This window comes from Pseudomonas sp. NPDC078416 (genome assembly GCF_050268485.1).
Lineage (GTDB): Bacteria > Pseudomonadota > Gammaproteobacteria > Pseudomonadales > Pseudomonadaceae > Aquipseudomonas.
The window spans coordinates 55,217-112,253 of the sequence record NZ_JBNNGV010000017.1 but is presented as its reverse complement, the minus strand read 5'-3'; the positions used below and the strand labels follow the sequence as shown (position 1 = coordinate 112,253).

Below are 57,037 nucleotides of genomic sequence, written 5' to 3'. Positions count from 1 at the left end.
GGCGTTTTCATTGCCGGGACGGGTGAAGGAAAAGCGGTGGATATCAACCCGCAACTGCCAGCCCTGGTTCGCCCAATAGGTCGCCGCGCCCGGGTTGGTCTTGAGCACGTCGATGTGGCATTTGTGAATGCCTTCCGCCTCAAGTCTGACCAGACAGCGCTCGACCAGTGCCTGCCCGATCCCCTGCCGCCGATACTCAGGCAGCACCAGCAAATGCTGCAAATACCCGCGACGGCCGTCATGGCCCGACATCACACAGCCGCAGACGAGAGAACCGTCCTCCGCCACAAAGCTCAGTCCGGGGTTGCGCAGCAGATACCGCTCAGTGGACTCCCGCGAGTCCGCGTCGCGCAAGGAAATGCCCGGCGTGTCGCGCATGAGTTGGGTGATGGCGTCGTAATCGTCCAGGGTCATGGGGCGGATGGTGGGCATGGGGGCACCTTCTTTAGATCAAGAGCGTCTGCCTAGGGGCAGACTGTTTCGCCTTCGGCGAGTTACTTGGAAAAGCACCCCAAGTAACCAAGGGTGCCTGCTCCTGGTTGGGCCCGACTTCGTCGGGTTCCTTCACTCCGGTCTCGCTCCGTGGGCCCGCGCCGAACGGACATCCATGTCCTGACGGCGCTCTCGCCGCATCCCTGCGGCTCGGCCCACTGCGCGAGACCTGCGTTCAGCCTGCACCCAAGTCGCGTTTTGCGGTGTTTGGGCTTTTTGCGTATGAAGATCAACGGCAACGGCAACGGCAACGGCAACGGCTTCCCGGCTAAAGCCGGTCCCACTGAGGACGCGCTGTTTCAACGATCTTTGATCGGTCATCGTCGTACCTGACAGAACGCATTTTTTTGTAGGAGCCGGCTTGCTGGCGAAAGCGGTGGGTCAGGTATGAATATATCTACTGACAGAATGCATTCGCCAGCAAGCCGGCTCCTACGGTGTGGGCTGGGTACAGTCAGTATGACCAGCTTTAGCCGGGAAGCTTTTGATCTGCTTTAAACGCGCTTTTGATCTTCTTGCGCAGATAGTTCAGACACCGCCAAACGCGACTTGGGTGCAGGCCGAACGCAGACGACGCGGAGTGGGCCGAGCCGCATGGATGCCGCGAGAGCGCCGCCAGGACATGGATGTCCGTTCGGCGCGGGCCCACGGAGCGTCGTCGGAGTGAGGGAACCCTGACGAAGGAAGGGCCCAACCGAGAGCAAGCACCCTTGGTTACTTGGGGTGCTTTTCCAAGTAACTCGCCGAAGGCGAAACGTCTGCCGTTAGGCAGATGCTCTTGACCTAAACAACTGCCGCGACTCATCTGATCCGTATTTATAAGCCTTACCTGACTCTGTACTGAAACAGCGGCAACCCCCAAAATCACTTCACTCCCGGCAGACCGATCAAGCCGACCGGTCGCCATCATCCGGCTCGAATCCCAGTACTTCATACCTGCGTAGGAGAAACCCATGGCCAAGCTCGCAATCTTCCTGTTCGGCTTTCTCGCCCTGACACTCATGATCGGCGCGCTCGCCACCATCTCCCCGACCTGATCACCCCCGCGCTCCCTGCACCCTGACGGCAGACACAACTCTGCCGTTTCCGCGTTCCCCTGAAAAACGTGAGCCCAAAGCTCCTAACCGCCATTCATCCGCCAACCCCCATTCCCACCCTTGACGCCCATTTGTAACGGGACAATACTCAACGCAGATTCATATAGATGACTACATAACTACAACAGCGAAGCGCCTCCATGAACCAACTCTCCAGCGATGTCCGCTTGCCGCTTTACCAACGCCTGCGCGACCAGCTCGCCGAACAGATCGCCAACAACCGCTGGCGGCCGGGCGAAGCCATTCCCACTGAAGCCGCGCTGTCCAGCGAGTATTGCCTGTCCACCGGCACCGTGCGCAAAGCCATCGACATGCTGGTCAACGAAAACATCCTCGAGCGCCAACAGGGCCGCGGCACCTTTATTCGCCGGCCACAGTTCCAGTCTTCGCTGTTTCGCTTCTTCCGCTTTCAAAGCGTCTCCGGCGAACGCCAGGTGCCCGAAAGCCGCATCCTCTCCATCGAAGCCGTCACCGCACCCTCGGCCGTTTCCCACGCCCTCGGTCTGCCCCTGGACGCGCCGGTGATTCGCCTGATCCGCCTACGTCTGCTCGACGCTCAGCCCGTCCTCGCCGAGGAAATCTGGCTGCCCCAGGTGCAGTTTCAGACCCTGCTGGAAATTGACCTCAGCCGCCAGGGCCCGCTGCTCTATCCCATTTACGAAGAGCAGTGCGGTCAGGTCGTGGCCTATGCCGAAGAGACCCTGACCGCCGAAGCCATCAACGACACCCACGCCCGCTTGCTGCAAGTGCCGGTCAACAGCCCCGTGGTGGTGATCGAACGTCTGGCGCGCAACTACGCCGGCGAGCCGCTGGAATGGCGCCGTTCGCGTGGCCATGCCAGCCACTTCCGCTACAGCGTCGACATCCGCTAACCCGCGCCGTCGACCGCCGAATCTGCACCCAAGCCCGCCACTCAGAGCGGGCTCTACAGCACCTGCTGCTTCACACTATAAGGACAAAAACCATGTTCAACTGGTATCGCCAAGTCACTCCTCGGGAGCGCAAAACGTTCTGGGCCTGCTTCGGCGGATGGTCGCTGGACGCCCTGGAAGTTCAGATGTTTGGTCTGGCGATCCCGGCGCTGATCGCCGCGTTTGCCTTGAGCAAGGGCGACGCCGGGCTGATCAGTGGCGTGACGCTGATCACCTCGGCCCTGGGTGGCTGGGTCGGCGGCACGCTCTCGGACCGCTACGGCCGGGTGCGCACGCTGCAGTGGATGATCCTCTGGTTCTCGTTCTTCACTTTCCTGTCGGCGTTCGTCACCGGTTTCAGCTCGCTGCTGATCGTCAAGGCGCTGCAGGGTTTCGGCATTGGCGGCGAGTGGGCCGCAGGCGCGGTGTTGATGGCCGAAACCATCAACCCGAAATACCGCGGCAAGGTCATGGGTACCGTGCAGAGCGCTTGGGCAGTGGGCTGGGGCCTGGCCGTCGGCGTGTTTACCCTGATCTATTCGTTCGTGCCCCAGGACATGGCCTGGCGGGTGATGTTCCTGGTCGGCCTGCTGCCGTCGCTGCTGATCATCTGGGTGCGCCGCAACGTCGAGGAGCCGGACAGCTTCCAGCGCCTGCAAAAAGACAACGTCATTCCGCAGAGTTTCTTCAAGTCACTGGCCGGCATTTTCCGGCCCGAACTGATCCGCGTGACGCTGCTCGGCGGCTTGCTCGGCCTCGGCGCCCACGGCGGTTACCACGCGGTGATGACCTGGCTGCCGACCTTCCTGAAAACCGAGCGTAATCTTTCTGTGCTCAACTCCGGCGGCTACCTGGCGGTGATCATCGTGGCGTTCTGGTGTGGCTGTATCGCCAGCGGCTTTCTGATCGACCGCATTGGCCGGCGCCTGAACATCGTGCTGTTCGCCCTGTGCTGCGTGGTCACCGTGCAGTGCTACGTGTTCCTGCCGCTGACCAACACGCAAATGCTGTTCCTCGGTTTCCCGCTGGGCTTATTCGCCGCCGGCATCCCGGCCAGCCTTGGCGCGCTGTTCAACGAGCTTTACCCGGCTGACGTCCGCGGGGCAGGGGTGGGCTTCTGCTACAACTTCGGCCGCGTGCTGTCCTCGGTCTTCCCGTTTCTGGTGGGCCACATGAGTGAATCGATGTCGCTGGGTTCGGCCATCGGCATCGACGCCGGGATCGCCTATGGCGTTGCGGTGATTGCCGCCTTGTGCCTGCCGGAAACCCGCGGTCGCAGCCTGGAACCCGGCCCCACGGCCAGCGCCGTCGCGGACACACGCAGCGACACCGCCCGCGCCTGACTTTCCTTCCGCGCGACGCTCTTTGCGTCGCGCATCTTTTGACAGATGAGATCCATGTCCGACCTCTTTTCCGCCTCCCCCGCGTCGATCCTTGGTATCGACGGCCACGCACACGTCTTCAGCAGGGAGCTGGACCTGACATCGGCACGACGCTATTCACCGGACTACGACGCCACGCTGGCGATGTACCGACATCAACTTCATCAGCATGGCCTGAGCCACGGCGTGCTGGTGCAACCGAGCTTTCTCGGGACCGATAACCGCTACTTGCTCGACGCTCTTCAGCAGGCGCCGGAACAGCTGCGCGGCGTGGTGGTGGTCGAGCGCGACATCAGCCGTGCCGCATTGGAAGAAATGGATCAGCTGGGCGTCGTTGGCGTGCGTTTGAACCTGATGGGCGAGGCGCTGCCGGACTTTTCCGAACCGCCGTGGCAGGCGTTTTTCAGGCACATTGCCGCGCTGGACTGGCACGTAGAAGTGCACCGCCAGGTCGCCGATATGCCGATGCTGCTGGCCGGGCTCATGCCGTTCGGGACGAAGATCGTGATCGACCACTTCGGCCGACCTGACGCTCGCCTGGGCCTCGATCAGCCGGGCTTTCGCCAGATGCTGGAACTGGGCCGCAGCGGGCAGCTGTGGATGAAGGTCTCGGGCATTTACCGTCTGGAAGGCAGCGTGCAAGAGAACCTCGATTTCGCCCGTGCCGCGCTGCCGTTGCTGGTCGATACGTTCGGCCAGCAGCGGCTGGTCTGGGGCAGTGACTGGCCCCACACCCAGCATGAAAATGCGGTGAGCTACGGCTCGGTGGTCGAGCAGTTGCAGGCGCTGGGCTGCACCGCGCCATTGATGCGCTCCCTGCTTATCGAGGCGCCCCAGGTGCTGTTTGATTTCGCGCTGCCTGCAATCTGATCGAGGCCTGATCCGGCCAGGGCGCGAGTTTCATCTTGATCACGGCCGGCTGATGTGTGGCCGGTCGGGATCGTCCCCGGGGCTGTGAATGCTGATCCGTCTCGCCTTGGCCCCTTGGGGTTCAACCCGCAACAGGAAGACGATCAGCAAACCGTTCTTGAACGTCGCGCCCTGCACCTCGATGTGGTCGGCCAGATGAAAGACCAGGCGGAACGGGCCGTGGGCGATGCCCTGATGCAGGTACGTCACGCCGCCATCGGTGTGCGCCTCACCCCCGCAAACGGTCAGTACGTTTTTTTCCAGGGTCAGGTCAAGGTCGGCGGCGGCAAGCCCGGCCGTGGCAATCACGATCCGGTAATGATCGGTGCCGTATCGTTCGACGTTGTGAGGGGGGCCGCTGGCGTTGATCTCGCTGTGAAGGGCAGATTCAAAAAAATCGTTGAAGCGATCAAAGCCCACTGATTGCCGGAACAGCGGGGCCAGTGAAGCGGTGGTGGCCATGCCTGAATCTCCTGGAGATTGCCACGGTGATCAAGACGCCGGTCGACGCCGGCTCTGCACTTGATTCTGTCGTTAGAGTTGAGCTCAAGCGCCAGAAAATACAAGCACCTCCGTTAAATACTCCGCTAACAGAATCAATCTATCGTCGCCCAAACATTTGCCTATTAGACGACTGGCCTGAGTCGGCTAGTCTTGTGCGAGTGCTAGCCTGGGCTGTCTGTCTCGTTGATGGCCGAAAGTAAAAAGCAAACAAGAAGGTGAGTAGACCATGTCGACCGAATCGAAATGCCCGATCAACCACGCAGCCGGGGGCGGAACCACAAACCGTGACTGGTGGCCGAACCAGCTGAACCTCAAGATCCTGCACCAGCACTCGCCATTGACTGATCCGATGGGCGAGGGCTTCGACTACGCCAAAGAATTCAAAAGCCTCGACTTTGCCGCCGTCAAACGCGACCTGCTGGAAGTGATGACCCAGTCCCAGGACTGGTGGCCGGCCGACTTCGGTCACTACGGTCCGCTGTTCATTCGCATGGCCTGGCACAGCGCCGGGACCTACCGTACCGCTGATGGCCGTGGCGGCGCCGGGGCCGGGCAGCAGCGTTTCGCGCCGCTCAACAGCTGGCCGGACAACGTCAACCTCGACAAGGCACGCCGGCTGATCTGGCCGGTGAAGCAAAAGTACGGCAGCAAGATTTCCTGGGCCGACCTGATCGTGCTCACCGGCAACGTCGCGCTGGAATCCATGGGCTTCAAAACCTTTGGCTTCTCGGGTGGACGCGCCGATGTCTGGGAACCGGACGAGGCCGTGTACTGGGGCGCCGAAACCACGTGGCTGGGCGGTGAAGACCGCTACGGCGCGCACAAGGACATGCAACAGCCGGGCGAGGGCACACTGGTTGCCGAACCCGAGCACCACAGCGAAGAACAGACCCGCACCGCCAACGGCGAGCGCAATCTCGAAAACCCGTTGGCCGCCGTGCAGATGGGCTTGATCTATGTAAACCCGGAAGGTCCGGAAGGTGTGCCAGACCCGGCGGCCTCGGCGCGGGACATCCGCGAGACGTTCGGTCGCATGGCCATGAACGATGAGGAAACCGTCGCCCTGATCGCTGGCGGCCACGCTTTCGGCAAGACCCACGGTGCCGGTCCCGCTGACAACGTCGGCCCAGAGCCGGAAGCCGCAGGCCTTGAAGCACAAGGGCTGGGCTGGCGCAGCACCTATGGCTCCGGCAAGGCCGGCGATGCCATCACCAGTGGTCTTGAAGTGACCTGGACGTCGACCCCGACCCAGTGGAGCAACGAGTATCTGGAAAACCTGTTTGGCTTCGAATGGGAGCTGACCAAGAGCCCGGCCGGCGCCCATCAATGGAGACCGAAAGATGGCGCTGGCGCGGGCAAGATCCCCCATGCCTTCGACCCGGCCAAGCGCCAGGAACCGCGCATGCTGACGTCCGATCTGGCGCTGCGCGTAGACCCGGCTTACGAGCAGGTCTCCCGACGCTTCCTCGAAAACCCCGACCAGCTGGCCGATGCCTTTGCCCGCGCCTGGTTCAAGTTGACCCACCGGGACATGGGGCCGCTGGCTCGTTACCTCGGCCCGGAAATGCCAAGGGAAGAACTGCTCTGGCAGGACCCGATTCCCGAGGTCAACCACCCGCTGGTGGACGCCAACGACGTGACTTCGCTCAAGGAAAAAATCCTCGCGTCAGGGCTGTCGGTTTCGCAACTGGTCGGCACTGCCTGGGCGGCGGCGTCCACCTTCCGGGGCTCCGACAAGCGCGGCGGTGCCAATGGCGGCCGTCTGCGTCTGGCCCCGCAGAAAGACTGGGCCGTCAACCAGCCGGCCAATCTGGCCGGCGTGCTGCAAACACTGGAGCGTGTTCGCGGTGAATTCAACGGCGCCCAGTCCGGCGGCAAGCAGATTTCGCTGGCTGATTTGATCGTTCTCGGCGGCAGCGCGGGTATCGAACTGGCGGCGAAAAATGCCGGCCGCCACATCACCGTGCCTTTCACCCCTGGGCGCGCGGATGCTTCCCAAGAGCAGACCGACGTCGAGTCCTTTGGTTTTCTGGAGCCCATCGCCGATGGTTTCCGCAATTACCTCAAAGGCCATTACCGCGTTTCGGCAGAGAAACTGCTGGTCGACAAGGCGCAGTTGCTGAACCTGACGGCGCCGCAGATGACTGTCTTGATCGGCGGCTTGCGCGTGTTGGACATCAACGCCGGGCACAGCCAGCACGGTGTCCTGACCGAAAAGCCGGGCACGCTGAGCAACGACTTCTTCAAAAACCTGTTGGACATGGGCGTCGAGTGGAAAGGTGTGTCGGGCGGCGATCAGCTGTTCGAAGCCCGCGACCGCAACACCGGCACGGTCAAATGGACCGGCACCCGGGTCGACCTGGTGTTCAGTTCACACGCCCAGTTGCGGGCTGTGGCCGAGGTGTACGCCAGTGCGGACGGGCAAGAGAGGTTCGTCGAGGACTTCGTCGCCGCCTGGACCAAAGTGATGGAGCTGGACCGCTTTGATCTTGCCTGAGGTCAGGCGTCTTTAGCCTTCAGCGCGTCCTAACCAACGCCTCCCTTGTGGAGGCGTTGTTTTTCTCCACGGATATTGGGCGCTGCCGAGATCCACTGTAGGAGCGCGCTTGCCCGCGAAGACGTCGGCCGACTCAACATCGTACCCGCCTGACACACCGCAATTCGCGGGCAAGCGCGCTCCTACACCCCTGCGGTTCGACACTGTTTTTGGGCTCTGCCGAAATCCACTGTAGGAGCCGGCTCGCTGGCAAACACGGCGTGTCAGTCACGTCGATGGTGGCGGGTAACCCGGGTTCGCCAGCAAGCCGGCTCCTACGGATGTGCGAGGTAACCGGTAACCGTTGTTCGGCAAGGCATCGCATCCGCTGATGCGGAGGTGTGAATGCTCACCAGCGCATCCTGTTTCGTTTTGTGACGTCGGATAGGCGTAGTCCAAACCCTCGCGAATACTGCGCGGCGCTGGATTGTCGTGACTTCATAAAAAAGGATGGGTGACTGTGGATGCAGATGATCGACGAATTTCAGAAGAGGCTGTGGCCTTTGCCAAGGCGAACAGGAAGGAGATAGCAAAGAGGCTGACGGATCCTTTGGTTTACGCGCCCGATGACTGTCCCGTCTCAATCTTCATGGCGGGATCCCCGGGCGCAGGAAAGACCGAGACATCAATCGAATTCCTAAACCGATTCGAGTCATCTAGCGTACGGATTGATCCTGATCTTCTGAGAGCAGAGATTCCGTCCTATACCGGCGGAAATGCCTACCTTTTCCAACATGCCGTTTCAGCTTTGGTTGAAAAACTTCACGACCAGGCACTGAAGCAAAAGCAGTCATTCTTGCTGGATGGGACGTCAGCAAATTTCGATATTGTTTCGCGAAACATCCGCAGGTCCCTTCGGCGCGGAAGATTTGTGCTCATCATCTACGTGTATCAGAACCCGGCTTTGGCCTGGAAATTCGTCACCGCCAGAGAACAGGTCGAGGGCCGCAATATCCCGCTAAGCGAATTCGTCAGGCAGTACTTCAGCGCTAGGGATGCAGTGAACCGGCTGAAAAGTGAGTTCGGCCATGCAGTCACCGTTGATGTGCTTCTCAAAAACGACAGCGGTGGTACTCGCCTTTATGAGGAAAATGTTCAGTGTGTTGACGATCATATCCGCGAAAACTACGATCCCGTGTCACTGCTAGGGATACTCAAATCACACGAGGGATTGAAATGAAATCGTCTGACACGCCTTTACCAAAGCTGAAAAGGACACTTTCCGACTTCGTCCGCAACGCCACCTTCGAGGAGAAGGAGCGGGTTTACCTGGAGGTCATGGAGAAAGCCTGGGCGCGGCAGGAAAAGATCATCGAGCAAGCCCGGAAAATGTAACGCCCCTCTATAGATTAAGCCGCCCTTGAGGCGGCTTTGTCGTCTTCGCTTGCAGCTTGCAGCTTGCAGCTCAACGCTTCACCCCAACGCCAGCACCCGCCGGCATTCCAGCACCAGACTTGCGCCGCCGGACGGGCTGCTGCCGATGCGCAGTTTGAAGCCGTGCAGGTTGACGATCGCGGCGACGATGGACAATCCCAGGCCGAAACCGCTTTGCTGATTGCCGTTTTCGCTGCGATAGAAGCGCTTGAACACCGCCTCGCGTTCGGCGTCGGGGATGCCGGGGCCGGTGTCCTGGACTTCGATGAAGGTGGTGTCACCTTCGGCACGGGCGATGAGCAGCACTTGCCCGCCCGGCGGGGTGAACTTGATCGAGTTGCTCAGCAGGTTCGACAGCGCCTCGAACAGCAGCGCGCGGTCACCCACCAGCGGCGGCAAGTGCTCGGCGACTTTAAGCTGCAACGAGACGCGGCCTTCTTCGGCCAGCGGCAGGTAGAAGTCGTGCAGCTCCTGCAGCAGCGGTTGCGCATCGAGCTGACCGAAGGCCGAACGCCGCTGGTGGTCTTCCAGTTCGGAAATCCGCAGCAGTCCGCGGAAGCGCGCCATCAGCGTGTCGGCATCGGCGATCACCTGGGCCATCTGTTCGCCCAGTGCCGAATCTTCCGGCGACTGCTGCTGAATTCGATAAAGCTGCGCGCGCAGCCGGGTCAGCGGAGTGCGCAGGTCGTGAGCGATGTTGTCGCAGACGCCCTTGACCTCATTCATCAGCCGCTCGATGCGGTCGAGCATGGCGTTGACGATGTCGGCGAGCATGTCCAGTTCGTCGCGGCGGTCCGACACCGGCAGGCGACGGGCCAGGTCTCCGGTGACGATCGCTTCGGCGCTGGCCTGGATCGCGCGGATGCGTCGCAGCGGGCGGCGTCCCAGCAAGTGCCAGCCGGCGATACCCGGAATGATCGTCAGCGAAATCCCCCACAGCAGCGCGCGCAGGATCAGCGTGGTCACGGCGAACAACGAACCGTTATCGCGCACCAGAATCAGCCAGCGGTCATCCAGCGTATGGATCGCCACGGCGTCGCAGCCCGAGCTGGGCAGATCCGGGTCGTCGGAATCGATGCAGGTGTCCAGTTCCTGGATTTCCCCGGTCAGCTTGAGGCCGTCGGGAATGCTCTGGATCGGGCCGCTGATGGGCTTCATGTCCTTGTCGAAGAGCCCGTATGCGTCGACCGAGCGTATGTCGAATTTGTCGCTGCTGCGCAACGCATCGTCCAGCTGCGCGCCTTCAAAGCGCGAGAACAACTGCTGGCGCTGCATCAACGAGTGACGGGCGAGGGTGTTGAGGTAGCTGGTGACTTCCCAGTACAGCACCCCCATGAGGATGCTGCTCCAGGCCACGAACAAAAAACTGTACAGCGCCAGCAGCCGGCTGCTGGAGGAGCGCCAGCCCTTAGACGGGTTCGGCAATGACATAACCTGAGCCTCGAACGGTACGTATCAGCGGCGTCAGGGTAGGGGGATCGATTTTCTTGCGCAAGCGACCGATGTGCACGTCAATCAGGTTGGTGCCGGGGTCGAAGTGGTAACCCCAGACTTCTTCGAAAATCATCATGCGGGTGATGATCTGCCCGCTGTTGCGCATCAGGAATTCCAGCAGCTTGTATTCGGTGGGCAGCAGGTTCAGCGGCTGCCCGGCGCGGCTGGCTTCACGGGTGATCAGATTGAGTTCGAGGTCAGCGACCTTGAGCATGGTCTCGGCCTGGGTCCCTGGATTGCTGCGACGCAGCAAGACTTCCACCCGCGCGGCCATTTCGTCGGAGGCGAAGGGTTTGGACAGGTAATCATCCCCACCGGCACGCAACCCGCGCACGCGTTCATCGACGTCCGACAGCGCGCTGATCATCAGGATCGGCGTGGCAATGCCCAGGGCGCGCATGGTGGTGACAATCGCCAGGCCGTCGACTTCCGGCAGCATGCGATCAAGGGTGATCAGGTCGTAATCGCCGCTGACCGCGCGGACGAGGCCCTCGCGACCGTTGTCGACCCAGTCCACCTGCAGGCCGTGGCTGCTCAGTTCGGCAACGATTTCCTTCGCGGTGACGGCATCGTCTTCGATTGTCAGAATTCGCGTCATGTGAGGTCAGGGCCACGTGAAAGGACAGAAGGCTGCATTTTGCCTTTAAACGTAGTCGGGATTTCTTAAAAATAATTTAAGAAGGGCATGAGGGGCTGTTTGGTGCTAGCGAGCGTGCCGAGGGGCGCGCTGGAGAAATCTGATCGTGCTGTCGATTAGTGGGAGTGAGCTTGCTCGCGAATGCATTCTGTCAGGCGACCATGGTTTGTCTGGTCGGACGCTTCGCGAGCAAGGTGGAGCGCCACCCCGGTCACTCCTACAGTTGCCTTACACGCCTTTGCGATCGGACTCGGCTTTGGGCTCACGCAGCTCTTGCTTCAGCTTTTCGTCCAGCGCTTTCTTCTTGCCTTTCTTTTCCGGCGTTTCGCCTTCGCTTCTGATCTGCGCGTGGCTGATCAACGCGAAAATGAAGCTGCCGCCGATGATGTTGCCGGCCAGTGTGGGGCCGGCGAAGATCATCCAGAAATCCTTCCACGGCAGCTCACCCGCGAACACCAGATACGAGACCTCAGCGGAGCCGACCACGATGTGGGTGAAATCCCCCAGCGCCATCAGGTAGGTGATCATCACGATGATGGCGACCTTGGCGGATTCCATGGACGGGATCATCCACACCATGGTGGCGATCATCCAGCCGGAAATGATGCCTTTGGAGAACATTTGCCAGGTGTCGTTCTCCATCACCTTGCGGCCGATTTCGAGGAAGGCCTGATCGGTCTTGGTGTCGAAGATCGGCAGGTGCAGCATGACGTAGGCCACCAGCAACGTGCCGCACAGGTTGCCTACCAGTACCACGGTCCACAGCCGCAACAGACGCACGACATTGTTCAGCGTCGGTTTGCTCATCACCGGCAACACGGCAGTCAGGGTGTTTTCCGTGAACAGTTGCTGACGGGCAAGAATCACCGCCAGAAAGCCTGCGCAGTAGCCGAGGCTGGCAATGACCTTGAAGCCTTCGGCATCGGGCAGGCGCGAGTTCAGCAAACCCATCGCCATCAATGACAGGCCCATGGTCAGCCCGGCCGCAAGGGCCGACCAGAACAGGGCGGCGACGTTGCGCTCCAGCTCCTGATCGCCCTGCATGCGGATGGTTTCGTGGAGGACGGCGGCGCGGGGCGGCTGGTTTTCGTCGATGTCGCGTTCTTCTTCCGGCGTCAGGCCGGGGGTCTTGCCGTCTGGTTCGTGTTCCATGGCGATCCTTTGGATAGGTCAATGCACGTCTAAGCGTGTTCTTTGTGAGAGTGCTCGGTAGACGAGCGCTCGGGAGGCGGCGGTTCGCTTGTACATGCTTGCTGCGCGGCGCTGATGCTTCAGACACAATCCGTTATCCGTCGTTCGCCAACGGCGGCAGCCTTTTCACTGACTTGGGAGAACCTCTTTTGACCCTTCACATCCGCGACGCCACCCGTGCCGACGCCGCTGTCATTCTGGGCTTCATCACCGAGCTTGCGATCTACGAGAAAGCCGAGCACGAGGTCAAGGCCAGCGTCGCCGACATCGAGCGCAGCCTGTTCGACGAAGCCTCGCCGGCCAAGGCGCTGATCTGCCTGCTGGACGGCCAGCCCATCGGTTTCGCCGTGTACTTCCTGAGCTACTCCACCTGGCTGGGCCGCAAGGGCCTGTACCTCGAGGATTTGTACGTGTCCGCCGCGCAACGGGGCGTCGGCGCCGGCAAAAAGCTGTTGCGCCACCTGGCCCGGATCGCCCACGACAGCGGCTGCGGACGGCTGGAATGGAGCGTGCTTGACTGGAACCGGCCGGCGATCGATTTCTACAAATCGATCGGCGCCGAGCCGCAAGACGAGTGGGTGCGCTACCGGATGGAGGGGGAAGGGCTGAAGCGCTTTGCGTTGGGGGAGGGTTGAGGCGTTTTACGGGTGGAGCGGCGTCGAACGTCGAGGGGCAATATCGGAGCGCGCCACTGTAGGAGCCGGCTGCTGGCGAATGCGTCAGTACAGACACCAAGAGGGCGGCTGGCACACCGCAATTCGCCAGCAAGCCGGCTCCTACAGAGACAGAGGTGAGTCATTCACTTGGGCGGTGACGGGTCTGACGCTTTCGCGGGACAAGCCACGCTCCTACAGGGGATGTTGCGTTCAGTCAGTGAGGTCTACGCTGTCGATCCGGTTAACCCCCGCCAGGGCCATGTCTTTCCAGGCCTGGTCCAGCGAGCCGTTCAGGTCGATGGCCTTGCACGCATCGGCGATCACCCAGGTATTGAATCCCGCCGCCCGAGCGTCCAGCGCGGTCCAGGCCACGCAGAAATCCAGGGCCAGACCGACCACGAACACGCTGTCGATGCCTCGCTCGCTCAGATAGCCGGCCAGCCCGGTGCGCGTCGTGCGGTCGGCTTCGACGAACGCCGAATAGCTGTCAATGTCGGCGTTGCAGCCCTTGCGCAGGATCAGTTGCGCATGGGTGATGTCCAGATCGGCATGCAGCTCGGCACCGTGGCTGCCTTGCACGCAGTGATCGGGCCACAGCGTCTGCGCGCCGTAGGGCAGGGTGATGCTGTCGAACGGCGCGCGGCCTGCGTGGCTTGAGGCAAACGACACATGCCCGCGCGGGTGCCAGTCCTGGGCCATGACCACGTTGCGAAACTGCGCGCCGAGGCGGTTGATCAGCGGCACCAGTGCATCGCCTTCGGCCACGGCCAGCGCGCCGCCGGGCATGAAGTCGTATTGCATGTCGATCACCAGCAATGCGGCACGGGGGGCGGAGGGCAATCGGGAAAGCGGCGTGTTCATCATCTGAGTCCTTCATACAAGGGTGGGGCTTGTTAATGATCCCTGTAGGGGCGACCGGGATGGCGCGCCACCTTGCCCGCGAATTTCCTGTCAGGCGTCACAACATGGCCCCCTGATCAAAGGCCGGCCATTCCTGGAATTCATCAGGCTATTGGGCAAACACCCGAATCGGCGCGCCGGCGTGCCAGGCCTGAATGTCCTCGATCATCTGGCTGAAGAACATCCGGTAGTTGTTTTCGGTCACGTAGCCCACGTGGGGTGTGGCCAGGACGTTTGGCAGCGTGCGGAAAGGATGATCGGCGGGCAACGGCTCGACGCTGTAGACGTCCAGCGCGGCACCGGCGATTTTCTTCTGCCTGAGTACCTCGATCAGCGCGTCTTCGTCGACGATCGGCCCGCGCGCAGTGTTCACCAGATACGCCGTTGGCTTCATCCGGTTCAGCGACTCGGCATCGACCAGCCCGCGGCTGCGCTCGCTGAGCACCAGGTTCACCGAGACCACGTCCGCTTGCTCGAACAGTGCCTGTTTGCTGACGTAGGTCACGCCATGCTCAGCCGCGCGTTCAGCAGTGAGGTTCTCGCTCCAGGCAATCACCTTCATGTCGAAGGCCTTGCCGTATCGGGCGATCTTCTGGCCAATGCTGCCCAGGCCGACGATGCCCAGGGTCTTGCCGTACAAGTCGCTGCCGATGCCGATCTGCCAATCGCCCGCGCGCAGGGAGTTGGCCTCATCGACCAGGTTGCGGGTCACGCCCATGATCAGCGCCCAGGTCAGCTCCGGCGCGGCGTACTTGTAGCTGTCGGTGCCGACCACGGTGATGCCCAGGCGCGCGGCGGCCTTGAGGTCCAGCGCCGCGTTGCGCATGCCGCCCGTGACCAGCAGCTTCAGGTTCGGCAACTGACTGAGGAGGGTGTCATCGAAAACCGTGCGTTCTCGCATCACGCAGAGGATCTGGAAGTCTTTGAGGCGGGCGACCATGGCGTCGGTGTCCGCCGGATAGTCATGCAGAAAACTGACCTCGCCGATCGGCTTCAACACGGTCCAGTCCACAACGTTTTCAGCGACCGATTGCCAGTCATCGAGTACGGCAATCTTCAGCACGGAATCCTGAGTCATTGAGCGAGGCCTCGTTCAGCAGCGATGTTGGATTTTGTGGCGCTCACAGTACGCTTGAGCGGCTTAATCTGGAACCCCGCACCCACTCTGCATACCCGCCTTACCAGCGTTGACTGATTCAACTCGATCTGCAGGAGCCGGCTTGCTGGCGAACCGGTTTCGTCAGTCGACACTTCCGGCTCTGAACCACCGCGTTCGCCAGCAAGCCGGCTCCTACGGTTCTGCGCCTGACCACGAATTATCACGCACCGCAAACCGGTGCAGGAGCGCGCTTGCCCGCGAATGCTTTGCGCAATTGACCGGTTCAACTCGATCCGTAGGAGCCGGCGTGCTGGCGAACCGGTTTCGTCAGTCGACACTTTCGGCTCAGAACCACCGCGTTCGCCAGCAAGCCGGCTCCTACGGATTTGCGTCTGACCACGATGCATCACCTACCGCAAACCGGTGCAGGAGCGCGCTTGCCCGCGATGCTTTGCGCAATTGACCGGTTCAACTCGATCCGTAGGAGCCGGCTTGCTGGCGAACGCGTAGGGTCAGCGGCGAAAATGTTGGCTGTCACAATGGGTTCGCCAGCCATCCGGCCCTGCAAGAACGTCAGTTAAACAGCCCTGCCGCGATGTTGATCGAGAACCCCAGAATCGAGGTATTGAACACAAACCCGATCAGCGACTGCGCCAGCACCACTTTGCGCAGGCCGCGGGTGGCGACGCCGACGTCGGAAGTCTGCACGGCGACGCTCAGGGTGAAGGAGAAATACAGGAAGTCCCAGTAGTCCGGGTTTTCTTCGCCGTCGGCAAAGCGCAGCGCCGGCTTTTCGCCGCTCCAGGTGTAGAACACCCGCGCGTAATGCAGGCTGAAGACCACACCGATCAGCAGCCAGGAGCCGAGGATGGTGAAACCGGTGAAGGCGTAATGCAGCGCTTTGTCGGCGTTCTTCATGTCCTGGATACCGGCGAGTTCCAGGATGATCGCCGCCAGGCTGGCAATGGCCGCCACACACACGACGAACAGCACCACGCCAGCGTTCTCGTCCTCGATTTCGGCCACCCGGCGCACGTCTTCCGCGGTGGATTTGAACGTGCGGCGCATGATCATCGCCATGTACAGCCAGCCGGCGACGTTCCAGCCGATCAGACATTTACTGATCACGGAAATGTCGGGAGCAACGAACGCGGAGGCGATACCGGCGGCGACGCCGACCAGGGTGGCGATGGTCAGGCGGGGGTGGGTCTTGGCAAGGCGGGACATGGAGGACTTCACGGCAGTGAGATGCGCGAACATTAGCACGCGGCCGCTACAGCAGAAGATGAAGAAAAACGGCGCGCAAGGGGTTACGCGCCGGTCGCCATTTGGCAGTTTAGGTGAATCTGTTCAGCCGGCCGTGCAGCCGTGTTTTCAACGACGGCCCGACCGGTTGAAATCAGTGGATCAGCGCACCAGACAAGGCTGCTTGTTGTTGAATGTCCAGTTTGGCACCAGGAACTGCATCGCCACGCTGTCATCCCGTGCGCCAAGGCCCATGCCTTTGTACAGCTCGTGGGCCTTGGCGACCTGGTCCATGTCGATCTCGACACCCAGCCCGGGCTTCTTCGGCACCTGCACATTGCCGCCGATGATCTGCAGCGGCGCCTTGGTCAGGCGCTGGCCGTCCTGCCAGATCCAGTGGGTGTCGATGGCGGTGATGTTGCCCGGCGCAGCGGCGGCCGCGTGGGTGAACATTGCCAGGGAAATATCGAAGTGGTTATTGGAATGGGAGCCCCAGGTCAGGCCCCATTCGTGGCACATCTGGGCGACCCGCACCGAACCCTGCATGGTCCAGAAATGCGGATCGGCCAAGGGGATGTCCACCGATTGAAGCTGGATGGCATGACCCATTTCGCGCCAGTCGGTGGCGATCATGTTGGTGGCGGTGCGCAGGCCGGTGGCGCGGCGGAATTCAGCCATCACCTCACGACCCGAATAACCGTTCTCGGCGCCACAGGGGTCTTCGGCATAGGCCAGCACTTTGTGCTGATCGCGGCACAGACGCACCGCTTCTTTCAGCGACCAGGCGCCATTGGGATCGAGGGTAATGCGCGCTTTCGGGAAGCGTTCGGCCAGCGCCGTGACGGCTTCGATTTCCGCATCGCCGCTGAGCACGCCGCCCTTGAGCTTGAAGTCCTCGAAACCGTATTGCGCGTACGCCGCTTCGGCCAGGCGCACAACGGCTTCCGGGGTCAGCGCTTCTTCGTGACGAACGCGAAACCACTCGTTGTCCGCGTCGGCCTCGGTGCGATAGGGCAGGTTGGTTTTCGTCTGGTCACCGACGTAGAACAGGTAGCCCAGCATCTTCACTTCATCACGCTGCTGGCCTTCGCCGAGCAGCGCCGCGACCGGCACTTCCAGGTGCTGACCGAGCAGATCCAGCACCGCCGCTTCAATGCCGGTGACCGCGTGGATGGTGATGCGCAGGTCGAAGGTCTGCAGGCCGCGCCCGCCGGCGTCACGCTCGGCGAAGGTGCGGCGCACGTCGTTGAGGATCTTCTGGTAATTGCCGATGCTGCTGCCGACCACCAGGGAACGGGCGTCTTCGAGGGTCTGGCGGATTTTTTCGCCGCCGGGGATTTCACCCACGCCGGTGTGGCCGGCGTTGTCCTTGAGGATGACGATGTTGCGGGTGAAATACGGACCATGGGCGCCGCTGAGGTTGAGCAGCATGTCGTCGTGGCCAGCCACCGGAATGACCTGCATTGCGGTGATGACGGGGGTGCTGCCGGAAGTCTGTGTGTTCATGGCTAAATCCTTGGTAATACCGGGCGCGGCGGGGCGCTGTCTTTAAAGGGTTCAGAACTTCGAGTTCAGCGCTTGGAGCGCCTGGCTCAGGTGTGGCTGGGCGTGACGTCGACCTTGGCCACCGGCACCGCGCCGGGCTTGGGCGTCGTGCGCACGGTGAACACCAGAATCGCGGCGATGATCGAGGTGACGGTCAGGCCATACAGGCCGCCCTGGATCGAGCCGGTCTGCTGTTCGAGGATGCCGAAGGTGGTCGGCGCGACGAAGCCGCCGAGGTTGCCCACCGAGTTGATCAACGCAATGACGCCGGCGGCGATCCGAGCATCCAGATAGCCCTGGGGGATCGGCCAGAACAGCGACGACGCCGACTTGAAGCCCATCGCCGCGAAGCAGATGGCAACGAAGGCAAACACCGGACCGCCCGTGGTGGACATGAACATCCCTGCTGCCGCGATCAACAACGCGACGGCGACCCACGCCTGTTGGTGCTTCCACTTCGCCGACAGCGAGGCGAAGCCGTACATGCAGACGATGGCGATGAACCACGGGATCGAGTTGAACAGGCCGACCTGGAAATCGGTGAGGTCGCCCATCTTCTTGATGATGCTCGGCAGCCAGAACGTCGCCGCGTAAATCGTCAGCTGGATGAAGAAGTACATCAGGCAGAACAGGATGATCTGCGGGTCTTTGAGCAGCTCGCCGATGGACAGCTTGACCGGATTCGCTGCTTCGCGAGCTTTCTGCTCGGCGTCGATGGTGTTGACCAGCGCGTCCTTCTCGGCCTCGGTCAGCCATTTGGCGTCGTGGGGTTTGGAGTCGAGCCAGAACCAGACGAAGAAGCACAGGCCGACGGAGAACATGCCTTCGATGAAGTACATCCACTGCCAGCCGTGGTAGCCCAGCGCGTCGATCTGCAGCAACAGGCCGGAGAGCGGGCCGGAGATCACCGACGCGAAGGCCGAGCCGCTGAGGAAGATGGCGATGGCCTTGCCACGCTCCACGCCGGGCAACCAGCGGGTGAAGTAGTAGATCACGCCCGGGAAGAACCCGGCTTCGGCCACGCCCAGCAGGAAGCGCAGGATGTAGAAGTGGGTCTCGGTCTGAATGAACGCCATGCAGGCGGCGACGATGCCCCAGGTCAGCATGATGCGGGTCAGCCAGATGCGCGCGCCGACTTTCTGCAAGAGGATGTTGGAGGGGACTTCGAACATCGCATACGCGATGAAGAACAGGCCGGCACCGAAGCCGTAGGCGGCCGCGCCGATACCCAAGTCATGTTCCATGTGACTACGCACGAAGCCGATGTTGACCCGGTCGATGTAGTTGACGATGAACATGATGACGAACAGCGGCAGGATGTGTCGTTTGACTTTCGAGACCGCCGACTGCAGGACGGAATCGGTGGCGTCATCCGCCCGTGATGAGGATGTGTTCACTCTGGTAACTCCCACTGATTATTTTTATGCGGGTAATTAAGCACGCTGTGTGTGACAAGGTGTGTAGCCCTGTTGCCAGTCATCATACAAGTAATGATCTTCTTGGCAACCGTATTTGCGGGGGTTGCGGGATGTATTTCATCGGGCTAGGCTCACCTGTCTGACAAGTTGGATGAGTGGGGGTGCGCTGCTGCGTGGCTCTGTTTTCGGGGCTCTGGCCGGTTCCTGTTGTGCATCAAGCGGGTGAGTTGGGTCGTACTTCGAGACTTCGCCGCCAGGAAAATACAAGTGGACGGCAGGCCTCGGCGGCCGCTGTTCTTTTCTGTACTTATAGGACGACTTTTTTTTGAACAGCACCGGACCCTTGCCACCCAAGCGACGCCAGCACAGCCTGGCGACGGACCTGGTCACCGACCTGAGTCAGCGGATTCTGATGGGCACCATTGCGCCGGGTGCGAAGTTGCCCTCGGAGAGCGAGATCGTCCGCGAGCATGGCGTGAGCCGCACCGTCGTGCGCGAGGCGATTTCCAAATTGCAGGCGTCCGGGCTGGTCGAGACCCATCAGGGCAAAGGCACGTATGTGCTGGCGCGTTCGGAGCAGAGCGGGCTGCACCTGAAGGTGGAAACGGCGTTCAGCGTGCGGCATATCATCGAGCTGCGCATGGGCCTGGAAACCCAGGCCGTCGCCCTGGCCGCGCAACGCCGCAGTCAGGCACAGCTGACGGCGATGCGCGCCGCGCTGGATGATTATCAGGACCTGCTGGCCAAAGAGGACAGCTGCGTCGAAGCGGACCGGCGCTTTCATCTGCTGATCGCCGAGGCCACCGGCAATCCTTATTTCGTGGAGATCCTGCAGAACCTCGGCATCGCCGTCATCCCTCGCAGCCGCATTGCCACCAGCGAACGGGCCGGGGCGAGCCTCACCCACAGTGCGTATCTGGCCAACCTTGAACACGAAGCCATCCTCGCCGCCATCCGCCGCCAGGACCCCGACGCCGCCCGCGCCGCGATGTGGACTCACCTGAGCAACAGCCGGGAGCGGCTGGCGCCGGTTGAGTGACCGACAGCTGATGCGCTCCTTCACTGGGACTGGCTTGAGCCCATAGTGGGACCGGCTTTAGCCGGGAAAGCGTCGGGCGTCACACCGCATAATTCGTGGCGCTCACACCGGCCTCTTCCCGGCTGAAGCCGGTCCTACTGCGTGCGCGGTCCCACTATGGGTACGCCAGTACTTCCATCATCACCCCCGACTGCCACTCGAAATAGGGATTGAACGTCAGCCGTGCGAACACCTTGCCCGGTTCACGATGGCCCCAATCGGAATACCACACCGGCTCGCCATTCAGGCATTTCTGCATGGCAGCAGATTCCTGCCCGTTCCAGCAAATCCGCTGGCTGCCGTTCACCCCATACAACGGGTTTGCAGGTGAGAACATCAGCCCCATGTGTGAGAACTGGGCGATGCGGTATTCCGGCAGGAAATCGTTGCGCACCCGCACCCTCGGATTTTTCTGCGCCGCAGCCGGCTCGTTGCCATACCAGATCAGTCGGCTGAGCGGGTGGGTGAAGCGCGCGTTGAAGGTGTCCAGCACGTAACCGGTATTCAGCACCGAATCGTGCTCGGTGATGGCGACGAACACCGGTTTGTCGTAGGCCCTTTTGTCGAGGTGCTTCTGGGCCAACAAAGCGCTGCGGTAGAACTGGGCGAATCCATTGGTGGGCACGTTCAGGTAGCGGACCGGCGTCTGCATCGGGCGCACGCCATCATCCGGTTTCGCCAGCCAGGGGCGAAACCAGCCGATGTATTGGGTAACCCAGGCGTAGGTGTTTTCGGGTTTGAAGGCCGGAGAGAACAACACCAGACCGGCGATATTCGGGTGCTCGTACGCGTAATCCAGCACCAGGTTCGCACCGGTCGAAAACCCGCCCAGATACACCGTCGGCACCTCCCGCTCAAGAATCTGCGTCTGCTCGCGCACCACCTGCTGCCACTGTTTGAGCGTCACATCCAGCATGTCCGCCGGCTTGCTGCCATGCCCCGGCAGCAACACCGTGCGCACCAGAAACCCTTGCGCAGCGAGGGACTCGCCGACGTCATTGAACGACCAAGGGGAGTCCCCGAGGCCATGGACCAATAAAATCCCCCGTGTGGCTGGCACTCTGGGTCGCCATTCCCGAGGTGCATTCCACTCGATCTCGGCCGGGTGATCAGGCGTCTGAAAAGTCCGGTTCTGCTCCATCCAGGCGATGGTCTGCTGGCGATACTGGGCAAAACTCGCCTGCCCCAAAGGCATCTCGGTGGAGGCGCAGGCCTGAAGGGTCAGGGCGGAGAGGAGGAGGGTGAGACGGTGCAGCTTTTTGATGGCAGTTCTCAACATAAATAGTCATTACTCGATAGGGCCATAAAGGTATGGTCGCACTCTGCCACGGCCTCTCGCTGTTGGATATCGATGCACTCAGGACTGGCGCGAGAAGTCTTGGAAAAATTCAGGCAGACTCCCTCCACCCACAAAAACAAGACCTGATGTGTATGAACCCTCAATCCCTTCGCTGTGCAGACACCCCCCATGTTCGCCCTTGACCACGCGCTGGCCCAGGACATCGTCGACCGGGCGATGGCGATTTTGCCGTGCAACGTCAACGTCATGGATTACCTGGGCATCATCATTGGCAGCGGCGAGGCGGAGCGGTTGTACACCCGGCATGAAGGGGCGCAGCTGGTGCTTGCCAACAGCCGCGTGGTGGAGATCGATTCGCACACCGCCCGGCAGCTCGACGGCGTACGGCCGGGGGTGAATCTGCCGTTGATGCTGGATGAGAAGCTCATCGGCGTGCTCGGCATCACCGGCGAGCCCGATGACGTGCGGGTCTACGCAGAGCTGGTGAAGATGACCGCCGAGATGCTGATGGAGCATCGACGCCAGCAGGCCGATCAGCAGTGGCGGCATCAACGCAGTGAAGACTTGCTGTCACGGTTGTTGCTCGGCGAGGGCGCCCTCCACCTGGTCGCCGAAGCAGAACAACTGGGATTGCAGCCGCAGCTGCCGCGCCAGGCCGTCTTGCTCGAACTGCCTGAAGCCGCGACCTATGCCGCTGCCATGGGTGCGTGGCTGATGGGGCGTTACGCCAACAGCTGGTGCCTGCCGTGCGAGCCGGGTCTTGTTTACTGGTGCCGCGCGGTGGGCAAGGACCGCGACGACGCCTTGCTGCTGGCGCTTTTCGACGAACAGGGCTGGCCCGTTCAGCGAATGGCGACCGTCGAACCTTCGGCGGATCTGGCCTCCCTGCGCGCCGCGTGCACCGCCGCCCGCGATCTGCTCGATTACGCACGTCACCTGCGACCAGCCGTCAAACTGCTGCGTCTGGCCAGCCATCGCGTCGCGCTGCTGTTCTGGCGCAACCGCCACGACTGGTTGGCTGAAGGCATCGCCGAACCCGTCAAGCGTTTGCACGACAACCCGCAGTTGCTCGACACCCTGCGCGCCTGGTGCGATTACAGCGGCGAAAGCCAGGCGTGCGCCGATGCGCTGGGCATCCATCGCAACAGCCTGCGTTACCGGCTCGAGAAAATCACCGAACTGACCGGTTGCGACCCCTACCGGACCGAAGACCTCCTGCGCCTGTACCTTGGCGCGCAGATGGTCCCGAGGTAGCGCGGGGTCTCGCGTTTGTTCGTATGAACAACGGATGGCGTCACGCGTTGTGCAAGCGTGAGGCGGCAATGCGGCACAGCAGTGCGAAGATCGGCCATCAGACAAGGAGAACACTATGAAAATCGTCATCGCCCCGGACTCGTTCAAAGACAGCCTCAGCGCCCAAAGTGTCGCCCATGCCATCGCTGCCGGGCTCGGTGACGTCTGGCCGGACGCGCAATTGATTGAGTGCCCGATGGCCGATGGCGGCGAGGGCACCATTGAAGCGGTATTGGCCGCCTGCGACGGTGAGTGGATGAGCAATCAGGTCCGCGGACCGCTTACTCAGCCCTTGCAGGCGCAGTGGGGCTGGCTGGCGGAAACGCGCACGGCGATCATCGAAATGGCCATGGCCAGCGGCTTGCAACTGCTCAGCCTGGAACAGCGCGACGCGACGGTCACCAGCACGTTCGGCACCGGCGAGCTGATCAAGGCCGCCCTGGACGCTGGCGCCGAGCGCGTGATTCTGGCCATCGGCGGCAGCGCGACCAATGATGCCGGCACCGGCATGCTGTCGGCGCTGGGCGCGCGCTTCCTTGATCACGACGACCAGCCCCTCGCTCCCGGTGGCCTGGCCCTGGCACAACTGGCGCGCATCGACCTGACAGGGCTCGACCCGCGCCTGAACAGCGTCCAGTTCGAGGTCGCCGCCGACGTCAACAATCCCCTCTGCGGCGTGCAAGGCGCGTCGCACATCTTCGGCCCGCAGAAGGGCGCCTCCCCTGAACAGGTGCTGGCGCTGGACGAAGCCCTTGGGCATTTCGCCGAGCACTCGGCTCAGGCACTGGGTCGGGACGAGAGCGAATATCCGGGAAGCGGCGCAGCAGGCGGGATGGGCTTCGCCGCCAAGGCCTATTTGAACGCATCGTTCCGCCCCGGTGTGGAGGTGGTGGCCGACCTGACCGGGCTGGCCGACGCACTGGAGGGCGCAGACCTGGTCATCACCGGCGAAGGCCGTTTCGACGCCCAGACCCTGCGCGGCAAAACCCCCTTCGGCGTCGCCCGGATGGCTCAGCGCAACAACGTGCCGGTCATCGTGCTGGCCGGGACACTGGGCGAGGGCTACGCCGACCTGTATGCCCACGGCATCAGCGCCGCCTTCGCCGTGACCAGCGGGCCGATGACGCTGGAATTCGCCTGCGCCAACGCCGCGACCTTGCTCCATGACCGCGCGCGGGATCTGGCCCGGGTGTGGGCCCTCGCTGCTCGCCAACGCTCCGCGTGAGCGATCCCCGGGATCAGGCGGTTTTCAGATGCATCAGTGGAATCGGCTTGCGCATTAACGTGCCCACCAGCACCGCCGCGAACAGGGCGATCAGGCCCGCCACCCACAGCACCGAGCCGAAGCCCGAGACAAAGGCCTCCCGGGCCAGCGGCTGGATCATTCCCCGCGCGCTGGCATCGACGGTTTGCAGCGCAGCGTTCATGTCGCCGGCCACCACCCGTGAGGCGATGTGCTCGGCCTGATCGAGAAGGTGGGGTGCGACGTTCGCCAGTGTGCTCTTCAGCGAGCCGAGCGTATGGCTGGCGAGCAGCGCGCCGTAGACACCGATCGCCAGCATGATCGCGCTGAAACGCATGGTCGTGCTCATCCCTGACGCCATGCCGGTGCGTTCGCGGGGCACGCAGGCCATGATGTTTTTCTGCGTGTCACCATTGAGCAAACCTGCGCCAGCACCGGTCACCGCCATCGCCGCCGCGAACGCCGGGTAGCCGCCAATCCCCGCAGCCCACGCGCACAGCAGGTTGCCGATGCCCACAAGGGTCAGGCCCAGCGCCATCATGGCAGCCGGCGACAAGTGCCGTGACAGCGTCGGCCCGAAGCGCGGCAACAGCAGCATGGTGATCGCGAACGGCAGCATCCCCAGCCCCGAATCGATGGCGCTGAAGCCCAGGCCGTTCTGCAGGTAAAACGGCAGCAGCGTCATCATCACCTGGGCGCAACCGGCGTAGGCGAACATGCCGAGCAGCGCGCCGATGAAGCGCGGGTAGTTGAACAGCTGCAAGTCGACCATCGGCCGCCGTTGCAGGCGCTCGGCGATGATGAACAGCACGAGGAGCACCGCCCCCGCAGCCAGGCGTATAGACGTGAGCGGGTGGTCCCAGCCGATTCGGTTGGCTTCGATCAGGCCCCAGATCAGGCTCAGCAGACTGGCGCTGAAAAACAGACTGCCCCAGGGGTCCAGACGCGCCGACTGCTCGTTGCGCGACTCCTCGATGTTACGCAACACCATCAGCAGCAAGCCCAAGCCCACCGGCAGGTTGAGGTAGAAAATCCAGCGCCAGCCGACCAGATCGGCGATCAGCCCGCCCACTGTAGGCGCCGCGGTCATCGCCACGCCCATGCAGGCTCCCCAAAACGCCCAGGCTTTGGCGCGCTCGGCTTCATCGTGAAAAACGTGGCCGATGGTCGCCAACGCCGAGGTCAACAGCAGCGCCGCGCCGACGCCCTTGATCGCCCGGGCGATGTCGAGGAACAGAATGTCCGGCGCCGCACCGCAGCCCAGCGATGCCAGAATGAACAGCACCAGTCCGGTGATCAGCATGCGCTTGCGCCCAAAGCGATCGGCCAGGCTGCCCGCCGGCAGCAACAGCGCGGCGAAGGCCAGCATGTAGGCGCTGACCACCCACTCGATGTCGGCGAACCCGGCGCCCAGATCCCGCGCGATGCTCGGCAGGGTGACGGCGACGATATTGGTGTCGAGCACGATCAAGGCGCACACGCCGGAGGCCGTGAGCAGGGTCATTCGGGGGCTGGGTCGAGACATGGGTCGGGGCTCCGGTAGGTTGTTAGGTGCTGGCTAACGAAGACGGGTGAGGTGCGAGCGAGGTTGGCCGGTGTGGGAACAGGTTAAGCGGATATGCGCTATGGTTTGTTACCCGCCACTCGCGTTTTCATTACCTGTCAGGTAACGCTCCATGGAAATCCGCCACTTTCGCTACTTTCTGGCCGTTGCCCGTCATCGGCATTTCACACGCGCCGCCGAGCAACTGGGCATCGCGCCGCCGACGCTGACGCGGCAGATTCAGGACCTGGAGAACGCACTGGGCACCCGACTGTTTCTGCGGGAACAGCGGGAGGTGAGGCTGACGGAAGCGGGGCGGGCGTTGCAGATCGAGGCCGAACTGGCGGTGCGGCAGTTTGAGACCGCGCAATACAACGTCCAGCGCGCCGGCCGTGGCGAGGCCGGCAGGATCGAGTTGGGCTACGTCGCTTCAGCGGTGTTTTCCGGGGTATTGCAGCGCCACGTCAGCCAGTTTCGTGAGCGCTATGGGGAGGTTGAGTTCAGCATCAACGAGCACTTGATGCCGACGCTGCCGCGGCTGATCGAAGAGGGTCGGCTGGATGTGGGATTCATCCGCTCTCCCATGCAGCTGCCGGACTCTTTGAGCGCCGTGCAGCTGCTGACCGAGGGCTTTGCCCTGGCGCTGCCGGACAGTTCATGGCTGGGCAAACTGAAGGTTATCCATGGGGTGAACCTGCAGAACGAGACGTTCATCCTGCCTGAGCAGATTTCCGGCACCCTGGAGGTGGCGGCCCACGGCGGTTTTGCGCCGACGCTGGGTCCGCAGCCGGGAGGGCTGGTGTCGGTGATTGCGCTGGTGAGTCTTGGCCAGGGGGTGGCGGTGGTGCCGGAGTCGGTGGTTGATCACATTCGTTTGCCGAATGTGGTGTATCGGCGGATCGAGGATTGCCAGCCGACGTCGTCGTTGTCGCTGATCCACCGACGCCACGAAAAGGCCCCGGCGGTGATGAGGTTTATTGAGTACGTCAAAGGCGCGCGGGGGCTGTGAGAAAGATCAAGGGCGTCTGCCTGGAGGCAGACTGTTTCGCCTTCGGCGAGTTACTTGATAAAGCCCCAAGTAACCAAGGGCTTGTGCTCCTGGTTGGGCCCCTCCTGCGTCGGGGTTCCTTCAATCCGGTCTCGCTCCGTGGGCCCGCGCCGAACGGGCATCCATGCCCTGACGGCGCTCTCGCCGCATCCCTGCGGCTCGGCCCACTGCGCGAGACCTGCGTTCAGCCTGCACCCAAGTCGCGATTTACGTCGTCTGGACTTTTTGCGGAATAAGATCAAAAGCACGTTTAAAGCAGATCAAAAGCTTCCCGCCTAAAGCCGGTCCTACGATAACCCGCCGTTGATCGTTCCCACGCTCCGCGTGGGAATGCATCCCTTGACGCTCCGCGTCCCTTCCCCAGGCCCGAATGCGCGTCGTCTGAGGGACGCGGAGCGTCCGGGGCGGCGTTACCACGCGGAGCGTGGGAACGATCAGAGATAGTAGCGGCGACCTCGACTGTAGGACCGGCTTCAGCCGGGAAGCCTTTGATCTTGATCTTCATACACAAGAGGCTCAGTCACCGCCAATCGCGACTTGGGTGCAGGCCGAACGCAGACGACGCGCAGTGGGCCGAGCGGCATGGATGCCGCGAGAGCGCCGTCAGGACATGGATGTCCGTTCGGCGCGGGCCCACGGAGCGTCGTCGAAGTGAGGGTACTCCGACGAAGGAGGAGCCCAACCAGGAGCAAGCACCCTTGGTTACTTGGGGTGCTTTTCCAAGTAACTCGGCGAAGCCGAAACAGTCTGCCGCCAGGCAGACGCCGTTGATCTTGATCTAAGCAAACAACGGCTAAGCTTTCGCAGCCTCAGGCACCCGCCCATACACATCAGTAAACCGCACGATGTCGTCTTCCCCCAGATACTCCCCGCTTTGCACCTCGATCATCACCAGATCAATGACCCCCGGATTGACCAGCCGATGGGTGTGGCCGGGTTGAATGAACGTCGACTCGTTCGTGTCGAGCATGAACTCCTTCTCGCCATTGGTAACGCGAGCCATACCGCTGACCACAATCCAGTGCTCGCTGCGGTGGTGATGCATCTGCAGCGACAAAGCCGCCTGCGGTTTCACCACGATGCGCTTGATCTTGAAGCGCTTGCCTTCCTCCAGCACCGTGTAAGTGCCCCACGGCCGGGTGACAGTATTGTGCAACAAGTACGCCGGATGGCCCTGACGCTTGAGCGCCTGGGCGATGACCTTGACCTCCTGACTGCGATCGGCGTCGGCGATCAACAAAGCGTCCGGCGTGTCGATGATGATCAGGTTGTCCAGACCCACTCCGCCGACCAGGCGCTTTTTCGAGTCGATGTAGCAGTTGGTCACGTCATGCAACACGACCTCGCCGTTGCATCGGTTGCCGTTTTCATCGGCCGGACTCAGCTCGCGAATGGCCTGCCACGAACCGATATCGCTCCAACCCATCTCGCACGGCACCACCGCGACCTTCCGGGAACGCTCCATCAACGCGTAATCGATGGAAATGTTCGGCGCCAGGGCGAAGGTCGTGCTGTCCAGTTCGATCTGCAACTCGTTACGGCCTTCCTTGCTGTTGCACTGCGCCAGACAATGGCGCACGGCGACCAGGACCTCCGGCGCGTGAGTTTCCAGCTCAGCGAGCAGGACATCGACGCGCATGCAGAACATCCCGGCATTCCACAAATGCAGACCGCCCGCGAGATAGTCCTGGGCGGTGACGGCATCGGGCTTCTCGACGAAGCGCGCGACCTGATAGGCCTCGCTGCTGAGTGCCTGACCTTTCTCGATGTAGCCAAAACCGGTTTCGGCGCGGGAGGGGATCAGACCGAACGTCACCAGCCAGCCCTCGTCCGCCAGTTTGCGTGCGCTCTGCACGGCCGTCTCGAAGGCGGCAACGTCATTGATCAGTTGGTCCGCCGGCAGAATCAGCAGCTGAGCGTCATCACCGTAACGCGCCTGAACGTGCAGGGCGGCGGCGGCGATGGCGGGAGCGGTGTTGCGACCAAATGGCTCGAGCAGAAACTCAAGTGCCCGTTGGTGCGTGTTCAGCAGCCGGTAGTCGTCAACGGTGCGGAAATACACTTCCCGATTGGTGACGGTGAGCACGCTTTCGACGCCCTCCAGCTGGCTGGCGCGGTTGAACGTCTTCTGCAGCAGGCTTTCGCCGTCCGGCAGGCGCATGAAAGGTTTGGGCATCGCCTCGCGTGAAACAGGCCACAGCCGGGTGCCGGCGCCGCCAGCAATAATGCAGGGAATCAGTTGCATGGGGTTTCTCGCCTCTTCGATCCATGAATCAATGACAGGGCTGCATTTCGGGCTATCACGCACAAAGTCAATTTACTGACTTTTCGGCGAGTCTCGCTCAAATTAGCCAATTATTTGTCGATTAGGCGCTTTTCACCCGTGCAATTCAAGGGCCTGTAACGCAGAATTAACGCCTTTCGTCCCCTATTTACGGGACGCAAAGCCACACAGGTCTGGTGCTGAAGCAGAGTGGCTGCAGGGCCATCACGCGTAAGTCTCTGCCATTCAAGGCTTTTTGCCATCACCGGGCGCAATACCTAGCCATTCCAAGCCTGTCCGGATGAATGCCAAAGCGTCTCTTTATCGGGGAATGCGATTTAAAAGTTTTTCCCCTGACGGGCTTTTTTTGCAGCGCGTGCGGTCAACACATCACGCATGAATTCGTACAGGTAGAAGGAAGCAATATGACAGCGCGCAGGGCATTACTGATTCTTCACGGCAAGCAGGCGCTCAACGAGGATGTCCGCGAGGCGGTGGAGCGCAAGCGCAAACATGGCTGGGAACTGGACGTGCGCGTGACCTGGGAAGCGGGCGATGCCCAACGCCTGGTACGCGAGGGTCTGGAGGCCGGGCATCGGCAGATCATCGCCGGTGGCGGCGATGGCACGCTGCGGGATGTGGCGGAGGCGCTGGCGCTGTCTGAAGTCGACGCCAGCCTGGTGATCATGCCGCTGGGTACCGCCAACGATTTCGCCCGTTCAGCGGGCGTACCGCTGGAACCCGATCAGGCCCTTGACCTGCTGGACGTCCCGGCGCGCCCGGTCGACATGGGGGCTGTGGGCGGGCAGATGTTCCTCAACATGGCCACCGGCGGATTTGGCAGCCAGGTTACCGCCAACACTTCAGAAGACTTGAAAAAGATCCTCGGCGGTGCGGCCTACCTGTTCACCGGCCTGACGCGCTTCAGCGAGTTGAAAGCGGCTTACGGCGAATTCACCGGCCCGGACTTTCACTGGAAGGGCGAGATGCTGGCGTTGGGGATCGGCAACGGTCGTCAGGCGGGCGGCGGCCATCCGTTGTGCCCGGAAGCCCTGGCCGATGACGGCCTGCTGGACATCAGTATTCTGCCAGCGCCCCAGGAGGTAGTGAGCACGCTGAAGAGTCTGCTCGAAGGCGGTCTGGGCCTCGACAATATGTTTGTCCGCGCGCGGCTGCCTTGGGTCGAGCTCAAGTCGGCGCAGGGGCTGAATATCAACCTCGACGGCGAACCGTTGAGCGGCGAAGCAACCCGTTTCGAAGCGCGGGCAGGCGCGTTGCGCGTGCACCTGCCGTCGCATTCGCCGTTGCTGGGACAGACGCGACAGTTGGCCTGAGCCTCGACAACCGTCAGATGGGCCGCGATCGCGCGCTCATCTGACGTCCTCAGTCATCCAGGCTGATGATTCGCTCTCTTACACAGAACAGCACAAGCCCCGGCACGTCGTAGATGTGCAGCCGTTTCATGATCTGCGCGCGATGGGTTTCCACCGTTTTGACACTCAGGCCAAGGCCGGCGGCGATTTCACGCGTGGAAGTGCCCCTGACCACCAGCCGCAGGATCTCCAGCTGCCGCGCGGTGAGGTTATGACCCTCGGCGACTTCGGCAGGCGCCGTCTGGCTACCGACCAACGCCTGGCTGATGACCGTGTGAGCGATGGCCGGGCTCAGGTAGCGTGCGCCATCGCGCAGTGCGTTCAGCGCGTGCTCGATCTCGCTGGCGGTTGCATCCTTGAGGAGGTAACCGTGGGCGCCGCACGCCAGCGCGCGCATGATCAGACGCGGTTCGGTGTGCATCGACAGGATCAGCACCTTGCTGTGGGGCAGCGTCTGACGCAGGCGTTGCAAAGCGTCCAGCCCGTCGCTATCGCCCATGGAGATGTCGAGCAGAATGATGTCGGGTTCCAGCTGCAGGCTCATTTCCAGCAACTGATGGCCATTGCTGGCCTCGCCGATGACGGCGTAACCCGGGATGTCCGACACCAGCGCGCGGACGCCGGCGCGGATCAGCGCGTGATCATCCACCAGCAGTACGTTGCAGACACTCACGGCTTGCTGCCTTCAGCGCGTCCGCGGACACGCGGCGCCCACGGAAACAGCGCCTGAATGCAGGTGCCTTGCCCGGGCTCGCTGGCGACGTTCAACTCACCGCCCAACAGGCTGACGCGCTCCGCCATGCCCGCCATACCGCGCTGCCCTTGACCGGCGGGGCTCAGCGCCGGAGCGAATCCTTGACCATCATCGCGAATGCTCAGCGACAACCCTTCCGGCCGGCGCTGCAGTTGCACGCGCAGGTTTTGCGCCTGGGCGTGGCGCAGCATATTGGTCACGGCTTCCTGAGTAATGCGGAATGCCGCCACGGCGATCTCTTCGGGAATACCGTCCAGGCGCTGCTGGCATTCCAGGCTCCACTGCACGGAAGTGGCCGACAGCGTGCGCAGCAAATGCGCGCGCAGGCTGGCTTCCAGTCCCAGGCTGGTGAGCTGTCGGGGATTGAGAATGGCGGATACGTCGCGAACCTTCGCCAGGGTTTCATCGAGGGTGTTGATGAGCATCGTGCACTGTGCGTGCAACTCTTGCGGGGCGCGGCGCTGAAGCCAGTCGCTTTGCATTTTTGCTGCCGTGAGCATCTGGCCGATGTCATCGTGCAGTTCGCGGCTCAGACGATGACGCTCGGTTTCCTGGACCTGCAGCATGTGATCGGCCAGTTCCTTGGGCCGGAACTGAATGGTCCGGTTCGGACGGGCCATGCTGTAGCAGAGGCCTGCAAACGCCAGCCCGTTGATAATTGCCAGCGCCAGCGCCAGCGGCAGAGCGCCGCCCGCCAGGTACGCGATCACATTGCATCCCGTGGTCACCAGGCACACCAAGGCTACCCAGCGAACGGTGCTGCCGGGGTTCATTCGCTGAACGCCAGGGAATTTGCTGCTGCCATGCATAGCGAATGAAGCCATCGATAATGGATGTCTACACCTGACGGATCTGCCAGGCCATTTGAAAGGGCACTGCGAAAACACAATGCTGAACTTCCTCTGTAGGGGTGCAACGTGTCCGAACGGCTAATCGAATGGACAGAAGAAAGTGCTGCTTCAAGCGTCCCTTCGAGCGCGCCGATAGTACATTAATTGCCGGCGTTATTAAGGGCTGAGGTTGAAACCCGACTGACGTCAATAACCAGGCCGATTGTCCGTTCGGTTAGCTTTCAAGGCCGGAACACGAGTGTGTTCCAGGTCAACGAGCAGGCATTCATCGCGCTTCACTGTGATCGGCGTACGCGGGTGCGAGGACGTCGCACTGCCCGGCACTGACCGACCAGCCCGGCTTTACGGCGACGTTGTGCTCCCGTTTGCTGACTCCGCACTGGCAGGCGAATGCGTCCAGCAAACCGCACTGCTCGCTGTCGTCCAGCGCCAGCGATCCGGTGTGGGGGTCGATGAGCTCAAGCTGCCAGGCCAGCAGCTCGAAGCAGCGCTTGAGCCCGTGCAATGCCTCTGGCTGCAATTGGCCGGCCGCGTTGGCGAAGTACAGGAGATAACGCAGATGGCGGGCGAAACCAGCCACGGTTTCAACGCCGTGTGTGTCTGCCTTGCCGGCAAGTTGTTGCAATGTGGTGAGCAGACATTCCATCGCGTCACGATCATCGCTGATCAATTCAAGATGACTGAGGCATTCATCGGCGCGGCACATGAGCGTCTGGGTATCGGTGAGAAACTCTGCGTGCAACTGCTGCCATTCATTGCCGTTCAGCATGTGCAATCTCCACTCTTCTCAAATGGCGACGTCAGGTCGCGTGGGGCGAGTGGCCCAAAGTTAATGTTGAAGGCACTGGAAAGTCTGTAGGGCGTTTCTGATTGTTGCGAATGGTCGGGCAGGGCGGCGTGATCGGCATGAACGCGTAAGACGATCATCTGCCCACAGGGCTCGCGAGGTCGGGCCGTTGCAAGGGGGCCGGCCGGTAGGGGGGAAACGTCCGCGAGCGCAACCGCATGCCTGACTCCATTCAATGACGGGAAGGGCGTCACAGTAATGGCTATTGCAAAGGTCGAATATCGGGTTCGCCCCGAGTGCCCTTAGGGGTTACCCCTACTCGCGGCGGCGTGCTTGAGCAGGTTTTCATCGGGCCGCGCGTCTGAAAGCCACGCCGTTCGCCGGTCTGCCCGCGCTCAGGTCTGTCGACAGGTCTTGTGTGATGTTAATGTGATATCAAATGCGCAATGCCCGTTTCTACCACGATTAAGCCTGATCAAGCCCGATTAAGGTCTGTCGCGGGGCTGCCGATACAGGGTAGGCGGACTTACTTGAACCCTGCTCCAGGAGCAACAGATGGCTGGCATTCTCGACACAGTAGACCAACGTACACAGCTGGTAGGTGAGAACCGCCTGGAAATCCTCATGTTCCGCCTGGCTGGCCGACAGTTGTTCGCGATCAACGTATTCAAGGTTCAGGAAGTCCTGCAACTGCCCAAGCTGACGCTGATGCCCCAGCGTCATCCGTTCGTGTGCGGCGTGGTCAATCTGCGCGGCCAGACCCTGCCGGTCATCGACCTGTCCCAGGCGATCGGCATGCGTCCGCTGGTGCCGGGGCCTTCGAGCACGATCATCGTGACCGAATACAACCGCTCGGTTCAGGCGTTTCTGGTGGGCGGCGTCGACCGCATCGTCAACATGAACTGGGAGGCGATCCTGCCGCCGCCGACCAGCGCCGGACGTCAGCATTACCTGACCGCCATCAGCAAGGTCGATGACCAGTTGGTGGAGATCATCGACGTGGAGAAGGTCCTCGCCGAAATCGTGCCGTACAGCGCCAAGGTCTCCCGCGACAAGCTGGACGATCCGGTCCTCGCCCGGGCCATTGGCCGCGAAGTACTGCTGGTGGACGATTCCAACGTGGCGCTCTCGCAGTTGCGTGACACCCTCGGCCAGCTTGGCGTGAAGATGCACGTTGCCCGTGACGGGTTGAAAGCCCTGAACCTGCTCAAGAGCTGGGCGGACACCGGCGAGGTCATGACGGACAAGCTGCTGATGGTCTTCACCGACGCCGAGATGCCGGAAATGGACGGCTACCGCCTGACCACGGAAATCCGTAACGATCCTCGTCTGCGCGGTCTTTACGTCGTGCTGCACACCTCGCTGTCCGGCAGCTTCAACGAGTCCATGGTCAAGAAGGTCGGCTGCGATAACTTCCTCTCCAAATTCCAGCCGGACAAGCTGGTCGACGTGGTCCGCGAGCGGCTCATGCTCGACAACTGATCCGGTTCTGTTTCAAGCCCCTTGCTGTATGGAGGGGCTTTTTTGCATCTGTACCGCTTGGTTTTCCGGCGTCTCGTATAGAGTGTGGCTTTCCGCTCTGGCATAAGGACGCGTACATGTTTCACCTCAGCGCACTGTATCGGTACCCCCTCAAATCCTGCATGGCCGAGTCGTTGCAGCAGGCCAGTTTCGATGAGTTGGGCATGAGCGGCGATCGACGCTGGATGCTGGTGGACGAAGCCAGTGGGCGGTTTTACAGCCAGCGCGCGCTGCCGCAGATGTCACAGCTGTCGGTGTTGTGGAAGGGTGACGGCGTAACGCTGTCGGCCCCGGGCCTGGGCAGTCTGGATGTGCCAGTGCCGGTCGATGAAGAAGCCAATCTGCGCGGCATCACGATCTGGCGCGACAGTTTCCGGGTGCCGGATGCGGGCGAGGAAGCGGCGCACTGGGTCAGCGCCCTGGTGGGCAAGCCGACGCGGCTGGTGCATGTGCCGAAAGCGCGCGCTCGCGGGTTGCCTTCCGGTTTCGGGGCAATGGAAGACAGGGTCGGGTTTGCTGACGGGTTCCCGCTGTTGTTGATCGGCCAGTCGTCGCTGGACGACTTATCCCGGAAGGTGGGCCGCCCGCTGGAGATGCTGCGGTTTCGCCCGAATCTGGTGGTGTCCGGCGCCGAGGCATTTGCGGAGGATGGCTGGAAGCGGATTCGGATTGGCGGTGTTGAATTGCGGGTGTTGAAGCCCTGCTCGCGGTGCATTCTGACGACGATCGATCCGGCAACCGGTGAACGCAGCGCGGATCGCGAACCGATGACCACGCTGAAGACGTATCGGGAGCGGGAAGGGGAGATCTGGTTTGGCCAGAATCTGGTCAGTGATGGGCCAGGGGTGGTCGAGGTCGGGATGGAGGTTGAAGTACTGGAGTAGTTGAGCGCTTGCTCGTACGCCTTCCCGGCTAAAGCCGGTCCTATGGGGAATACGCAATTTCACCGTAGGAGCCGGCTTGCTGGCGAATGCGGTTGAACATTCACTGCTGCAGCGCCTGACCCAACGCGTTCGCCAGCAAGCCGGCTCCTACAGATTTACATGCAGCCCAAACTCGGGGTTTAGCGCCTACTCATTGTGGGAGCGCGCTTGCCCGCGAATGCGCCGGCTCAGACAACACTGCCGTTGCTGACCCCCGCGTTCGCCAGCAAGCCGGCTCCTACGGGTTCATCTGGCCCCGATGGCCAGTGCAATCGGGCTGGCAACCCCAGCCCGACTCCCGTCTTTTACAAATCATCAAAGAACCGTTCATGCCAGTCCACCAGCGGCTGCGGTGAGTTGAGCTTCTGGCCGTAGATAACCGCATACGACAGCACGTTCTGCACGTACTGACGGGTCTCGTCGAACGGAATGCTCTCGACCCAGACGTCGAAGGCCAGGTGATTGGCGCCCCTCAGCCACTGACGTACGCGCCCCGGGCCTGCGTTATACGCTGCCGAAGCAAGCACCCGGTTGCCATTGAACTGCGCATGGACCTGGCTCAGGTACGCGGCGCCGAGCTGGATGTTCTTGTCCGGATCAAGCACCTGCGCCGGCGATGCCAGAGGAATGCTGAATTTGCGTGCGGTCTCTTTCGCGGTGGCGGGCATCAGTTGCATCAAGCCTGCAGCGCCGACGCCGGAGCGGGCGTCGTCCATGAACGCGCTTTCCTGTCGGGTGATCGCAAACACCCAGCTCGAATGCAACCCGCGGAATTGCGCTTCACGCACCAGGGTGTCGCGGTGGGCCATCGGGAAACGGATGTCGAGGTCGTCCCAATATTGCGCCTGGCTGATGGTGCGGATGGCCGGGAAGTACCAGTGCATGTCGTACGCCAGCCTGGCCTGAGCAACCATTTCGTCCCGGCTGAAGCGACGGGTGACGTGGTACCACTCGCGGCGACCGTCGACGATCTGCCCGCGATCATAGAACTCCAGTGCCCGGCGCACGCCCGGGGTGTTGCGCACCTTGTTCATGAGCGCCTGGCTCAGCACCAGCGGCTTGTTGTTGAGCATGTACGGCGTCTGCGTGCGGTCAGCGGCGAGGAAACCGTAGAAATCACGCTCCTTCGCCACCGCTTTGTACAGCCCCGGCAGCAACGGGCTGTTGGGCTGGGCCAGTTCCAGCGAGCGGGCCTGCCAGTAACGCCAGCGGTTCGTGGTCGCCAGGTCCTGGGGCAGGCGACGGGTCAGCTCGTACGCGTCACTCCAGCGACCCAGTCGCAGCAACAGGCGCAGGCGCCATTCGGTGACGGTGTTGTCGCGCAGGTCCGGATCGTACTTGGTCATGACCTCAAGGGCGCGACCGTCGTAACTGCGAGCCAGCGTCAGGCCGATTTCCTTGGCGATCTGAACCTGTTCTTCGTGGGAGAAATGCAGCACCGGCGCGTAACTGTCGAGCAGTTCCATCGCCCGCTGCGGGTCCTGCTTGGCGAGACGACGCAGGCCCAGTCCGACCACATCGGACATGGCCTCGTCGGCCGGCATGAACTGGCCCTGGTTGTTGACCATTTCCGGCTTCTGCGCCACGGCGATCAGCAAACGGCCCTGGGGCGCGAGGGTGGTCATGCTGTTGACCAGTTGATTGGCCAGCGCGTAGTTGCGCACCTGCGCGGCGAGCTTGGCGCGCTGCCAGCGTTTTTGCTCGGTCAACTGACCTTCGACGGCCCACTGGGTGAAAAACGTATCGCAGGCCGCCGGCAGCGTCTTGCCGGTCATCCAGGTCTTCTCGGCGTTGGCATAGCCTTCCGCGCGCTGGTTGTGGCTGAGCTGATACGACCCATACAGGCAGTCGAGCTCGACGAAATTCAGCTTGGGGTCGTAATACTTGACGAAGGGCTGCCAGTCACCGCGCGAAGCCAGCAGTCGCAGCCAGCGCAGTTTCATGTAGTTCGCCTGAGGCAGGTCGCCATGCTCGGCGAAGAATTTCTCGACTTCCTCGTCACTCGCGCTGTTCAGGCGGGCGGTGAGTTCGTCATAAGCCAGGTACGGCTCCAGGGGATAATCCGCCAGCGCGGCGGCATAGGTGCGATAAGGGCCACCGTCGCCTTTGGCCAACGCCCGCTTGGATTCATCGTAATACTGGCGTTGGGTGGTGAGATCGACTGCGTGGACGGACTGGGCAGCGGTGGCCGACAGAAGCAGGCAGGACAAAAGGCTGAAGAAACGACTGCGCATGAGACTTCCGTGCAGATGCATCGTGAAAAGTGCGGCTAGCTTAGCCTGTTGCCCGCGCGGGTTGAAGCGCTGCCTTGCCCGTCGTGATAGATGGAAACAAACCCCGGCTTGGGATCGGCCGACTACCGGGTCCGGACGACGTCCTGTCATCGATTAGCCGCCCCTCTGCCGGGTTATCTCAGGTAGAATGCGCGCCCGGTTTTTGGAGAAGCTCATGACCCTGCTCAAATTCAGCGATGTGTCCCTTGCGTTCGGCGCCATGCCGTTGTTGGACAAGGTGTCTTGGCAGATCGCCCGTGGTGAGCGGGTCTGCATCATCGGCCGCAACGGCACTGGCAAATCCAGCATGTTGAAGCTCGTCAAGGGCATTCAGATGCCCGACGACGGCAATGTCTGGCGCGCGCCGGGCCTCAAGATCGGCGAGCTGCCCCAGGAGTTGCCGGTCGCTGACGGCCGTACTGTGTTCGACGTCGTTGCCGAAGGCCTGGATGGCGTGGGCGAGCTGCTTGCTCAGTACCACCACTTGAGCCAGAACATCGTCACCGCCGAAGACCTCGACAAGCTGATGCACGTGCAGTCGGACCTCGAGGCCCGTGACGGCTGGCGCCTGCAGCAGTTGGTGGACAGCACCCTCAGCCGTCTGCAACTGCCGGCCGACAAGACCCTCGCCGAACTGTCCGGTGGCTGGCGTCGTCGCGTGTTGCTGGCCCAGGCGCTGGTGTCCGAGCCTGATCTGCTGATGCTCGACGAACCGACCAACCACCTCGACATCGGCGCCATCGCCTGGCTCGAAGAAGCCTTGAAGGAATTCCAGGGCGCGGTGTTGTTCATCACCCACGACCGGTCATTCCTGCAAAACCTCGCGACCCGCATTCTCGAACTCGACCGTGGCGGCCTGATCGACTGGGACGGCGACTACGCCAGCTTCCTGGTGCACAAGGAAGCCATGCTCGCGGCGGAAGAAACCGCCAACGCGCTGTTCGACAAACGTCTGGCCCAGGAAGAAGTGTGGATTCGTCAGGGCATCAAGGCCCGTCGTACCCGTAACGAAGGCCGTGTGCGTGCTCTGAAGGCATTGCGCGTCGAGCGCAGCGACCGTCGCGAACGCACCGGCAAGGCCAACATCCAGCTCGACACGGCAGACAAATCCGGCAAGCAGGTGATGGTGCTCGACAACGTCAGCTTCGCTCACCCGGGCGGGCCGATGCTGATCAAGGACTTTTCCATGGTCCTGCAGCGCGAAGACCGTATCGGTTTGCTCGGCGCCAACGGTACCGGCAAGACCACGCTGCTCAAGCTGATGCTCGATAACCTCCAGCCCACCAGCGGCAAGGTGGAAGTCGGTACCCGTCTGGACGTTGCCTACTTCGACCAGTTGCGTCACCAGCTCGATCTGGAAAAGACCGTTATCGATAACGTGGCCGAAGGCCGCGACTTCATCGACATCGACGGCCAGAGCCGCCACGTCCTCAGCTACCTGGGCGACTTCCTGTTCAGCCCGCAGCGGGCACGCACACCGGTCAAGGCATTGTCGGGTGGTGAGCGCGCGCGTCTGCTGCTCGCCAAACTGTTCAGCAAGCCGGCCAACCTGCTGGTCCTCGACGAACCGACCAACGATCTGGACGTCGAGACCCTCGAACTCCTTGAAGAGGTCCTGTTGACCTTCAAGGGCACCGTGCTGATGGTCAGCCACGACCGGGCATTCCTCGACAACGTCGTCACCAGCACCCTGGTGTTCGAAGGCGAGGGCAAGGTCCGCGAATTCGTCGGTGGCTATCAGGACTGGATTCGTCAGGGCGGCTCGCCGCGTCTGCTGGGCGTCACCGACAGCAAGTCCGGCAAGTCCGAACTGGCCACTGCCGTGGTTCAGGCAGCACCCGTCGCAGCGGCAGAAATGCCGGTCGCGAAAAAGAAGCTCAGCTATAAACTGCAGCGCGAGCTGGAAGCATTGCCCGCCCAAATTGACGCTGTAGAAGCGCAAATGGCTGCGCTCAGTGCCGAGATGGCCGAGGCCGGTTTCTATCAGCGTCCTGCGGAGCAAACCACTGCCGTCATGGCGCAGCTGGAAAGCCTGCAAGGCGAACTGGACGGGCTGCTTGAGCGTTGGGCCGAGCTGGACGAGTGATCGGGCACCTGCGGCAATAAAAAAGCCCGGTCCTTTTTCAAGGGCCGGGCTTTTGTTTGCAGGCCTGGATCAGTCCGCGCGCTTGACCAGTCGGACGGCCAGCACGTCGCACGGTGCGCCGTGCAGAACGTCATTGGCGGTCGAGCCGAGCAGCAAAGAGAGACCGTGACGGCCGTGGCTACCCACCACGATCAGGTCGACGTGGTGTTCCTTCGCCAGGTTGTGAATTTCCTGACGTGGCTGGCCGTAGGTCAGATGGCTGTCGCCGGTTTTCACGTCGGGGTATTTCAGTTTCAGCTTTTCCAGTTTTTCCTTGGCCTGATCGAACTGCTGTTGCTGCAGCTGCGAGAGGTCCATCGGAACATCGCCACCGAAAGCCATGGCCATGGGTTCGACGATGTGCACCAGCGAAAGCTTGGAGTGGCCGGCCAACGCCAGCGCCATGGCTTTTTTGATGACTGGATCGCACTCTTCAGTGAGGTCCACGGCTACCAGGATATGTTCATAGGACATGGGGTGTTCCTTCCGAGGTTTGCGATGGTTTTGATTATGGCTCTTTTCACGCGCCTCTGGCACGCCGATGTGATCCACCCGCCGCTTGCCGCCGCGGGGGGCGTACAAATATGACGGTGTGGATCATCCTGTCAATCATTGCGGTGGTTTTAAGTCCGCTTGTCTGGCTGCGCCCCTCGCGGTCGCAGAGCGGCAGAATGGCCATGCGCATGCAGGCCCGGCGAATGGGGCTGGCCATGCAGCTGATTCCTCAGGAGTGGCCGCATTGGCTGCCTACCGAGCCACCGAGCCCGTGCCCGCAGTATCACCGGCCACGTAGCGCGCGGGCGCCCGATGTCTGGGTGTACTGGCAGATGGAACCGGGGGTGTGGGTTAACCAGTGGCGCGAGCCGTGCGAAGATCCGCGCCTGCTCGAGCAGTTCAAGACGCTGCCGGCAGACGTCTACAAAGTGGACGCGGGCAAGCAGCTGATTGCCGTGTACTGGGCCGAGCGTGGCGAGCCTGAAGTACTGCAGCACATTGCGGCAGTGCTGAAGGCCCTGGCGTAACCGGTCCCCATGCCCGAATCGCGGGCATTAAAAAGCCCGATAACAACATCGGGCCGGGGTTGGCCAGGCAGGCCGTAATTCAGGTGCCGCGCGGTGCAATGCCGCGACGGGATCAATCGCGCCAGTCTGACGGCGGTCTAACGACCCGTCTTGATGCGCAGTGCGCTGAATGTAGACCTTAATGGTGCATTTGTCTGCTGCCGCACTGTTTATTTCTTCCTTCGTTCTGAATCGGTGTTTCGCCGCTACGGTCGACCCTCGTCAGTCTCAACCCCCTGTGATCATTGCCCTGAATGAGCCCGCATCAGGCGCACGTTTTACCTGCGATTTGCCGGTTTTGCCCGCTGTCTGACGAATTGACAATTGCTGGAATATGGCAGAAGGTAGCCGCACCCAAATCAAACGGGCGTATGAATTGAGCGTTTGCCGTAGGAATGCTCTGACAGACGCTCGAATCGCGTCGACGGGGTGACTGGCGTTTGGTGTTTCGCCTCGACGGCAACGTCGTGCAGAGCGCCGGATATCAGCGTCTGATGCGTATTGTTCAGCTTCCATATCGTGGAGATCAGTTGATGATTTACGAAGGTAAAGCCATCACGGTTAAGGCTCTTGAAAGTGGCATCGTCGAACTGCAGTTCGACCTCAAGGGTGAGTCCGTCAACAAGTTCAATCGTCTCACCCTCAACGACCTCAGTCAGGCCATCGAAGCCATCAAGGCCGACAGCTCGATCAAGGGCGTCATCGTCACCAGCGGCAAGGACGTGTTCATCGTCGGCGCCGACATCACCGAATTCGTCGATAACTTCAAGCTGCCGGACGCTGAACTCGTCGCCGGCAACCTCGAAGCCAACAAAATCTTCAGCGCCTTCGAAGACCTCAACGTACCGACCCTCGCTGCCATCAACGGCATCGCGCTGGGTGGCGGTCTGGAAATGTGCCTGGCTGCTGACTTCCGCGTGATGTCCGCCACCGCCAAGGTCGGCCTGCCTGAAGTCAAACTCGGCATCTACCCGGGCTTCGGCGGCACCGTCCGCCTGCCGCGCCTGATCGGTGTCGATAACGCCGTTGAGTGGATCGCGTCCGGCAAAGACAACAGCGCTGAAGATGCACTGAAAGTGGGCGCTGTCGACGCAGTGGTTGCACCGGGCAAACTGCAGGAAGCCGCACTGGACCTGATCAAGCGCGCCATCTCCGGCGAGTTCGATTTCAAGGCCAAGCGTCAGCCCAAGCTGGACAAGCTCAAGCTCAACGCCATCGAGCAGATGATGGCTTTCGAAACCGCCAAGGGCTTCGTGGCAGGCCAGGCCGGCCCGAACTACCCGGCGCCTGTTGAAGCCATCAAAACCATTCAGAAAGCCGCCAATTTCGGTCGCGACAAAGCGCTGGAAGTGGAAGCGGCCGGTTTCGTGAAGATGGCCAAGACCTCGGCCGCCGCGAGCCTGATCGGTCTGTTCCTGAACGATCAGGAGCTGAAGAAGAAAGCCAAGGTCTACGACGAAGTGGCCAAGGACGTGAAGCAGGCCGCCGTACTGGGCGCCGGCATCATGGGTGGCGGCATCGCCTATCAGTCGGCTGTCAAAGGCACGCCGATCCTGATGAAGGACATCCGTGAAGAAGCCATCGCGCTGGGCTTGGGCGAAGCGTCGAAGCTGTTGGGCAAGCGCGTCGAAAAAGGCCGGTTGACCACCGCGAAGATGGCTGAAGCGCTCAATGCGATTCGTCCTACGCTGTCCTACGGCGACTTTGGCACCGTCGACCTCGTCGTCGAAGCCGTGGTCGAGAACCCGAAGGTCAAACAGGCCGTACTGGCCGAAGTGGAAGGGCAGGTGGGTGAAAACACCATTCTCGCTTCCAACACCTCGACGATCTCCATCAGCTTGCTGGCCAAGGCCCTCAAGCGTCCGGAAAACTTCGTCGGCATGCACTTCTTCAACCCGGTGCACATGATGCCGCTGGTTGAAGTCATCCGTGGCGAGAAGTCCAGTGAAGTCGCCGTGGCGACCACCGTGGCCTATGCCAAGAAGATGGGCAAGAACCCGATCGTGGTCAACGACTGCCCGGGCTTCCTGGTCAACCGCATCCTGTTCCCGTACTTCGGCGGTTTCGCCAAGCTGGTCAGCGCCGGTGTCGACTTCGTGCGCATCGACAAGGTCATGGAAAAATTCGGCTGGCCAATGGGCCCGGCGTACCTGATGGACGTGGTCGGCATCGACACCGGCCACCACGGTCGCGACGTCATGGCTGAAGGCTTCCCGGACCGCATGAAGGACGATCGCCGCACCGCCGTCGACGCCCTGTACGACGCCAACCGCCTGGGCCAGAAGAACGGCAAGGGCTTCTACGTCTACGAGACCGACAAGCAGGGCAAGCCGAAGAAAGTGGTCGACGCTTCCGTGCTGGAAGTGCTCAAGCCAGTGATCTACGAGCAGCGTGAAGTCAGCGACGAGGACATTATCAACTGGATGATGATCCCGCTGTGCCTCGAGACCGTGCGTTGCCTGGAAGACGGCATCGTCGACACGGCGGCCGAGGCCGACATGGGCCTGATCTACGGCATCGGCTTCCCTCCGTTCCGTGGCGGCGCGCTGCGCTACATCGACTCGATCGGTGTCGCTGAATTCGTGGCCCTGGCTGACCGATACGCTGATCTGGGCGCTCTGTACCACCCCACTGCGAAGCTGCGTGAAATGGCCAAGACCGGCCAACGCTTCTTCGGCTAAGTGCCCAACGAACAGGTGAAGATATGAGCTTGAATCCGAGAGACGTCGTGATTGTCGACTTCGGTCGCACACCGATGGGCCGCTCCAAGGGTGGCATGCACCGTAATACCCGCGCCGAAGACATGTCGGCGCACCTGATCAGCAAACTGCTTGAGCGCAACAACAAGGTCGACCCGGCGGAAGTCGAGGACGTGATCTGGGGCTGCGTCAACCAGACCCTGGAGCAGGGCTGGAACATCGCGCGCATGGCGTCGCTGATGACCCAGATTCCGCACACCTCCGCTGCGCAGACGGTCAGCCGCCTGTGCGGATCGTCGATGAGCGCGTTGCACACGGCGGCTCAGGCGATCATGAGCAACAACGGTGATGTCTTCGTCATCGGCGGTGTCGAGCACATGGGCCACGTCGGCATGATGCACGGTGTCGACCCGAACCCGCACATGTCGCTGTACGCCGCCAAAGCCTCCGGCATGATGGGCCTGACCGCCGAAATGCTGGGCAAGATGCACGGCATCACCCGGGAAGCGCAGGATGCGTTCGGCGTGCGCTCCCACAGGCTCGCTCAGAAGGCCACGCTGGAAGGGAAGTTCAAGGACGAAATCATCCCGATGCAGGGCTATGACGAGAACGGTTTCCTGAAGATGTTCGATTTCGACGAGACCATTCGTCCGGAGACGACGCTGGAAAGCCTGGCCGCCCTCAAGCCTGCGTTCAATCCGAAAGGCGGTACGGTCACGGCCGGCACCTCGTCGCAGATCACCGACGGTGCTTCGTGCATGATCGTCATGTCCGGCCAGCGCGCCATGGACCTCGGCATCCAGCCCCTGGCGGTGATCCGCTCAATGGCGGTGGCCGGCGTCGACCCTGCAATCATGGGTTACGGACCGGTTCCGGCGACCCAGAAAGCGCTCAAGCGCGCAGGTCTGAGCATCGCCGATATCGACTACTTCGAGCTCAACGAAGCTTTCGCTGCACAGGCCCTGCCGGTGCTGAAAGATTTGAAAGTACTCGACAAGATGGACGAGAAGGTTAACCTGCACGGCGGCGCCATTGCCTTGGGTCACCCGTTCGGTTGCTCGGGGGCGCGGATTTCCGGCACCTTGCTCAACGTGATGAAGCAGAATGGCGGCACCCTGGGTGTTGCCACCATGTGCATCGGTCTGGGTCAGGGCATCACCACCGTATTCGAACGCGTCTAAACGGTGTCAGTGTGCGAGCCGGGGCCTGGTGCCCCGGCTTTTGTTTTTTTCCGGAAATGTATTTTCGCCACTTTTTTTCTTGTCACACCCGAGGTCCCCCGCATGCCGCTACAGCCAGGTCTCTACCGTCACTACAAAGGGCCCGAATACCGTGTTATCGGTGTCGCGCGGCATTCGGAGACCGAAGAAGAAGTGGTGTGCTATCAAGCGCTGTACGGCGAATACGGCCTGTGGGTACGCCCTTTGAGCATGTTTCTGCAGTCAGTTGAGGTTGACGGCGAGCAAGTGCCGCGCTTTGCTTTGGTTCAGGCCGAACCGGATCTTTTTCCCCGGCCCTGAGGCAGGACCTGGCAGCAGCATTGCTTGACCTCACCTTTCAGCCACTATATATAGCGGGGCCTCGACGGCTTCGACGTCTTTTTTCTCGCATTAGGAATTTTCCGATCCATGGGCAAATCGCTGGTCATTGTGGAATCCCCGGCTAAGGCCAAGACCATCAACAAGTACCTGGGCAACCAGTACGTGGTGAAGTCGAGTATCGGCCATATCCGAGACCTGCCCACCAGCGGTTCGGCTAGCGCCTCCAAAGAGCCTGCTGCCAAGCGCGGCAAGGCCGTGGCCGAAGCGCCCGTGCTGTCACCCAAGGAAAAGGCCAAGCGCCAGCTCGTGGCGCGGATGGGTGTTGATCCGGAGCACGGCTGGAAGGCCAAGTACGAAATCCTTCCCGGCAAAGAGAAGGTGATCGACGAGTTGCGCCGCCTGGCCAAAGACGCCGACACCATCTATCTCGCGACGGACTTGGACCGCGAAGGGGAAGCCATTGCCTGGCACCTGCGCGAAGCCATCGGCGGCGACGATGCGCGCTACAAGCGTGTGGTCTTCAACGAGATCACCAAGAAAGCCATCCAAGAAGCCTTCTCCAAGCCGGGCGAGCTCGACATCGACCGCGTGAATGCCCAGCAGGCCCGCCGTTTCCTCGACCGCGTCGTCGGTTACATGGTGTCGCCGCTGCTGTGGCAGAAGATCGCCCGCGGTCTGTCGGCCGGCCGTGTTCAGTCCGTGGCGGTCAAGCTGGTGGTGGAACGCGAGCGTGAAATCCGTGCGTTCAACCCGGAAGAGTACTGGGAGATCCACGCGGACCTCGGCACCGCCAAAGGCGCCAACGTCCGCTTCGAAGTCGCCCGCGAAAAAGGCGAAGCCTTCAAGCCGCTGAACGAAGCGACTGCCATGGCGGCCCTGGAGAAGCTCAAGGCCTCGGCCTACAGCATCAGCAAGCGTGAAGACAAACCGACCAGCAGCAAGCCGTCGGCGCCCTTCATCACGTCCACGCTGCAACAGGCCGCGAGCAACCGCCTGGGCTATGGCGTGAAGAAAACCATGATGATGGCCCAGCGTCTGTACGAAGCCGGTTACATCACCTACATGCGTACGGACTCGACTAACCTGTCGGCTGACGCCGTGGCCATGGCCCGCACCTACATCGAAACCGAGTTCGGCAAGAAGTACCTGCCGGAATCGCCGATCGTTTACAGCAGCAAAGAAGGCGCGCAAGAGGCTCACGAAGCGATTCGCCCCTCCGATGTCAACACGCACCCAAGCAAGCTGACCGGCATGGAGCGTGACGCCGAGCGTCTGTACGAGCTGATCTGGCGCCAGTTCGTGGCCTGTCAGATGCCGCCTGCGCAATACCTGTCGACCACCGTCAGCGTCGCGGCGGGCGATTTCGAGCTGCGCGCCAAGGGCCGCATCCTCAAGTTCGACGGCTACACCCGCGTGCTGCCGCAAATGAGCAAGCCGGGCGATGACGACGTATTGCCGGACATGGCCCAGGGCGACAAGCTGAAGCTGATCAAGCTTGATCCAAGCCAGCATTTCACCAAGCCGCCTGCGCGTTATTCGGAAGCGAGCCTGGTCAAGGAAATGGAAAAACGCGGTATCGGCCGTCCATCGACCTATGCGGCGATCATTTCGACGATTCAGGACCGTGGTTACGTGGCCCTGCACAACCGTCGTTTCTATTCCGAAAAGATGGGCGATATCGTCACCGAGCGTTTGTCCGAAAGCTTCTCGAACCTGATGGACTACGGCTTTACCGCCGGCATGGAAGAAAACCTCGACGACGTGGCCCACGGGCAGCGCGACTGGAAAAACGTCCTCGACGAGTTCTACGGTGACTTCAAGAAGAAACTCGAAGTGGCCGAAGCACCTGACAGCGGCATGCGCGCCAACCAGCCGGTGATGACTGACATCCCGTGCAAGGTCTGCGGCCGCCCAATGCAGATTCGTACTGCGTCCACCGGCGTTTTCCTCGGCTGCTCGGGCTACAGCCTGCCACCGAAAGAGCGCTGCAAGGCTACGGTCAACCTCACGCCGGGCGACGAAATCGCCGACGACGATGAGGGTGAGTCCGAATCCCGCGTACTGCGTGGCAAGCACCGTTGCCCGATCTGCAGCACCGCAATGGATGCTTACCTGCTGGATGAGAAGCACAAGTTGCACATCTGCGGCAACAACCCGGACTGCTCGGGTTACGAGATCGAAGAGGGCACTTACCGCATCAAGGGCTACGAAGGCCCGAGCGTGGAGTGCGACAAGTGTGGCGGTGAAATGCAGCTCAAGACCGGCCGTTTCGGCAAGTTCTTCGGCTGCACCAACTGCAAGAACACCCGCAAGCTGCTGAAAAGCGGTGAAGCGGCGCCGCCGAAGATGGACCCGGTGAAGATGCCGGAGCTCAAGTGCGAGAAGGTCGACGACACCTACATCCTGCGCGATGGCGCTTCGGGGTTGTTCCTGGCGGCCAGCCAGTTCCCGAAGAACCGCGAGACCCGTGCGCCTTTGGTCATGGAGATTGCGCCGCACAAGGACGAGATCGATCCGAAGTACCACTTCCTGTGTGAAGCGCCGAAGAAGGACCCCGACGGTCGTCCTGCGGTGATCCGCTACAGCCGCAAGTCCAAGGAGCAATACGTGCAGACCGAAGTGGACGGCAAGCCGACCGGCTGGCGTGCGTTCTACGACGGCGGCAAGTGGAAGGTCGAGGACAAGCGTTGATCGTTTGAGCTCGATCCGACTGGTCAGGCCCGACACTTTGCGTTAAAAGAATCCCTCGGCGTGCTCATGCGCTCCGAGGGATTTTTTTGTCTGCGGTTGACCGCCCGTAGGCACGCTGCGATTCACTCATCTCTACAGAGGCCGTCGTCATGGCTCACGAACTCTATACCCGCACCAACCAGAAGCTCTTCTTTGCAGGTCTCGCGCTGGAAGCGATGGCGAAGGCCAGGGACAGCCGCGCGATGAATGCCCAGGGGCTTGAGCAGGCGGAACGTGAGTCGGCGATCTTTCATCTCTATGGCGCGTTGCTCGGGCTGTGCCACGAGATTGCCGGCTACTACCGGCTGCCACAGGCGAGCACCTCGCGTGCCGAGGACCTGCTCTCGCCGAAAGTATTGGAAGCTATCGCTATTCCGGAAATGGGCGAACTGGTCGAGCTCGCCCAGCACCGCGAAACCTGGTTGGCGCAGCTGCTGGCGTCCTACCACGCGTTGTTCATGCCCCCGCGTGCGCCGCGCAAGCCCAAGGGCGACGTCACTCAGCCGCTGATCATCGCAGTGGGAGCGGAGGAAGAGCCTGAGCAGGCGTTGACGCGCGACGAAATGGAAAGCTGGCGTCAGCAGCTCAAGGGCCTGGCCATCCGCTTCAGAGAAGGTCTGAGCGAGTGCTGATGCGGAATGATCGATGGGCTAGGGACTGAGTCATCTGGCTGTTACAATGCCCGCCTTTCGTGGAGAACTGCCCTGATGCCAACTTCGTTTCTGGAAATTGTTGAACTGCCTGACGGCCGCATCGAATTGCGCCGCGCCGAAGATGAAGGATCGCTTGTGACCCTGAATTTTTCGGAAGACGCCAAGGCGTTCTTGCAGGGTCAGCATGTTGAAGTCGCCAAGGCGATGCTCAGCGTCGGTGTGCAGATGGCAGGCCGTCTGGCTGAAGGCGAGTTGACCAAGGATGAGGAAGGGCCACGCGTGCTGCATTGATTCTCGGGATCTGCAGCTCGCTCACACGCCGTCCCGCTTCTCGATTCGCAAGAAGCGTCTAAACGCTCTAAATACACTAATAGTTCTGCCGACGTGCTCAGCCCAGACGAATGTTGAGGCTCTGCGCATCGCCGATACGTGCTGCGCTGGCCAGTTGCTGGCGCGCACCGCCTGAGATTGGATTAATCCAGCTGACCACCGTATGGCTGCGACCCAGGCGCAAGACCTCACGGGTCAATTCCAGAGCGCTTTGAGTCCCGCGCGGGTGCATCAGAATAATACGTTCCCGGTTCAGACCGGCGTCACGCAGCCACGCCTGGGTCACACTGGCGGGAGGCGCTACCAGGGTCAGCCAGCGATCATTGGTGTCCTGGCTCAACTCGCGCAGGATCGGCGCCAGGAGGTTGAGGCAGTTCCCGGCAGCGCCGCGCAAAGACAATTCACTAAAGACTTCCGGTTCGTTGCTCCAGGGCGACTCGGCCATCTCTGCCAGCGTCGGGACCTGCAACAACGGAACGTCGAGCATTGGCACGCCGGGCACCATGAATGCTTCGAACAGGGGTAGTTGTGCATGTTGTTGCGGTGTCTGTGGGAGCTGCATCTACGTTCTCCTTATCGACGTATCACGCCGACGCTCAAGCCTTCAATGACGAGATCCTGATCTTTGAGATTCACTTCGATCGGTGCGAAGTCGGCGTTCTCGGCCAGCAGCCAGACCTTGTTGCCCTCACGCTTGAAGCGTTTCACCGTGACCTCGTCACCGATTCGCGCCACGACGATCTGGCCGTTGCGTGCTTCGCGGGTGGTGTGCACGGCCAGCAGGTCGCCGTCGAGAATGCCGACGTCTTTCATGCTCATGCCGTGGACGCGCAGCAGGTAATCTGCACTCGGGTGGAAGAAGGCCGGGTTGATGGCGAGGGATTCTTCGATGTGCTGCTGGGCCAGGATCGGCGCACCCGCTGCGACGCGGCCAATGATCGGCAGGCCACTGTCATCGGGTTTGGCTTCGAAGCCGGGGATACGAATGCCGCGGGAAGCGCCCGGGGTCATTTCGATGGCGCCTTTGCGGGCGAGGGCTTTAAGGTGTTCTTCGGCAGCATTGGGCGATTTGAAGCCCAGCTCCTGAGCGATTTCCGCGCGGGTCGGCGGGTAGCCGTTGTCTTCGAGGCAGCGCTTGATGAAGTCCAGAATCTCGGCTTGGCGTGACGTCAGTTTGATCATGTGCATCGCTCTGGCTTTTTATACAGTGACTGGGATTATATACAGTGCTTGGGTCTTGGCAATGGTCCTTTTTGCCACGCCTGCCCCCGGACCCCTTCATGAGCGCCTACAGGCCCCGGTTTGTATGGTTAAATGCCCGTGACTGCATGGACAGAAAGCGGACGCTCAGGGTTGACAGTGCGGTGTATGAAACGTATGTTTCAAACACGTGTTTGTCAGGCGTTGAACCATGGCTCAGTCGGAAACAGTTGAACGAATTCTCGATGCAGCGGAGCAGCTATTTGCCGAGAAGGGTTTTGCCGAAACTTCGTTGCGGCTGATCACCAGCAAGGCGTCGGTCAATCTTGCAGCGGTGAACTACCACTTCGGTTCAAAGAAAGCCCTTATCCAGGCAGTATTCTCCCGCTTTCTCGGGCCTTTCTGCGTCAGCCTCGACCGCGAGCTGGAACGCCGCCAGGCCAAGCCTGAAAACAAACCCACCCTTGAAGAGCTGCTCGAAATCCTCGTCGAGCAGGCGTTGGTCGTCCAGCCGCGCAGCAACAATGACCTGTCCATTTTCATGCGCCTGCTGGGCCTTGCGTTCAGCCAGAGCCAGGGCCACCTGAGGCGCTATCTTGAGGACATGTACGGTAAGGTGTTCCGTCGCTACATGCTGCTGGTCAACGAGGCGGCGCCGCGCATTCCCCCCATCGAACTGTTCTGGCGGGTCCACTTCATGCTGGGCGCTGCGGCTTTCAGCATGTCCGGTATCAAGGCACTGCGTGCCATCGCGGAGACCGATTTCGGCGTCAATACGTCCATCGAGCAGGTGATGCGCCTGATGGTGCCGTTCCTGGCGGCCGGCATGCGCGCCGAAACGGGTGTCACCGACAGCGCCATGCTCACCGCGCAACTTCGGCCCAGGACCAAAACCTCGGCACCGGTGCCTGCCAAGGGCTGAAACGCGCCACCGGCTGGCGGTGGCGTAATTTGCATCACATCCTTCGATCCCTCACCATGCCGGCCTGAGCATTGGTTGTTGAAGGATCTTCCTATGAGTTCTGGCCTGCAAGGCTCCCTGATGGTGGATGTCGCCGGTACCTGGCTGACCTCCGAAGACCGTCAGTTTCTGCGTCAGCCCGAAGTGGGCGGCCTGATCATTTTCGCGCGCAACATCGAGAGCCCACGGCAAGTTCGTGAGCTCTGCGCGTCCATTCGTGCCATACGTCCCGAGTTGCTGCTCGCTGTCGACCAAGAGGGTGGTCGGGTGCAGCGCCTGCGCCAGGGTTTTGTGCGGTTGCCTCCGATGCGCGCCATTGCCGGTCATCCAGATGCAGAACGCCTCGCCGAGCATTGCGGCTGGTTGATGGCGACCGAGGTGCTGGCGGTGGGGCTGGACCTCAGCTTTGCGCCGGTGCTGGATCTGGACTATCAACGAAGTGCGGTCGTCGGCACCCGGTCGTTTGAAGGCGACCCTGAGCGGGCGGCGTTACTGGCCGGCGCTTTTATCCGGGGCATGAATGCGGCGGGCATGGCCGCCACGGGCAAGCATTTTCCCGGGCATGGTTGGGCCGAGGCGGACTCCCATGTAGCTATCCCCAACGACGAGCGCAGCCTGGAAACGATCCGCGCCAATGATCTGGTGCCTTTTCAGCGCTTGAGCAAACACTTGGCAGCGGTCATGCCTGCCCACGTCATCTATCCCCAGGTCGATTCACAGCCGGCGGGCTTTTCCCGCCGCTGGCTGCAGGACATCCTGCGCGGTGAGCTGGGCTTCGATGGCGTGATCTTCAGCGATGACCTGTCGATGGCCGGCGCCCATGTGGTGGGTGACGCCGCCAGCCGTATCGAGGCGGCACTTACCGCAGGGTGCGACATGGGACTGGTCTGTAACGACCGTGCTGCGGCTGAGCTGGCGTTGAGCGCGGCGCAGCGCTTGAAGGTGACGCCTCCTGCGGCGCGACTTCACAGAATGCGCGGCCAAGGCATGGCGTCCACCGAATACCGGCAGCACCCCCGCTGGCTGGCGGCGCTGACCGCCCTGCGCGCTGCCCAACTGATCGAATAAGGAATCCCCATGACTGTTTACGCGATTATCGGCGGCACCGGCCTGACCCAGCTCGAAGGGCTGACGATCCGTCAGTCCCTGGCGGTGAATACCCCCTACGGGGCGCCGTCCGGTGAGATCCAGCTCGGCGAATACGCCGGCCGCGAGGTGATGTTCCTCGCCCGCCACGGGCACCCGCACCGCTTTCCGCCGCACAAGGTCAACTACCGCGCCAACATCTGGGCGCTGCAGCAGGCCGGGGCCGAAGCGATTCTGGCGGTCAACGCTGTGGGGGGAATTCATCCTGACATGGGCACAGGTCATTTTTGCGTGCCCCACGATCTGGTGGATTACACCAACGGCCGCGAGCACACCTTCTTTGCCGACGACCTTGAGCACGTGACCCACATCGATTTCAGCTTTCCCTACAGCGCGCCATTGCGGGCTCGGCTGATCGCAGCGCTGGCGGCCGAAGGGTGCGCCCACAGCGATTTCGGCGTGTATGCCTGTACCCAAGGCCCGCGGCTGGAAACCGTGGCCGAGATTGCGCGGCTGGAACGTGACGGCTGTGACATCGTCGGCATGACCGGCATGCCGGAAGCGGCCCTGGCCCGTGAGCTCGAACTGGCATACGCCTGCCTGGCGCTGGTGGTGAATCCGGCAGCCGGCAAGTCGGCGGCGGTCATCACGATGGCGGAAATCGAGCAGGCTTTGCACGACGGAATCGGCAAGGTAAAGGCAACCCTGGCAAGGGTGCTCAGCGCCGCTTGAAGCAGGAACTTGTCAGGCTGGCAAAGGCGTTTTCTTGAATGCTGGCTAGGCCGGAGAGGGCAACAAAGTCAACGCCATTTCGTTGAAAAAGTTGTCCACGGAAAGCGTGAATATCTCTGTGGATAAGTTTCTGTAAGCCTGTAGTTGCAAGGCGTTAGCCGTAATGGTCGTTTAATGATCAGGTCTGCGAATGGCGCCGATGCAACGGGTTAATCGTCAGAATTCTCTTCGAATCAGGCTCGAAAGACGGGGGTAAAATCGAAGAGGGGATCGTGCGGCGGGATGCCCGGCAGCGCGCTCATCATGACGCGCTGCCAAGGCAAATTTCCGTAGGGAACGTTCGGGTGGGTCAGCGACGAAGCTCAGCGGGTGAGAAGTCCTGATCAACTGATCAGGACTCGGCCCACTCAACGTCGGTCAAGCCCAGTTGCTCGGCTTTCGGCTTGGTCACTTTCGGGACTCGGTCCGACCGGTATTTGGGAATCTGACCAAACCCGGCATCCACCGATGCCCAGTGCCAGGCGGATGCGTTATCCATCGCTTCGGCGCTGATGTAGAAGCTTTTGTAGCTGCCGTGCAGCAGATAATCGATTCTGAAATGCTTGTACTGTGCCACGCTTGCAAACCTCCCTATCAGTCACTCTCTTTGTAACTGAGTCGTCACCGCCAGGAAAATTCACTCGAAGTTACCGTTCTAAGCCAAATGGTTAGCTTTAGTACAGAACGATGAGCGAACGACCAGCCACCCTTACAAATGAATGGCAAACCCCCGGTTTTGAGCGGTTTCAGCGACGCCATGGCGGCATGAGGCACTCCGCGATAGGGCAGTGACGACGTTTGCGGTCGTCCTGCCGAATCGTTTTTACACTCGAACGGTTACTTGTTCAGGAATTTGAACACAGTGGTCTGGGTGTAGGCTTTGCCTGGGTCCAGACGCGTGGAAGGGAAGGCTGGCTGGTTGGGCGAGTCCGGGTAGTGCTGGGTTTCCAGCGTGAACGCGCCCCAGTGCGGGTAGATTTTGCCACCTTTGCCTTTGACGGTGCCGTCGAGGAAGTTGCCCGTGTACAGCTGAACCCCAGGCTCGGTGGTAAACAGCTGCAAACGGCGACCCGACTTCGGATCGACCACGTCCGCTGCCAGATTCGACAGCTTGCCCTTGGTGTCGAGCACCCAGTTGTGGTCGTAGCCGCCTTGGGTCGCTTCAGCAAACTTGAGCTGCTGGTTGTCTTCACGAATGCGCTTGCCAAAGGCGACAGGCTTGAGGAAGTCAAACGGTGTGCCGGCCACTGACGGGAGCTCGCCGGTCGGGATCAGCGTCTCGTTGACCGGCGTGTAATGCGCAGCATGCACCACCGCCACCTGATCAAGGATGTCGCCGTTACCCGCGCCGGCCAGGTTGAAGTAGCTATGGTTGGTGAGGTTGAGCACGGTCGGTTTGTCCGTTGTCGCGTGGTACTGAATGCGCAACTCGTTCTTGTCGTTCAGGCTGTAGGTGACTTCGGTTTTCAGCGTGCCGGGGAAACCCATCTCGCCATCGACCGACACGTAGGTCAGCTTGACCCCGACCGAGCCCTTGTCCTTGACCTCTTGAGCCTTCCAGATCTGCTTGTCGAAGCCTTTCGGGCCGCCATGCAGTGAGTTGGTCTTGTCGTTCAGCGGCACTTGGTAGCTCTTGCCATCCAGGGAGAACTTGCCGCCGGCCAGGCGATTGCCGAAGCGGCCGATAGTGGCACCGAAAAACGCGGTGCCATTGACATAGCCATCCACATCATCGAAGCCCAGGACCACGTCCTCAGCCTTGCCGTGCTTGTCCGGGACCAGCAGCGACTGCAGCGTGCCGCCGTAAGTGATCACTGTAGCCTGCATGCCCTGGCTGTTGCGCAGGGTGTATTTCTCGACCGGGGTGCCATCGGCGAGTTTGCCGAAAGCGCCGTGTTCGGTGGACAGCCCGGCGGCGTGTACTTGCAGGGCGGCGGCCATCAATGACAGGCCCAGGGCAGGTATAAGCGTCTTTCTCATTGCGTCGATCCTTTTTTGTTATGGGGATGTTGTTATGAGCATGTGGCTATGGGCGGTCTCACGGGTGTCGCCCGAGGGCATCACCCTTGTTGCTCGAAGCGCTGCGGGCCGTAGCAAGGGCTCGAAGCTCAGTGATCGGTGATTGGTCATACTATTTGAGGCGGTTGGCCCTGATATTTCGAGTTATAGATCAAAAGCACTCGCTTTAAAAATAAATTGTAATACTATTTGGCGAAAGGCAGTGCCCGCTCCGATGCGGGAAGGTCTAGCCCAGGATTGCCTGTCTGTACAGGCGTTTGACTCCTAATCGTATGATCATTAGCCTCGTTTTGCGGAACACACCGCAAACAGGGGCGGATCAATGAGCAGCAGTTTTCACGCGTCGACGGTAGACCGCCTGGGAGCCTGGATTGCTCAAGGCAATGTGACGCCGGGGCAGTCGCTGAAGGTTGAGGCGGCGTTGGGTGAAGAATTCGGGGTTAGCCGGACGGTGATTCGCGAGGCCATCAAAACACTGGTGGCCAAAGGATTGCTGGAAGTCGGACCCAAGGTGGGCACCCGGGTATTGCCTGTGCGCAGCTGGAATCTGTTTGACCCACAAGTGGTGGGTTGGCTGGCGGCGAAGGGCCTGCCGGAAAGTTTTGTACTGGACCTGCTGGATTTGCGGCGCGCCATAGAACCGATGGCCGTGCGTTGGGCCTGTGAGAGGGCAACACCCGAGCAGATTGCCGGGATTCAAACAGCCTATGTGCGGCTTGCGGCCAGCGTCGCGGACCCGGGTGATTACAACGCGGCGGACCAACGCTTCCATGAAGCGGTGCTGGCGGCGAGTCATAACCAGTTCATCGAGCAGATGTTGCCGGCGCTGGGCGCCTTGCTGGCGATCTCGTTCGAAGTGTCATCGGCGGTGCCCGGAGAGTTGGGCAGAACCTTGCCGTTGCACAAGGATTTGGCGGACGCCATCGCCAACCGGGATTCGGCGCGGGGTGTGTGGGCTTGCATGAGCCTGATTGAAAACGCCGGTGAAGTGATTGCGCGTTCTCGGCAGCAAGCGTTGACGCGCAACTGATGACCGGCCGAGTTTGACGTTTTACAGGTGAGCTTTTCGAGTGGCTCACGGACCTACAATAATAAGCAGGAAGTTTTCCATGAATTGGCTGCCGGTCTGCGACCAGCGTTTCAAATTGGCCGAAGGGCCGTTCTGGGACCACGCCCACCAGGCGTTGTACTGGGTCGATATCGCCGGCTTCCGCGCGTTGCGCCTGCGCGAAGGCCAGCTGTCCCACTGGCAGTTCAGCGAGCCGGTTTCAGCCTTCATACCCACCACGCAAGGCGACGCACTGGTCACCCTTGCCAGTGGCGTCCACCGTCTCGACCTCGACTCCCCACCCGGTCACCCCGCTGTTTCTCTGCTGTGTGCCGCCGACCCCGTGGCGGGCAATCGTGCCAATGAAGCCCGTTGCGACAGGCTTGGCCGACTGTGGCTCGGGACGATGCAAAACAACCTGGACGAGCAGGGTGGCGACCTCCCGCTCTTGCGCCGATCCGGCGGGCTTTACCGCGTCGACGGCGATGCCTCGGTCGCGTCTTTGCTGGAGGGGCAGGGCATCGTCAACACCCTGGTCTGGCCGGAAAACGATTCTGCCGTGCTGACCGCCGACACCCTGGACGGCGTGATCTATCGTTACCCGATCAACGATGATCATTCCCTGGGCGAACGCGAAGTCTGGGCCCATGAGCATGCCCGCGGCGCACCCGATGGCTCGGCGATGGACGAAGACGGTTTTGTCTGGAACGCCCGCTGGGGTGGCGGTTGCCTGATCCGCTTTGCCCCAGATGGCAGCGTTGATCGGGTCGTCGAGTTGCCCGTCAGTCACCCCACCAGTTGCGTGTTTGGCGGGCCGGACATGACGACTTTATTTGTCACCAGCGCACGGCCTGCAGAAGGCGCGCTCGCGCTGGATGGATCTGTGATTCAAATGGAAATCGGCATCAAGGGCATGGCCTCGCACCGCTTTGCGGGGTGACCCAAACCCTGCGCCGGTGAGGTGTGACACTCGGTTACATAGGCTTCATTGATAATATGATATGACTGTTTTCAGTCGAGCGGCCTGCGCTGTTTCCAGCTGCATACCGCCCCGACACTCACTGCTGGACGCTGTAGCTAGTCAATAAAAATAAGGAGTTAGCTATGTTGAGTCGCCACGGGATTCGTTCCCTGTGCTGTGCTGCTGTTGCCACCGCCATCCTGGGCATGAGC

Annotated in this window: 50 protein-coding genes (2 of these 50 cut by a window edge); 28 read left to right on the top strand and 22 right to left on the bottom strand. The window is 61.5% G+C overall.

Going from position 1 to position 57,037, the window contains the following annotated elements:
* Positions 1-432, bottom strand: the 5' portion of a protein-coding gene (locus ACQKEN_RS16205; protein ID WP_427686959.1) for a GNAT family N-acetyltransferase. Its footprint begins 3 nt before the window's first position; only the first 432 of its 435 coding nucleotides appear in the window; it begins with the start codon at positions 430-432; its stop codon lies beyond the left edge, outside the window.
* A gap of 1,297 nt (positions 433-1,729) precedes the next feature.
* Here ACQKEN_RS16205 and ACQKEN_RS16200 point away from each other — a divergent pair.
* The 3 genes from ACQKEN_RS16200 to ACQKEN_RS16190 all read left to right on the top strand — a co-directional run bounded on the left by ACQKEN_RS16200 (position 1,730) and on the right by ACQKEN_RS16190 (position 4,752).
* Positions 1,730-2,461 (top strand): GntR family transcriptional regulator, encoded by a 732-nt coding sequence (locus tag ACQKEN_RS16200; RefSeq protein WP_427686957.1) that lies wholly within the window; start codon positions 1,730-1,732, stop codon positions 2,459-2,461.
* Positions 2,462-2,553: 92 nt separating this feature from the next.
* A complete protein-coding gene (locus ACQKEN_RS16195; protein ID WP_427686955.1) occupies positions 2,554-3,843 on the top strand; it encodes an MFS transporter in 1,290 nt (429 codons plus the stop codon).
* Positions 3,844-3,897: 54 nt separating this feature from the next.
* Positions 3,898-4,752 carry an amidohydrolase family protein gene (locus ACQKEN_RS16190; protein WP_427686953.1) on the top strand — a complete coding sequence of 285 codons (855 nt, stop codon included), beginning with the start codon at positions 3,898-3,900 and terminating at the stop codon, positions 4,750-4,752.
* Positions 4,753-4,791: 39 nt separating this feature from the next.
* On the opposite strand, the gene ACQKEN_RS16185 is transcribed toward ACQKEN_RS16190, so the two are convergent.
* Entirely contained in the window at positions 4,792-5,253 is a 462-nt protein-coding gene (locus ACQKEN_RS16185) for an Hsp20 family protein (RefSeq protein WP_133775734.1), read from the bottom strand.
* 268 nt (positions 5,254-5,521) lie between these two features.
* Here ACQKEN_RS16185 and katG point away from each other — a divergent pair, with 268 nt between their 5' ends.
* From katG to ACQKEN_RS16170, 3 genes are all read left to right on the top strand, one after another.
* Positions 5,522-7,792 (top strand): catalase/peroxidase HPI, encoded by a 2,271-nt coding sequence (gene katG, locus ACQKEN_RS16180; RefSeq protein WP_427686951.1) that lies wholly within the window; start codon positions 5,522-5,524, stop codon positions 7,790-7,792.
* 499 nt (positions 7,793-8,291) lie between these two features.
* Positions 8,292-9,011 (top strand): zeta toxin family protein, encoded by a 720-nt coding sequence (locus tag ACQKEN_RS16175; protein ID WP_427686949.1) that lies wholly within the window; start codon positions 8,292-8,294, stop codon positions 9,009-9,011.
* Complete coding sequence (locus ACQKEN_RS16170) at positions 9,008-9,166, top strand: hypothetical protein (RefSeq protein ID WP_427686948.1); 159 nt, start codon at positions 9,008-9,010, stop codon at positions 9,164-9,166. Before ACQKEN_RS16175 ends, ACQKEN_RS16170 begins: the two co-directional genes overlap by 4 nt.
* Positions 9,167-9,244: 78 nt before the next feature.
* Here ACQKEN_RS16170 and ACQKEN_RS16165 read toward each other — a convergent pair whose 3' ends face one another.
* The 3 genes from ACQKEN_RS16165 to ACQKEN_RS16155 all read right to left on the bottom strand — a co-directional run bounded on the left by ACQKEN_RS16165 (position 9,245) and on the right by ACQKEN_RS16155 (position 12,488).
* Entirely contained in the window at positions 9,245-10,636 is a 1,392-nt protein-coding gene (locus ACQKEN_RS16165; RefSeq protein WP_427686946.1) for an ATP-binding protein, read from the bottom strand.
* On the bottom strand, positions 10,614-11,297 hold the full coding sequence (locus ACQKEN_RS16160; RefSeq protein WP_062387311.1) for a response regulator transcription factor: 684 nt from the start codon (positions 11,295-11,297) through the stop codon (positions 10,614-10,616). The genes ACQKEN_RS16165 and ACQKEN_RS16160 overlap by 23 nt, the downstream gene beginning before the upstream one ends.
* A gap of 267 nt (positions 11,298-11,564) precedes the next feature.
* Positions 11,565-12,488, bottom strand: coding sequence for a formate/nitrite transporter family protein (locus ACQKEN_RS16155; RefSeq protein ID WP_074893185.1), 924 nt, complete (start codon positions 12,486-12,488; stop codon positions 11,565-11,567).
* Between the two features lie 188 nt (positions 12,489-12,676).
* On the opposite strand from ACQKEN_RS16155, the gene ACQKEN_RS16150 reads away from it, so the two are divergent.
* Positions 12,677-13,162 carry an N-acetyltransferase family protein gene (locus tag ACQKEN_RS16150; protein ID WP_427686943.1) on the top strand — a complete coding sequence of 162 codons (486 nt, stop codon included), beginning with the start codon at positions 12,677-12,679 and terminating at the stop codon, positions 13,160-13,162.
* A 231-nt stretch (positions 13,163-13,393) separates the two neighbouring features.
* Here the strand turns inward: ACQKEN_RS16150 and pncA are convergent, their stop codons facing one another.
* From pncA to ACQKEN_RS16125, 5 genes are all read right to left on the bottom strand, one after another.
* Positions 13,394-14,044: a bifunctional nicotinamidase/pyrazinamidase gene (pncA, locus tag ACQKEN_RS16145; protein WP_427686941.1), complete on the bottom strand. Its 651-nt coding sequence runs from the start codon at positions 14,042-14,044 to the stop codon at positions 13,394-13,396.
* Between the two features lie 148 nt (positions 14,045-14,192).
* Positions 14,193-15,161, bottom strand: a complete 969-nt coding sequence (locus ACQKEN_RS16140; protein ID WP_427686939.1) for a D-2-hydroxyacid dehydrogenase family protein — start codon at positions 15,159-15,161, stop codon at positions 14,193-14,195.
* Between the two features lie 594 nt (positions 15,162-15,755).
* On the bottom strand, positions 15,756-16,409 hold the full coding sequence (locus ACQKEN_RS16135; RefSeq protein WP_108119631.1) for a DUF1345 domain-containing protein: 654 nt from the start codon (positions 16,407-16,409) through the stop codon (positions 15,756-15,758).
* Positions 16,410-16,589: 180 nt separating this feature from the next.
* Positions 16,590-17,933, bottom strand: coding sequence for a glucarate dehydratase (gene gudD, locus ACQKEN_RS16130; protein WP_427686937.1), 1,344 nt, complete (start codon positions 17,931-17,933; stop codon positions 16,590-16,592).
* An 86-nt stretch (positions 17,934-18,019) separates the two neighbouring features.
* Complete coding sequence (locus ACQKEN_RS16125) at positions 18,020-19,369, bottom strand: MFS transporter (RefSeq protein WP_427686935.1); 1,350 nt, start codon at positions 19,367-19,369, stop codon at positions 18,020-18,022.
* 346 nt (positions 19,370-19,715) lie between these two features.
* Here ACQKEN_RS16125 and ACQKEN_RS16120 point away from each other — a divergent pair, with 346 nt between their 5' ends.
* Positions 19,716-20,429 (top strand): FadR/GntR family transcriptional regulator, encoded by a 714-nt coding sequence (locus ACQKEN_RS16120; protein WP_065988595.1) that lies wholly within the window; start codon positions 19,716-19,718, stop codon positions 20,427-20,429.
* A 154-nt stretch (positions 20,430-20,583) separates the two neighbouring features.
* On the opposite strand, the gene ACQKEN_RS16115 is transcribed toward ACQKEN_RS16120, so the two are convergent.
* A complete protein-coding gene (locus tag ACQKEN_RS16115) occupies positions 20,584-21,747 on the bottom strand; it encodes an alpha/beta fold hydrolase (protein ID WP_427686933.1) in 1,164 nt (387 codons plus the stop codon).
* Between the two features lie 189 nt (positions 21,748-21,936).
* Between ACQKEN_RS16115 and ACQKEN_RS16110 the strand changes: the two genes are divergently transcribed.
* Together ACQKEN_RS16110 and ACQKEN_RS16105 are read left to right on the top strand one after the other, a co-directional pair.
* Positions 21,937-23,022, top strand: coding sequence for a CdaR family transcriptional regulator (locus ACQKEN_RS16110; protein ID WP_427686931.1), 1,086 nt, complete (start codon positions 21,937-21,939; stop codon positions 23,020-23,022).
* Positions 23,023-23,137: 115 nt separating this feature from the next.
* Positions 23,138-24,286, top strand: coding sequence for a glycerate kinase (locus ACQKEN_RS16105; RefSeq protein WP_427686929.1), 1,149 nt, complete (start codon positions 23,138-23,140; stop codon positions 24,284-24,286).
* 13 nt (positions 24,287-24,299) lie between these two features.
* Here ACQKEN_RS16105 and ACQKEN_RS16100 read toward each other — a convergent pair whose 3' ends face one another.
* A complete protein-coding gene (locus ACQKEN_RS16100; protein ID WP_427686927.1) occupies positions 24,300-25,829 on the bottom strand; it encodes an MFS transporter in 1,530 nt (509 codons plus the stop codon).
* 151 nt (positions 25,830-25,980) lie between these two features.
* Here ACQKEN_RS16100 and ACQKEN_RS16095 point away from each other — a divergent pair, with 151 nt between their 5' ends.
* Entirely contained in the window at positions 25,981-26,856 is an 876-nt protein-coding gene (locus ACQKEN_RS16095; protein WP_427686925.1) for a LysR family transcriptional regulator, read from the top strand.
* An 832-nt stretch (positions 26,857-27,688) separates the two neighbouring features.
* Here the strand turns inward: ACQKEN_RS16095 and ACQKEN_RS16090 are convergent.
* Positions 27,689-29,140 (bottom strand): mannose-1-phosphate guanylyltransferase/mannose-6-phosphate isomerase, encoded by a 1,452-nt coding sequence (locus ACQKEN_RS16090; protein WP_427686923.1) that lies wholly within the window; start codon positions 29,138-29,140, stop codon positions 27,689-27,691.
* 443 nt (positions 29,141-29,583) lie between these two features.
* Between ACQKEN_RS16090 and yegS the strand changes: the two genes are divergently transcribed.
* Positions 29,584-30,492, top strand: a complete 909-nt coding sequence (gene yegS, locus ACQKEN_RS16085; RefSeq protein ID WP_427686921.1) for a lipid kinase YegS — start codon at positions 29,584-29,586, stop codon at positions 30,490-30,492.
* A 49-nt stretch (positions 30,493-30,541) separates the two neighbouring features.
* Here the strand turns inward: yegS and ACQKEN_RS16080 are convergent, their stop codons facing one another.
* The 3 genes from ACQKEN_RS16080 to ACQKEN_RS16070 all read right to left on the bottom strand — a co-directional run bounded on the left by ACQKEN_RS16080 (position 30,542) and on the right by ACQKEN_RS16070 (position 32,905).
* Positions 30,542-31,204: a response regulator gene (locus ACQKEN_RS16080; protein ID WP_427686919.1), complete on the bottom strand. Its 663-nt coding sequence runs from the start codon at positions 31,202-31,204 to the stop codon at positions 30,542-30,544.
* On the bottom strand, positions 31,201-32,058 hold the full coding sequence (locus tag ACQKEN_RS16075) for a sensor histidine kinase (protein ID WP_427686917.1): 858 nt from the start codon (positions 32,056-32,058) through the stop codon (positions 31,201-31,203). The genes ACQKEN_RS16080 and ACQKEN_RS16075 overlap by 4 nt, the downstream gene beginning before the upstream one ends.
* A 343-nt stretch (positions 32,059-32,401) precedes the next feature.
* Positions 32,402-32,905 carry a hypothetical protein gene (locus tag ACQKEN_RS16070; RefSeq protein ID WP_427686915.1) on the bottom strand — a complete coding sequence of 168 codons (504 nt, stop codon included), beginning with the start codon at positions 32,903-32,905 and terminating at the stop codon, positions 32,402-32,404.
* 573 nt (positions 32,906-33,478) lie between these two features.
* Between ACQKEN_RS16070 and ACQKEN_RS16065 the strand changes: the two genes are divergently transcribed.
* Complete coding sequence (locus ACQKEN_RS16065; protein WP_237251305.1) at positions 33,479-34,405, top strand: chemotaxis protein CheV; 927 nt, start codon at positions 33,479-33,481, stop codon at positions 34,403-34,405.
* Between the two features lie 116 nt (positions 34,406-34,521).
* Complete coding sequence (locus ACQKEN_RS16060) at positions 34,522-35,328, top strand: MOSC domain-containing protein (protein ID WP_427686913.1); 807 nt, start codon at positions 34,522-34,524, stop codon at positions 35,326-35,328.
* A gap of 344 nt (positions 35,329-35,672) precedes the next feature.
* Here the strand turns inward: ACQKEN_RS16060 and ACQKEN_RS16055 are convergent, their stop codons facing one another.
* Complete coding sequence (locus ACQKEN_RS16055; protein WP_427686911.1) at positions 35,673-37,601, bottom strand: transglycosylase SLT domain-containing protein; 1,929 nt, start codon at positions 37,599-37,601, stop codon at positions 35,673-35,675.
* 214 nt (positions 37,602-37,815) lie between these two features.
* On the opposite strand from ACQKEN_RS16055, the gene ACQKEN_RS16050 reads away from it, so the two are divergent.
* Complete coding sequence (locus tag ACQKEN_RS16050) at positions 37,816-39,726, top strand: ATP-binding cassette domain-containing protein (RefSeq protein ID WP_122534495.1); 1,911 nt, start codon at positions 37,816-37,818, stop codon at positions 39,724-39,726.
* Between the two features lie 69 nt (positions 39,727-39,795).
* Here ACQKEN_RS16050 and ACQKEN_RS16045 read toward each other — a convergent pair whose 3' ends face one another.
* A complete protein-coding gene (locus ACQKEN_RS16045; protein ID WP_427686909.1) occupies positions 39,796-40,239 on the bottom strand; it encodes a universal stress protein in 444 nt (147 codons plus the stop codon).
* Positions 40,240-40,349: 110 nt separating this feature from the next.
* On the opposite strand from ACQKEN_RS16045, the gene ACQKEN_RS16040 reads away from it, so the two are divergent.
* The 7 genes from ACQKEN_RS16040 (at position 40,350) to ACQKEN_RS16010 (ending at position 48,740) form a co-directional block, all read left to right on the top strand.
* Positions 40,350-40,787, top strand: coding sequence for a hypothetical protein (locus tag ACQKEN_RS16040; protein WP_427686908.1), 438 nt, complete (start codon positions 40,350-40,352; stop codon positions 40,785-40,787).
* 572 nt (positions 40,788-41,359) lie between these two features.
* Positions 41,360-43,507 (top strand): fatty acid oxidation complex subunit alpha FadB, encoded by a 2,148-nt coding sequence (fadB, locus tag ACQKEN_RS16035; protein ID WP_427686906.1) that lies wholly within the window; start codon positions 41,360-41,362, stop codon positions 43,505-43,507.
* 23 nt (positions 43,508-43,530) lie between these two features.
* Entirely contained in the window at positions 43,531-44,706 is a 1,176-nt protein-coding gene (gene fadA / locus ACQKEN_RS16030) for an acetyl-CoA C-acyltransferase FadA (RefSeq protein WP_122534498.1), read from the top strand.
* 102 nt (positions 44,707-44,808) lie between these two features.
* Entirely contained in the window at positions 44,809-45,045 is a 237-nt protein-coding gene (locus tag ACQKEN_RS16025) for a DUF1653 domain-containing protein (protein WP_065988576.1), read from the top strand.
* A 108-nt stretch (positions 45,046-45,153) separates the two neighbouring features.
* On the top strand, positions 45,154-47,757 hold the full coding sequence (gene topA, locus ACQKEN_RS16020) for a type I DNA topoisomerase (protein WP_122625378.1): 2,604 nt from the start codon (positions 45,154-45,156) through the stop codon (positions 47,755-47,757).
* 149 nt (positions 47,758-47,906) lie between these two features.
* Positions 47,907-48,428 carry a DUF6586 family protein gene (locus ACQKEN_RS16015; protein ID WP_427686903.1) on the top strand — a complete coding sequence of 174 codons (522 nt, stop codon included), beginning with the start codon at positions 47,907-47,909 and terminating at the stop codon, positions 48,426-48,428.
* A gap of 75 nt (positions 48,429-48,503) precedes the next feature.
* The gene (locus ACQKEN_RS16010) at positions 48,504-48,740 is read left to right on the top strand and encodes a hypothetical protein (RefSeq protein WP_037011193.1); all 237 of its coding nucleotides are present in this window, start codon (positions 48,504-48,506) and stop codon (positions 48,738-48,740) included.
* Positions 48,741-48,837: 97 nt separating this feature from the next.
* Here ACQKEN_RS16010 and sulA read toward each other — a convergent pair whose 3' ends face one another.
* Both sulA and lexA read right to left on the bottom strand, forming a co-directional pair.
* Positions 48,838-49,341: an SOS-induced cell division inhibitor SulA gene (gene sulA / locus ACQKEN_RS16005; protein WP_427686900.1), complete on the bottom strand. Its 504-nt coding sequence runs from the start codon at positions 49,339-49,341 to the stop codon at positions 48,838-48,840.
* Between the two features lie 11 nt (positions 49,342-49,352).
* The gene (gene lexA, locus ACQKEN_RS16000) at positions 49,353-49,961 is read right to left on the bottom strand and encodes a transcriptional repressor LexA (RefSeq protein ID WP_065988571.1); all 609 of its coding nucleotides are present in this window, start codon (positions 49,959-49,961) and stop codon (positions 49,353-49,355) included.
* 229 nt (positions 49,962-50,190) lie between these two features.
* On the opposite strand from lexA, the gene ACQKEN_RS15995 reads away from it, so the two are divergent.
* The 3 genes from ACQKEN_RS15995 to ACQKEN_RS15985 all read left to right on the top strand — a co-directional run bounded on the left by ACQKEN_RS15995 (position 50,191) and on the right by ACQKEN_RS15985 (position 52,758).
* On the top strand, positions 50,191-50,901 hold the full coding sequence (locus ACQKEN_RS15995; protein WP_427686898.1) for a TetR family transcriptional regulator: 711 nt from the start codon (positions 50,191-50,193) through the stop codon (positions 50,899-50,901).
* A gap of 105 nt (positions 50,902-51,006) precedes the next feature.
* Positions 51,007-52,008 carry a beta-N-acetylhexosaminidase gene (gene nagZ, locus ACQKEN_RS15990; protein WP_427686971.1) on the top strand — a complete coding sequence of 334 codons (1,002 nt, stop codon included), beginning with the start codon at positions 51,007-51,009 and terminating at the stop codon, positions 52,006-52,008.
* Positions 52,009-52,017: 9 nt separating this feature from the next.
* Positions 52,018-52,758, top strand: coding sequence for an S-methyl-5'-thioinosine phosphorylase (locus ACQKEN_RS15985; RefSeq protein ID WP_427686896.1), 741 nt, complete (start codon positions 52,018-52,020; stop codon positions 52,756-52,758).
* A 391-nt stretch (positions 52,759-53,149) separates the two neighbouring features.
* Here the strand turns inward: ACQKEN_RS15985 and ACQKEN_RS15980 are convergent, their stop codons facing one another.
* Together ACQKEN_RS15980 and ACQKEN_RS15975 are read right to left on the bottom strand one after the other, a co-directional pair.
* Positions 53,150-53,374: a DUF6555 family protein gene (locus ACQKEN_RS15980; RefSeq protein WP_037011182.1), complete on the bottom strand. Its 225-nt coding sequence runs from the start codon at positions 53,372-53,374 to the stop codon at positions 53,150-53,152.
* A gap of 260 nt (positions 53,375-53,634) precedes the next feature.
* The gene (locus ACQKEN_RS15975) at positions 53,635-54,777 is read right to left on the bottom strand and encodes an aldose epimerase family protein (protein ID WP_427686894.1); all 1,143 of its coding nucleotides are present in this window, start codon (positions 54,775-54,777) and stop codon (positions 53,635-53,637) included.
* A gap of 361 nt (positions 54,778-55,138) precedes the next feature.
* Here ACQKEN_RS15975 and ACQKEN_RS15970 point away from each other — a divergent pair, with 361 nt between their 5' ends.
* The 3 genes from ACQKEN_RS15970 to ACQKEN_RS15960 all read left to right on the top strand — a co-directional run.
* A complete protein-coding gene (locus ACQKEN_RS15970; protein ID WP_427686892.1) occupies positions 55,139-55,846 on the top strand; it encodes a FadR/GntR family transcriptional regulator in 708 nt (235 codons plus the stop codon).
* A gap of 79 nt (positions 55,847-55,925) precedes the next feature.
* Positions 55,926-56,804: an SMP-30/gluconolactonase/LRE family protein gene (locus ACQKEN_RS15965; protein ID WP_427686890.1), complete on the top strand. Its 879-nt coding sequence runs from the start codon at positions 55,926-55,928 to the stop codon at positions 56,802-56,804.
* Positions 56,805-56,968: 164 nt separating this feature from the next.
* Positions 56,969-57,037 carry the 5' portion of a substrate-binding domain-containing protein gene (locus ACQKEN_RS15960; protein ID WP_427686888.1) on the top strand. It continues 942 nt past the right edge of the window, so the window shows 69 of its 1,011 coding nt (coding positions 1-69); it begins with the start codon at positions 56,969-56,971; its stop codon lies off the right edge, out of view.

Bases quoted from the DNA above. Each gene is read 5' to 3' on its own strand.
- ACQKEN_RS16200 (WP_427686957.1), top strand. From the start codon at position 1,730: ATGAACCAACTCTCCAGCGATGTCCGCTTGCCGCTTTACCAACGCCTG.
- ACQKEN_RS16195 (WP_427686955.1), top strand. From the start codon at position 2,554: ATGTTCAACTGGTATCGCCAAGTCACTCCTCGGGAGCGCAAAACGTTC.
- ACQKEN_RS16190 (WP_427686953.1), top strand. From the start codon at position 3,898: ATGTCCGACCTCTTTTCCGCCTCCCCCGCGTCGATCCTTGGTATCGAC.
- ACQKEN_RS16185 (WP_133775734.1), bottom strand. From the start codon at position 5,253: ATGGCCACCACCGCTTCACTGGCCCCGCTGTTCCGGCAATCAGTGGGC.
- katG (WP_427686951.1), top strand. From the start codon at position 5,522: ATGTCGACCGAATCGAAATGCCCGATCAACCACGCAGCCGGGGGCGGA.
- ACQKEN_RS16170 (WP_427686948.1), top strand. From the start codon at position 9,008: ATGAAATCGTCTGACACGCCTTTACCAAAGCTGAAAAGGACACTTTCC.
- ACQKEN_RS16165 (WP_427686946.1), bottom strand. From the start codon at position 10,636: ATGTCATTGCCGAACCCGTCTAAGGGCTGGCGCTCCTCCAGCAGCCGG.
- ACQKEN_RS16160 (WP_062387311.1), bottom strand. From the start codon at position 11,297: ATGACGCGAATTCTGACAATCGAAGACGATGCCGTCACCGCGAAGGAA.
- ACQKEN_RS16155 (WP_074893185.1), bottom strand. From the start codon at position 12,488: ATGGAACACGAACCAGACGGCAAGACCCCCGGCCTGACGCCGGAAGAA.
- pncA (WP_427686941.1), bottom strand. From the start codon at position 14,044: ATGAACACGCCGCTTTCCCGATTGCCCTCCGCCCCCCGTGCCGCATTG.
- ACQKEN_RS16140 (WP_427686939.1), bottom strand. From the start codon at position 15,161: ATGACTCAGGATTCCGTGCTGAAGATTGCCGTACTCGATGACTGGCAA.
- ACQKEN_RS16135 (WP_108119631.1), bottom strand. From the start codon at position 16,409: ATGTCCCGCCTTGCCAAGACCCACCCCCGCCTGACCATCGCCACCCTG.
- gudD (WP_427686937.1), bottom strand. From the start codon at position 17,933: ATGAACACACAGACTTCCGGCAGCACCCCCGTCATCACCGCAATGCAG.
- ACQKEN_RS16115 (WP_427686933.1), bottom strand. From the start codon at position 21,747: ATGTTGAGAACTGCCATCAAAAAGCTGCACCGTCTCACCCTCCTCCTC.
- ACQKEN_RS16110 (WP_427686931.1), top strand. From the start codon at position 21,937: ATGTTCGCCCTTGACCACGCGCTGGCCCAGGACATCGTCGACCGGGCG.
- ACQKEN_RS16105 (WP_427686929.1), top strand. From the start codon at position 23,138: ATGAAAATCGTCATCGCCCCGGACTCGTTCAAAGACAGCCTCAGCGCC.
- ACQKEN_RS16100 (WP_427686927.1), bottom strand. From the start codon at position 25,829: ATGTCTCGACCCAGCCCCCGAATGACCCTGCTCACGGCCTCCGGCGTG.
- ACQKEN_RS16095 (WP_427686925.1), top strand. From the start codon at position 25,981: ATGGAAATCCGCCACTTTCGCTACTTTCTGGCCGTTGCCCGTCATCGG.
- ACQKEN_RS16090 (WP_427686923.1), bottom strand. From the start codon at position 29,140: ATGCAACTGATTCCCTGCATTATTGCTGGCGGCGCCGGCACCCGGCTG.
- yegS (WP_427686921.1), top strand. From the start codon at position 29,584: ATGACAGCGCGCAGGGCATTACTGATTCTTCACGGCAAGCAGGCGCTC.
- ACQKEN_RS16075 (WP_427686917.1), bottom strand. From the start codon at position 32,058: ATGAACCCCGGCAGCACCGTTCGCTGGGTAGCCTTGGTGTGCCTGGTG.
- ACQKEN_RS16070 (WP_427686915.1), bottom strand. From the start codon at position 32,905: ATGCTGAACGGCAATGAATGGCAGCAGTTGCACGCAGAGTTTCTCACC.
- ACQKEN_RS16065 (WP_237251305.1), top strand. From the start codon at position 33,479: ATGGCTGGCATTCTCGACACAGTAGACCAACGTACACAGCTGGTAGGT.
- ACQKEN_RS16060 (WP_427686913.1), top strand. From the start codon at position 34,522: ATGTTTCACCTCAGCGCACTGTATCGGTACCCCCTCAAATCCTGCATG.
- ACQKEN_RS16055 (WP_427686911.1), bottom strand. From the start codon at position 37,601: ATGCGCAGTCGTTTCTTCAGCCTTTTGTCCTGCCTGCTTCTGTCGGCC.
- ACQKEN_RS16050 (WP_122534495.1), top strand. From the start codon at position 37,816: ATGACCCTGCTCAAATTCAGCGATGTGTCCCTTGCGTTCGGCGCCATG.
- ACQKEN_RS16045 (WP_427686909.1), bottom strand. From the start codon at position 40,239: ATGTCCTATGAACATATCCTGGTAGCCGTGGACCTCACTGAAGAGTGC.
- ACQKEN_RS16040 (WP_427686908.1), top strand. From the start codon at position 40,350: ATGACGGTGTGGATCATCCTGTCAATCATTGCGGTGGTTTTAAGTCCG.
- fadB (WP_427686906.1), top strand. From the start codon at position 41,360: ATGATTTACGAAGGTAAAGCCATCACGGTTAAGGCTCTTGAAAGTGGC.
- fadA (WP_122534498.1), top strand. From the start codon at position 43,531: ATGAGCTTGAATCCGAGAGACGTCGTGATTGTCGACTTCGGTCGCACA.
- ACQKEN_RS16025 (WP_065988576.1), top strand. From the start codon at position 44,809: ATGCCGCTACAGCCAGGTCTCTACCGTCACTACAAAGGGCCCGAATAC.
- topA (WP_122625378.1), top strand. From the start codon at position 45,154: ATGGGCAAATCGCTGGTCATTGTGGAATCCCCGGCTAAGGCCAAGACC.
- ACQKEN_RS16015 (WP_427686903.1), top strand. From the start codon at position 47,907: ATGGCTCACGAACTCTATACCCGCACCAACCAGAAGCTCTTCTTTGCA.
- ACQKEN_RS16010 (WP_037011193.1), top strand. From the start codon at position 48,504: ATGCCAACTTCGTTTCTGGAAATTGTTGAACTGCCTGACGGCCGCATC.
- sulA (WP_427686900.1), bottom strand. From the start codon at position 49,341: ATGCAGCTCCCACAGACACCGCAACAACATGCACAACTACCCCTGTTC.
- lexA (WP_065988571.1), bottom strand. From the start codon at position 49,961: ATGATCAAACTGACGTCACGCCAAGCCGAGATTCTGGACTTCATCAAG.
- ACQKEN_RS15995 (WP_427686898.1), top strand. From the start codon at position 50,191: ATGGCTCAGTCGGAAACAGTTGAACGAATTCTCGATGCAGCGGAGCAG.
- ACQKEN_RS15985 (WP_427686896.1), top strand. From the start codon at position 52,018: ATGACTGTTTACGCGATTATCGGCGGCACCGGCCTGACCCAGCTCGAA.
- ACQKEN_RS15975 (WP_427686894.1), bottom strand. From the start codon at position 54,777: ATGAGAAAGACGCTTATACCTGCCCTGGGCCTGTCATTGATGGCCGCC.
- ACQKEN_RS15970 (WP_427686892.1), top strand. From the start codon at position 55,139: ATGAGCAGCAGTTTTCACGCGTCGACGGTAGACCGCCTGGGAGCCTGG.
- ACQKEN_RS15965 (WP_427686890.1), top strand. From the start codon at position 55,926: ATGAATTGGCTGCCGGTCTGCGACCAGCGTTTCAAATTGGCCGAAGGG.